We start from the raw sequence: 55,033 nt of genomic DNA, 5'->3' as shown, positions 1-55,033 counted from the left end.
ACTGGCTCCCCCTTTCTAATGCGTGAAAAAAATGGTTCACGCATTCCCGCTGGCAGGCACTTCCGGGTCCGGGAACACCACCGCCGCCGCACCACCAGCGCACCCGCCGGACAGCCACCCCACCACCACCACCGCCGCCGCCGCGACCCGGGCCGCCACACCACCCCCCGGAAGAGACACCCCCCCCCGGGGGGGGGGGGGGGGGGGGGGGGGGGGGGCCACCCCCCCCCCCCCCCCCCCCCCCCCCCCCCCCCCCCCCCCCCCCCCCCCCCCCCCCCCCCCCCCCCCCCCCCCCGCCCGGGGGGGGGGGGACACACCCGCACCACCCCCGCACCACACCCACCCCCGCACCACCCCACACACCCACAACGAAGCGACGCCCGCCCACTGGTTGAACCCCCGCCACGCAGCTGCGGGGCCACCGGCCCACATGGGGCACGACCCGCTCGGCGACCGGGTCGGCGGCGCGCACCGGGAGCCCCGAAACGGGCCTCGTGACGGACAACGACCGGACGCCTCTGCCAGGCACGCGGCGGGCGCCCAGACCTCGACCCGCCGTCGCGTCCCGCACCGCCGTTGAGACTGCCGCCGCAGGCGCTCCGGACAGCCCGGTCAGACAACTCAGAAGCACCGGCACGGGGCGACGCAACAGGGTGCACGCGTGCCCCTCTCCCTCGTGGCCGACACCGGACTGAACGTGTGGACACTGGCCTCGGTCCTGACCGCGCGGACGGCTGATCCGGGCGTGCCGGCGCATCGCCCCGTGCGTGCGCACGGCTGCGGCACGCACCCGTTCGACAAGCCCTCCTGGGAGCACAAGTAGACGGCCAGGAAGTACGTCACCGACGTCGGTGACGACGAGTCCGGCAGCGTCCTCGATGACGCCGGGCTGACGGTGCGAACCTGTCCGCATGACGGCAGTCTCGGGGGCCCTGTTGAACCGCGCCACATAGCTGCGGGACCACCGAGGCACCTGGCGCACAACAGCTCGGCCACGGGGCGGCGGCGCGCACCGGGACGCCCCGAAACGGGCCTCGTGACGGACAACGACCGGACGCCTCTGCCAGGTACGCGACGGGCCAGCGAACCACGACCCGCCGTCGCGCCCTGCACCGCCGTTGAGGCTGCCACGGCCGGCACTCCGCAGAGGCCGCCACTCAGCTCCGGAACATCGGGGGATCCGGTGCAGTGGCGCATCGCGCCGTATGTCCACCGCGGCTACGGCAGTGCTGCTGTAATCCGAACAGCATGCGTCGGCCTGTTGCTATGTTGCGGTGCCCGATCCCTGCTGTTCTGCTGAGATCGCGCTTCGACGATGGTTATACGAGGGGGCACTGTTTTGGGCAGTTCGGCAGACTCGCAGCGCAATGGCGACGGCACCTCGCAGCGGCCTCCAATACCCGAGGGAACGCCTGCCCCGCCAACGGTTCCAGTGCCACCGGTTCCTCCGGCACCTCCGGTCCCCGCCGCGCCGCCGGACTCTCGCCTTCAGCGGGTGCGCCGACGGTACCGGGGCACGTCGACGACCGACAAGATCGCGCTGTGGGCCCTGGTGGTCACCGCGATCGGTCTTGCCTCGCCGGCAGTCGTCTCCGCCTGGCAGAAAGTCTTTCCCGCGGACTCCGCGACGCTGCTCGTCGAGCCGAACGAGCAGGCGTGCCTGAACCGCTGGTACGTCCCCAGCAGTGATGCCTCGGCCAGCAGCCAGGTGGACCGGGCGACTACTGATCAGCTCGTGCAGTGGGCACGGGGAGGGCGAGCCGTTCACGCCGGGATGCTGGAGGCTGCCGTGACCGTGCACGGCGACACCGGCTCGTCGGTCGAAGTCCGCGACATCTCGGTCACGGTGACGCGCCGGGAGAAGGCCGCACCGGGCACTGTCACGGGCCCGCTCGGATGCGGAGCCGGACCCGATGAACCCTCCTATCTCGCCGTGGATCTGGACACCCTCCCGCTGAACCAGCCGGTTCCCGCCGCGTATCTCCTGCGGAGCCCTCAGCAGAAGGCAGCCCGTCAGCTCGAAGCGGACCAGGGCCAGTCCGTGAGCCTGCCCCACACCGTCGACGAAGGCGATTTCTACTCGCTCTTCCTCATCGGGCGCACCGAGCGCTACGACACCCGCTGGAAGGCCACCATCACCTGGTGGGACGGAAAGGACATCCACCGCCGCACCCTCTCCGGCCGGGACGGCAAAGACCTCCGAGTCGTCCCCACCGGCGACAACCGGTCCGGCTGACACGGGCACCCTGCCAAGGCATGATCGAACCATCGGACCGGCGGCCACTCCTCGCCGGCCCGACCACCACACCCGGCAGTGTCCCGACAGCTGGGCCCCTGACGGCGTGCTCCCACCGCCCGGCTTTGCCCGGCCGTCTCGGCCTTCCCTCTGGGGGGCGTGGCGGCTGTGCCGGCTCGGGGTTCTCCAGGAGAACCGCAGGTTGATGCGGTAGAGGGCGGTCTGACCCGGGCTCGTCATCCGCGCGGTTCGGCGTACTGGGTGTTGCCGGTGAGGGCTGCGGGGTAGCGCGCAGCGTCTAGGACTACTGCGCAAGTCGAACGCCCGCAGTTATCTGGGTAGCGGTGATGAAGTCGTGCAAAATCGCTGTTCAGGACGCTGCAGATGCGTCCGGAAGGAGCGTCGGCTCGATCAACGCCCACAACTCGTCGTCCGCGATCCACGGTCGAGTATCCACTTTTGTTCGGCGGCCTCGACCAGCTCGTTCACCAGCTTCGTGGCGAGCGTGCAGCGGACGCGGTAAAGGCCCACTCATCACATTGCTCACGCCCGCTCAGGGCATCTCGACAAGACCGTGTCACGGGCTTCCACCATGGGTGTTGCACCGGAGTGCTGGCCTTTGGGGTCGGGCCGTGGTCTCGGACGTAGACAGTGATACGCGCTCCGTTGACCCGCGTTGTTGCGTACTCGCGGAAATGGTGCCGCAAGGTGTCTGTTTTCGCCTTCTCCTGTGGATCGGAGAGAGAGCCTGCGCGCGCCACGCGGACCGTGACGATCCGGTGGAACTGCATCATGCGTGCCGCGATATCGCGGGCGGGAAGCTCGACACCGGCGAGCGTATTCGACTCAACGGGGCCCTGCGCCAGCGCGAGATCTGTTAGGTGGAGAGTGTCCCCGGGGTAGGTCGCGGCCAGGATTCTGTGTCGGCCGGCGAGGTAGACCAGCCCGTCCCCAGGGCGGCCTTGCTCCAGCACAGCGGCGCCGATGGCGGTGGCGTCATTGCTCCGGCTCTGTGGAGTTCTGAGTGAAAGGCTCGACGGAACGAGCGCGGCCAGGGCCGCGACCGCCGCGATGGACACGGTCGGGATGTATCGCGGTAGTCGGCAGACATGGTCCAGCCAGACACCCAGCAGCACGGCGATCCCGATGTCGCTGAAAAGTACGTAGCGGTCGACGAAGATCGGCTTGATCAGAGAGGCGGTCAGCAGTAGTGCACCCGGGAGAACGAGGATCGGCACGGCCAGCGCGGCGGCGCTGACGGGCCCCCTGCTCCGCAGCGGGGCACGCGCGCAAAGGATCCCCACCACCACCGCGACGAGTAGGGGGTAGGGACGTACCGGGCCGCCGATCCAGGACACCTGCTCCGACTGCCCCGCACTGACGACGACGAGCGGCAACAGCCCGATCACCACCCCTGCGGCGGTGACGCCCCATGCCCTCAGCACTCGTTTCGGGGTGCGGGAGACGATCAGCGTCACACCGTGCGCGGCCAAGGCGAGCACCGCGAACTCGTGGAGCAGGCATGCCAGCAGCATGGTGAGGCCGTACGCTGCCCAGCGCCATCGGCCACGCCGCGAAACGTTGGCCACCAACGCGCACGAGGCCCAGGCGATCAGTGCGCAGACCAGGGCGTAAGACCGGCCCTCCTGCGCGTATTTCTGTACCTGGGGCAGCAGCGCGAACACCAGCCCGGCCAGGAGCCCAGCGCGGGGTCCCGCCAGGCGCAGTCCGAGAAGTCCCACTCCGCTCGCCGCGGCGGCCATGGCCAGCACGGACGGCAGTCGCAAGGACAGCAGCCCGGCACCGAAGAGATCGAAGATCACGTGCATCACGGCGTAGTGCAGGGCGTGGACCAGGTCGACGTGCTGGACTGTGTGCCATATCTGGGACGGCTCGCGTTGCGCGAGCTGGTAGGTGACGGCCTCGTCCCCCCACATGGTGTTCTGTCTGCGGATGCCCCACAGCCCCATGACCAAGGCGAGCGAGGCGGGTAAGACGGCGGCCAGGGCCTTGAGCCGCGCGGAGGGCCGGTGTGCGCAGGGCGGCGGAGCCGGATCCGACCCGGTGGCGGCGGGAGCGCGTACGTCGATGGACATCGGCGGCGGGACCTTTCGGCGGCGGGAGGAGCCGCCACTGTGCCAGGCCCCAGGTGACCGGTTGCTGACCCAACCTGACCGGCCGATCAGGAACTTTGCGGATGCTGTGCGAGGCTGCACGGCATGCGCATCCTGGTGGTCGAAGACGAGGTGGACCTCGCCCGGACCTTGCACACCGGTCTGACCGCCGAGGGCTACAGCGTCGACCTGGCCTATGACGGCCGGCAGGGGCTGTGGATGGCCAGGACCGGTGAGTACGCCGTGGTCGTCCTGGACTTGATGTTGCCCGGCCTCAACGGCTACAAGGTCTGCGCCCAGTTGCGAAGCGAGGGCGACGCGACTCCGATCCTGGTGCTCACCGCGAAGGACGGTGAGTGGGATCAGGCGGAGGCTCTGGACACGGGTGCCGATGACTACCTGGCCAAGCCCTTCTCGTACCTCGTGCTGGTCGCACGGCTGCGGGCCCTGGTCAGGCGAGCCGCCGCCGTCGCCCCACCCGTCCTCGCCGTGGGCGACCTCTCGCTGGACGTCGCCGCGCGCATCTGCCGCCGGGCCGGAGCGCGGGTGGACCTCACTCCCAGGGAGTTCTCGGTGCTGGAACTGCTGGCCCGCCGGGCGGGGCAGGCCGTTTCCAAGGCGGATCTGCTGTATCACGCGTGGCCCGATGACGCCTTGGACCCGAATCTGGTGGAGTCGCGCGTCAGCGTGCTGCGCAAGAAGGTGGACGCGGCGTTCAGCCGGCAGTCCCTGCAGACCGTGCGAGGCATCGGCTACCGCCTGGTGGACGACCGTGAACACGGCTGAGCCACGGCGCCGCTGGTGGCCCCGCGCCGTGCGGACCCGCACCGCCCTGGCCGTCGCCTCGACCGCCGCCGCCATCCTGGTCGCCATCGGCTGGTGGCTGCACCGCGACGTCCACCGCCAGAGCACCCAGATCGCCCTGGACCAGACTGAAGCCCCTCTCCTCGCACTCGCCGACCAACTGCGTGAGGGCAAGATTCCCAGCCGCAGAAGCGCCATACCATACGAAGTCGTCGCAACTGGCCGCAGCACAGCCGTCGCCTCCGGCGGAGGAATGGACGTCTTCGCCCCGGCCTCCCCCCATGTTCTGCCCGCCCCGCCCCGGCTCTCCGAGCCACTCGTTACCGATTCGGGCTGGTACTACGAGCAGCGCACCGTCCGCATTCCAGAGCGCCGGACCGAGCCCGCGGGCAGGTTCGACATGGGCGGTGGCACCTACGCAGTCCTGTCCACCGACATCTGGGCCGGTGAACTCAGCAGTACCGGGGCCGCGAACCTGGGCGTCTCCCCGGACGCCACGCTGCGAGTCCATATGGTGGTGCTCCCACACACGACCAATGCGATCACCGACAGCGTGAATTCCCTGCTGCTGCGAGCCGGACTCGTGAGCCTGGTGCTGATCTCGGCCGTCACCTATTTCACCGTGCGCATCGCTCTGCGACCGGTCGAAGCGATTCGCGTCGCCACCGCCTCCGTGACCCCGGGTGACCCCCGCGAACGTGTCTCCGTTCCCGCTACAGGACACGAGATCACCGCCCTGGCCACCACCATCAACAGCACCCTGCAACGCCTCGACGACGCCGCAGCCCAGCAGCGACGCTTCATCGCGGACGCGGCACACGAACTGCGCAGCCCGCTCACCACCCTGCTGACCAGCCTGGAAGTAGCCCTCGCCTACCCGGAACGCACCGACTGGCCCACTGCGGTCACTACCGCCGCACGGCAGACCAGACGGCTGCAGGCCCTCGCCGAGGACCTGCTGCTCCTCGCCCGCCTCGACGCCCGGGCGCCGACGGCCGACCGCGGGCCGATCGACCTGGCGGCTCTCGTCTCCCAGCTGGCCGAACGGCAGGAACAGCCTCCCGACCGCCCGGTGACGTTCACCACGGACACCACCGGACCCGCTTACGTGCACGGCAGGCCCGACGACTACGAGCGACTGCTGCGGAACCTCGTCGACAACGCCACCCGCCACGCCGCGAGCCGAGTAAAGGTCACCGTGCAAAGCCAGGACCAGCAGATCATCCTGTCCGTCCACGACGACGGGCTGGGCGTACCCGCCGAGAACGCCGAACGCGTCTTCGAACGCTTCGTCCGGCTCGACGACGCCCGCTCCCGCGACCGCGGGGGCACTGGCCTGGGCCTCCCCATCGCACGCGAACTCGCCCACCACCACCGAGGCACCCTCGTACTCGTCCCCTCGGACAGGGGCGCATGCTTCCGACTGCGCCTTCCCCACGCACCGCCTCCGGCCAAGGAATGACGCACCTCGCCTGCACCCTGACCCGCTGGAGACGCCTCAAGAAGGCCGATCATGATCGTGTTGCGTGCTCTCAGCTTGTTCGTTATCCACCAAGATCGGGTCAGCCCGGCCGACGCGGTGTACCGTCCGCAAGGCAACAAGCCATCTCAGGCGTCTGCTCCGGGATCTAGGACACCTTGGGACCGGACCAGGGCACCCAGGCCGGGACGTCGAACGAACCGGCAATGTCCGGCAGGTCTCCGGCGGCCGTGTCAGCGGCGTCTGCGGCCAGGTACTCCACGCCAGTCCCTCGCGCTGCCGGGCGTGCTCCACCATGGCGGAGAAGAAACCTGCCGCGGGATGATCGTGCGGTCTGCGTCGGACGCGTTGTCGATCTTGCTCTGACAAGGATCGTTGGTGAGAATCCCCGGCGCGATTGCACGGGTTTCCAGCGCCCGTGCTGGTGGTTCACGCACGGAGGCTTGGCGAGTGATACAGGGATTCCGGGCTGTCGGGGACGGGGGTGTACTGCGTGGAGTTGTGCCGCCGGTGGCGGCCGGACCTGCTGATGTCGTCTGCCGGGGCCTGCGGTGCCAGTCGCCCTTCTCCCGCAAGGATCTGTGCTCGTACGAGCAGATCCTGGGAGTGCAGGCCGAGCTCTTCGGCAACAGCCTGCAGATCCAGGCCTGACTGCCAACTCCACTGCAACACGGAGTCCATCCCGGCCGTCCAGCTGACCGCCGCATCCGGAGCAGCATTCTCCGCGACAAGCAAAGGGACTGGAAGAACGGCTTCCGGGCGCGGATGGGGAACAGAGGCGCCAACGGCTTCCATGCCTGGTTGCTTTCCGAAATCAGGGATGGGCGCAGCCACCTGGAGGGACGCCTCGGGGGGAGGGCTGAGCAACTGGTCAGCGACGGTACGGGCGTCCTCCTTGCCAACCGTACGGCGCGCAACACGTACCTCGCGCTCATTCAGCCCCATCAAACCGGCCACAGCCACGTCACTGCCGACCGTCACGGCCAAGGCAGCCAGCACTCTCGTGCGCCTGGCCAGCGCTTCGTCCATTACCGCCTGCGCTTCACGCACCCTGTCATCCGTACTGCAGAACGCCTCGGCCAACAGCGCGTTACGTTCCCAAAGTTCACGTGAATCCACGCAGGCACCAACGCTTCCGCGCCGTTCACGACACCCCGTTACCGCCACATCACCTGAAGGGCCCACCAGCAGACCAAGATCTCAACTGATCACAACAACCGACCATCGGACGTCAAGTAGCCGTTCGACCGGCAGGCCCGACACCACCGCCCCATTCGTTTGGTTCGCCTGCGGGAGCAGAGAAACAGCGGCCTGCACTCCCTGATTCACACGGGCGCACGCCCTCTTGCTCCTATGCGGCGCCTTTTGAACCGACTGCGGCAAGATCAAATCCGGGGTTCTGCCGCACACCCCTGTCCCGCTCATGCCGTCGGGGCTGCCTCGGGCGTGCACAACACGCGCCTCCCGGGAGCTCCCCCCGAGCTCCCGATCCGGCGCGGTGAGGAAGAACGCGTGTTGGGCTGCTTTTCCCTGGGTCACGCTTTCCGCCGACTGTGACCACGATCGTGAGCGGACCTGTGACCGAGCCGCTGTCTCGTCCCGAGTGGAACTAAAAGAGTGAGGTCGCTTGGCCGGTAGCGACGTGGAGGTCCCGGACCTTTCCCGGCCGGGACCCACACAGGCTGGCGAGCGGTGGGGTCAGTTCGGCTGGTCGCCGGTGTAGCGGTAGATGTCGCCGTTCTTGTTGACGTGCCAGGCGGTGCCGTCCGCGCCGGCGGCGATGTCGGTGGCGGTGCCGGGAATGTTGATCCACGGGCTGGCGTCGTTGTTGGTGTACCGGTAGATGGCTCCGGCCGCGTTGACGCCCCACACGTTGGTCCGGGAGCCCACCGCGATGCGGCTGAGGCCGCCGGTGATGTTTTTCCACGGATTCGCGCTGTCCTGGTCCCCGGTGTACCGGAAGATCTGGGAGCCGCTGTTGACGCCCCACACCGTGCCGTCGGCCCCGGCACCGATGTCGCTCAGCGCCCCGGGGATCTTGATCCAGGGGTTGGCGTCGTGGTTCGTGTACCGGTAGATGGCGTCGGCGGAGTCGACGCCCCATACGTTCGTCCGGGAGCCGGCGTCGATGCGGACGAGGCTGCCGTTGATGTGGGTCCACGGGTTGGAGGCACCCTGGTCTCCGGCGTACCGGAAGATCTGGTTACCGCCGTTGACGCCCCACACCGTGCCGTCGGCGCCCGCGCCGATGTCGCTCAGCCCTCCGGGGATGTTGAGCCAGGGGTTGGCGTCGTAGTTCGTGTAGCGGTAGATCGCGCTCGCCGCGTTCACACCCCACACCGTCGTCCTGGACCCCGCCGAAATAGCCGAGAGGCCACCCGCGACCTTCACCCAATCCGCCATGCCGAACACCTTCCCTCGAACCGTTGGTGCGGTCATCCTGAGCGGTCGGATAAGGCAATAAGACGTAGGAGCGCTTGCCTTCGTAGCAAACAAGCCGGTAAATCGATGTTTGAACCCGCGTCGACCTGCGGCGCACGGGAGAAAAGCATATCGTCGGCAGATCTTTCGACGGAAATGCCTGTCCTTCTTCCGGGTGATCGACAAAAGCACCAGCCCGTGTGTCTCTCTCGGACGGGCCTACGGTCGGACGGTCCGGCTTCGCAGAGACCGCCGAACGCAGCGCGTGAACGGGTCACTGCCACCGGGGCCGCCATCCGGTGCGACGTGGCTGGCTGCGCGCATGCCGGTGCGCCCCTCATCCCGGGAACAGAGTGGATGCATGGTCGAGCCGGGCCCTGGGCAGTCACGACGCTGTGGTGCGGCCGGAAGCATCCCAGCCGCACGACGGGCACTGTGAACCCTGCGTTGTCCTGCGCGAGGAGTGGCCGCATCCCGCTTAAGGGCCGTGCGGTCACTTGGTCATGCTCGCTGTTCGGGGCGTTGCGAGTCGTGTGGCCTGCTGGTCAGGGGCAGGTGGCCAGGAGGATAAAGAGGACGGTGCAGGTCGCAGATCCGGTGTCGTCGGCTGTGTTGGGGTCGGTGGGTGAGGAGGCGGTGCGGGTGGCGGTGACCTGGACGGGGCCCAGGGACAGGAGCGAGAGCGGGACCCGGAAGGTCCTGTTCACGGCGGTTCCGTTGGCGATGGGACCGTAGGCGCAGGTGACGGTGCCGGGGGTGGTGGTGCATCCGGCGGACAGGTTCGTCGCGGTCGCGCCCGGGGGCAGGGTGGCGGTGAGGGTTGCCGAACTCACAGTGTCGGCGTGCGGAAGGTCGGGCAGGGCGGCGACCACGGCGTGCAGAGCGCGGTTGAACGTCGGCCAGCCACCGCCCCGCAGGACCTCCACCATGGCGTCGACCATGGACAGCAGACCGTCCAGGCCCGCACCGCCGGGGAACGCCTGCACCCGTACACCGTCGGCGCGCAGAGCCGGGACCATGAACGGGCACACCGCCCCGGGCCGCCCCACACCCTCGTGCGGGCGGCAGAGATAGGTCTCGAACCAACCGACTGCTTCCTCGACCGCTTCCACCACCGGCACACCCCCAGCCCTTCCCCGGCACCCCCGGACGAGCACCGCCCGCGCCCAACGACCGGACCGGTACGCCCGATGCGGCCATCGCGAGGCTCGCCTTAGCGGGCTGTTTCGGGGCCGGCCCGGCCCCTGGGCCCGGGCGGCGAGGGCGAGTGGAGCCGCGAGAGCGGCACCGGGCAGAACAGCAGTGGCAATGAGACGACGCACGAGTCCCTCCTGCAGGACACGAGACCACGGAGCCGGAAACCGCCCGGCACCACAGGACCACCGCGCCGCCTGGCAGAGTAGGCAGCGGACGCGCGATCACCTCCAGAAACCCGGTAGCCGTCAGGCACCAGTCCCGCAGCGTCCGCCGGCAAGCGGCGGTCTTGGACGTGCCGTGCCGATCGCGAGTCACGGTCATTCGCCTCGGCCGATCGGGGCGCAGTCCGGGCTCATGGGGTTCGCCACCCAGCGCCCCACGGAGCTGCGCCTCAGCCAAGCCGCCGGAGCACGAACCCTGCTGCGAGCTGAGTTGAGTGCGGCTCAGCGGAGAACGCGCTGCGGTGCCCTTAGCGGAATTCGAGCCTCAGGCTGTGTGCCCTGTGGTCGGATCCGAGGTCCCGGCAGTCGCCGGTAGTGGTCTGGCCGACGCGCACCCACGCTGTGGTCAGATACGGGTCGGGGCTCCACCGGTGGTCGCAACGGCCCTTCACCCGGTACTCACCCGTGCCGGTGGCGCAGTGGCCGTGTGCGAAGCGCTGGTTGCTGCCCGATGTCCAGGTGGTGCAGTTGCCGGGAGCCGCCTGCGCTGCGCCGCTTGAGACACACACCAGACCACCCGCGAGCGTCACCACGCTCATCAGCATCGCGATCTTCTTCATCTGCCCTCATTTCCTCATGCTCCCGACGGAGCGTTCCGGTCGCTGCAGATCACACGGCGAACCGCTTCCCGGTGGATAGCGGCGGTGCTGCCATGGGCAGCACTCCACGCTCCTGGCTTCTGAGCCTGCTCCTGGGCCGCCCGGTTCTCAGGCGGGTCCGAAGAAGAGGCTGCCCGGCGCGTCCGGGTCGTTCAGCAGGAAATACTGGCGGATCGCCTGGAGGAATTCGGGGCGGGAGACCGTGTCGTCGCCGCTGGTGTCCAGAGTCCTGAAGGCCTGCAGGGCGTCGGCTTCTTCAAGGGACCACACGTCGGTCAGGAAGCGGGTGTACTCCTCCCTGCTGATCTCGTTGTCGCCATTGACGTCGATCACGTCGAAGAGCACATGCCCCAGCCCGTCAGCCACGTTGAGCCGGCTCCTGTCGGCGCTCGCCCGACGGACAGCGGCGACGTACTGGTCCCTGCTCAGCCGGTCCCCCTGCACATCCGCGTGCCGTAGCAGCTCCAGCCAGTAGGACCGGAAGAAGGCGTGCAGGGCGCGGGCCCGGCGGTCATCCGGGGTGAGGTGGTAGGCGTCGAGGTACCGGTCGGCGAGCCGCTGGTAGTCCGACCAGTCGAGGTGACCGTCACGGTCGCTGTCCAGGGCGGCGAAAGAACGGCCCACCTTCGTGGCGATGACGTCGGGTGCGGCGGTGCCCATGATGGTGATCCTCTGCGAAGTGTCGAACCGGCGAAAAGATCATCGTCACGTGCCAGGCACCGCTGCATGGCACAGACGGGCCCCAGGTCACCCTTTTAGACGCACCGCCCCCGGCGGCGGTGGCATACACCGTCGTGGCCGGCGGACGATTCGCAGTCCACCACGCGCCCCCTCCCGGGCAGGACGCCCATCCCGGGACTCAGGGGAAGTTCCAAGCCTTCTGCTGGGTTCCCGTACCCCCACGGCGTCGGGCCCGGTGTTGCTCCACGTGGGGATGGGGAACAAGGGTGTGGCAGGAAGACTCCTTTGAGCCTGCCTCCCTCCCTTATCCACGAGGGACCAGACAAGTGACGCTAGGGCTTGACGCGCCCTCCGGACTGTTCGCAGCCGAAGACCCCGACAACGGTCAGTCTGGCCGGACGTTCCGGGTCCGCGGCGGCACCAAGAAGCGCGCATTCCCAAACGGTGCCGGCTTCGGCATCCTTGATGCTTCCCGCCCCCTGGTAGCCGGCCGGGCCGCCGGTGCAGTCGTCCGAGGCCACACGGTTGATGTCATCCACCAGGACGCCCTTACACGTATAGACGGGATCCTGCTCGGCGGCGCCGGCCGGGCCGGTGCCTGTCAGGGCAGCCGCCACGGCGAGAACGACAGCGGCGACAAAGGTGTTCTTGGGGCAGGCAAGCACGTCTTCTCCTGAACTCCAGCAGTGGAAGCGGACGCCCGATTCGAGCACTGCTGGCACGCTCTGACCGCCATTCACCACAACGTGGGCACGTCCCCTCCGCCTCAGCCAGGGCGCCAGTCCTGGGGCTGCCGGCTGGTGTCAGGACAGGGCCGGGACTCCGAGCCAACGGCCTGCGTGGCTCCCAGCATTCCACGCTGCGAGCACGAGTGCTCTGACCTGGTGTGGTGAGTGGACCTCCCTGCCCACCACGGAGGGCCGGGACGCCGTGTCGGGGATTGTCTTTCGCTGACGATTCATGAGCCCCGACCCTGAGTTTCCGGGCCGCTGCCGGTGATCGCCCCGCACGGCGATTTCGACGAGGACACCCTGCCCTCGCTCGAAGTCGCCAGCAGCGGCTACCAGAGCCTGGAAGAGGGGCAGGGCGTCGAGTTCAGCGTTATCGACGGCCCCAACGGCCCGACGGCCGAAGGCGTCACCGCGAACTGACCCGCCCACCGGGCGGGGCGGGGTACCGCGCCCCGCCCGGCCCCCACGCGCGCCCGCAGTTCCCCGGGCGGCCCCCTCTCTGGCGGGGCCGGTCCGCTGGGAGCTGCGGGCGCGGGTGCTGCGGCCTGGTGGCCAGTCCGGGCCTGCTCCGCCGTGACACGGGGCGGGGCAGGCCCGGGCGCCGTTCCGTACCGTTCGGGGTCTCGGTCAGGCGGGTGCGGATCAGGCAGCCCGTTGGGCTACTTGAGATCCAGGTTGGCGAAGGGGCCTTCCGTGCTGGGTGCCTGGTTCGTGTCCTGGAGCCCAAGAACGCCGCGGATAGGGCCCTGCGCCAGGAATCCGTGGTCCTTCTTCGCGTTCTCGGCCTCGGTGAGGAAGTGGGAAAGCGCGAAGGGACTGTCCGTCTGGGCGGGGGGTTGTCCGGCTCTTCCGCGGCGGTGGCGATGCCGGCCTGCGCGGTGAGCGCGAGGCCGAGAGCGGCGAGCACGGTGATGGTGCGGCAGCGCATGAAGTCCTCCTCTGAGGCAAGGGGACTCTCCCCCGCCCCACAGGAGGATGACCAGCAGTCGCTTCCCGGGCGGGGAATGTCACCCGCCCGAGGGCAAGTCGGTGACGGGGCGCAGCACGCCGTACAGGACGTTTACGGCATGCGTGCGGCGGACGGGCCCGGCCGCGCTCCAGGCCGCTGACGACCTGGTGACCGACGCCGGGGAAGCCGTGCTGGGCGTGTGGGGCCGGGCCGGGGGACGGTGCCACGGGCAGGGGCTGCGCCCGCCCGTGGCGGGCTTGGCGGGTGGCTCAGTCGGTCAGCAGGCCGAGGCTGAAGGTGTCGCGGCAGACGGTGCCGCTGTTCCCGCGGGGAAGGCGCTGCATCGGCGGGAGGACGTCGGGGACACGGTTTCCCGTGCCGCTGTTCCCGCGCGTCGGCACGATGGCCGGTCCCGCGCCGCCTGTTCGTGTCCCGGCTCGGCCTGTCGGCTCGCGTCTTGACGGTCCATCACGGTCACTCCTTGAGGAACTCCACCGGCTGGGCCACGACGGGATCCTGTCCGTTCTCACCTGACAGCCCGCCCCGGCTGCTTTCCGGGGTGCGCTCCTGGCGGGTTGCGGAGGGCCGCGCCTGGCGTCCCTGTCACCGGCACGGTGCGACTGGGGCAGTTCGTCCGTGGCTGTCAGGTGGTGTGGAGAGCGGTACGCCCGCGGGACCCGGGCAGGACGATCTTGCCGTTGCCGACGAGCACGAACCGTTCCAGGCCCGGAACAATCACATTGAGAACCGCCAGGTGCTCACTCGCGTAGCGATGCCAGACGCGGGGGGTGAAGCCCGCACGGTCCAGTACCTTACGGAGCGCTTCCAGGTGCCCGGACGGAGTGGCCGGGGCGGCCGACTCGGTGAAGGGCAGGTTGGGTGGCGCTGGGAATGCGGGTGGAGAAGTCGGCGAGGTAGCAGCGGTGCAGCGCGGGATACGGGCCGGTGCGGTCAGGCTGCTCCTCACCCGGCTCGGACAGCCCCAGAAGGGTGCTGTGAGCATGGGCCTGGATCAGTTCGCTCAATGCCCGCTCCAGGCACGCCTCGAACACCCGGGTTCAGCGCCCGGATCAGCGAGTGGCGCGGCGGCGAGTACGTACGGGAGATCCGGGGGCTGGGCGCAACGGCTTCCAGGAGCGGTCCGGGTACAGGTACGAGATCGCCATCTGGGGGGCTTCCGGGGCTTCTATCACCAGCGGCGGAGACGCGGAGGTCTCCGGGCACGTGGAGCGGATGCCCTGCGCGACGATCAAGCACTGCCCACCCGCATTTTTCGGTCACGCCCTATTGCTATGGCTGGATTGGGTGCATCCTGGGGTCTGCGGGATCCCCGTTTCCCGCACCCCGGTCGGGCCCTGCCTCACGCTGCGAAGCGGCCAGGGCCCGCCGCCGCCCCTCCCGGCTCCCCACGGGAGGGGAATCCGCCAGACCCGAAGATGTGCGGGTGCCGGTTGAATGGGATGCGGCACCATCGGGGCCAGCGGCAGGCCGAGCAGGCGCAGAGCCCCGAGGGCGAACCGCAGAAGCTGTTCACCCCGCGAGCCGCTTCATCTCGCTGTGACGTCGACTTGCTGCTTGACGACCGCACCGCCCACGCCGCGCTCGCTCAGCGGCACCATTCTCTGCTCACCCGAACGCGGAGAACGACCGCTCCTCCCTTTCCCTCTGGGATCGCCGCACCGTGCTCCAGTCCAGCGCCTGCCGAGCCTGGGCGCGTGCCTGCTCGGCCACCTTCCGGGTTTCGGCCGGCACGTCGCCGCGCTCCCGGACCAGTCGATCGTAGATCGGCGGATGCTCAGGTATCTCTGCGGTGCTCATACCGTTGATCCTCTCGGCTCCCCGTTGATCTGTCATGCCCCGGCCCAGGGTTCCCCACGTGCGTGCGCCTACGCACGGAGTCCGCCGGTTACCACCCGCACGTCCGCCGGTGCACCCGGCTGGTTCTTGGTGGGCGTCGCCGTGTTCGCTTCGTCGATCGGAAGTTGTGGGCGGGCCTGGACGGGGGCGGTGTCCCGGACCAGGCTGTGTGGATGAACGACGAAGACGCAGCCCCCGGGGAAGACAACCGTGCGGTCAAAGTGGCCCTCTACATGGAACGCTCCAGGCCCGGATGGACCCGGGCCAGTACGGGGCTCTGGCCCGGGCGCTGCACGAGGCGTTCCATCTGCTGGCTCAAGGCCGCGAAGGCACCATCGGCTCCGAGGACGACTCCATGGAGTTCACGCCCGAGATGCATCGCGAGTTCGCAACCGTCCTCACGATGCTGCTCACCGGCAAAATGGACCAGCAGGTCGTCGATGTCCCCGGATCCGACGGCCACTCCGGCTTCGTCCTCATGGACCCTGAAGAGGCCGACGACCCCGCCAAGGTGCAGGAAGTCCGCGACTTCATCGACCAGTGGAGCACCGACCGCGAAGCCATGGACATCGAGCTGGACGGCATCGCGCGGGCCAGCAACCCGAGCACCGAAGACCACGGCGACTGAGCACCTGTCGGCCAGGTTTCCGGTGGGCAGTCAGCTCCTTCGCAGTGGGCCGGTCGGCAGGATCAGGTGCCAGGCACGCGGTGATGGTGTCGCGCCTGGGTACAGCGGTCTCAGGGGGTACTGACGGGCTCGGGGGCGGCGCTGACGAGGCGGTCCAGGCGCTCGTAGAGGGCACGGACGAGGCGGGCGCGGTCTTGGACGCAGCGCACGGTGCCTTCCATGCGGACCGCCAGTCGGCGGTCGGCTTCTTCGAGGACGATGTCGGCGAGCGCGCGGGCGGCGTGTTCGTCGGGCAGCTGGTCTGCGGCGTGGCGGACGTCTCCGGCCACGGCGCGGGCGGCGCCGGTGAGGAGCAACGCGATCTGTTGGAGGTCCGCGGGCGCCAGGCCGGGATCGCCGGTCCATCCGAACACGGCCTTGATCAGGCAATCGTGGGGAGCCCGGTCGAGCGGGAGGTCTGCTTCGAGGTGTCCTTCGGGATCGTGCAGGACCAGGTGTGTGCTGCTCATCGGTGGCTCGCCGTGTCGTCGCGGCCGTCGGCGTTGCCGTCCGGGGCGTGGGTGGTGTGGGCGAGGAAGCGGGCGTAGCCGCGGTCAGCGCGTTCCAGCAGCGCCGGAGAAGGCCGCCCGAAGTCGGGGCGCTGGAGGGCGGGGCCTTCCGGTTCGGGGCCGGCGGGTGTGGGTGCGCTCATGGGCACCGCCTTCTGTTGCTGGGTGCGTCAGTGTCGTTCGAGGCTACGGAGAGAATGGATTGGTCCTCAACGAGATTGCGGCTAATTGCGGCATGTTCACTCCAGGGCGTCGATCGCGGCCCGGATGAGGGCGCGGGCGGCGTTGCCGTAGACGGCCATCTGTGCGAGGCCGGCGAATGCCTTCATGTAGTCGGCGAGCTCGCGTGGCTGGGTCACCTTGATCTCCGCTGTCGGCGTCTCCACCACGGCCATGGTGTCGTCGTGGACGTAGAACGCTTCCAGCGGCCATACGGTGCGCTGCGCGGTGAACGGGATGATGCCCAGGGATACCGAGGCGAGCGGCATCACGGCCAGGAGGTGGCGCAGCTGCCCGCGCATCGCCTCCGGGTCGGCCGTTTGGTAGCGCAGGACGGACTCCTCGAGGAGGACGACGTAGCGGTGGCCGCCTTCGTAGAGGAAGCGGGAGCGGGTGACGCGTGCGGCGACGGCTGAGGTAGACGCGGCAGTGGCGGGTCTGCTCGTGAAGGGCGTACCAGTTCTCTTGCACCTGGCGCATGCCGCCCTGGTGCAGGCGGCGCCACTCCGTGTACATCGAGTCGACGGCGCGGGCGGTGGCGATGAGGTCGTCGGCCTGGTCGTCCGCGCCGCACGCCGAACACCAGGCGCGGATGTCCGCGTCGGAGGGCGAGGCCGCGGCCTTCTGGATGCGGGTGGTCTTCGCGGGGTGCCAGCCGCACCGGGCGGAGAGGGCCTTGCCGGTGAGGCCGGCGTTCTTGCGCAGGTGTTGCAAGCGGACGGCGAGCGCTTCGCGGGCCGCCTGTGCGCTTGAGGAGGGGGAGGCGGTCGTCATGAGGTGCGTGGCCCTTGGGTTGCGCGTCGGTCAGATGCGGTAGTCGGTGTGGTCGGTGGCCATGTCCCACACCGTACGGAACGCCTCGGCACACAGCTTGACCGCCTGCGGATCGTCGGTGTGGTCGGGCTCCAGAGCCTGGCCGTCGCCGGAGAAGATGTTCCAGCGCACGATGCGGTCGTCGATGAGCCAGAAGTCGTTGCCGGGCAGGGCGAGGGTGGAGGCGCGGCGTCGGTGCAGCCAGCGGACCTGTTCGCCGGCGCGGAGGTTGGCGTCGGTGATGGCGTGCTCGAAGCGGATGTAGTCGGTGACGTGCTCGGACACGATCCGGGCCCGCCGGACTGTCACCCCGCGGGCGACGGCCCGCTCCACCAGCGGCAGCCACCCGCTCCAGTACTCCGAGTCGTCCGCGGGCACGGCCCCGTCGCGCTGGAAGGCGTCGTAGACCTCGCGCTCCTCCCCCACGGCGTAGATGTCCCGCAGCTCCAGGTGCAGGGCGTGCTGCCGGGCGGAGTCGAGGAGGTCCTCAAAGCTGGGTGCCGGCGGCTTCTGCGGCATCGCACGCCTTCCCGATCTGATCCGCCATCCGGACCGGGATCCGGATGACTCCCTCGTCGTCCGCCGGCGGACTGTCCTGGCTGCACGCGGCCCGGGGCGCCGCGTCGGCGAACTTGCCCTGCAGAACCAGTTCCGGCCCCTGCGCGGCGTCGGTGTCGACCCGCACCGCGGGGCAGTTGCCTCCGCCCGAGTTCGGGTCCGTGCCGAAGAAAAGTAACGCCATGATCGCCTTCGAAGCGAGCGGGTTGCGTGGAGTTGCGCACCGGCCGTCCCGCAGGCCGGAGTCGGCGTCAAGGGCCTCTTTCCCGGGCCGGTCGCTGGTGACGGTGACGGCGTTTCGTCCGTCCGGGTGACCAGCACCCCGAGGCAGCGGGGGCAGGGGGCGCGGCCCCTCTACCGTGCCGCGGTCCCCGATCCCCGGAACGGGTCAACCAGCACCCGGTGCCGCGCCAGACTGATCGGATGACACAGGCACCACGGGTGTATGGCACCGAGCACGACGGTCCCGCGACCGGGCCACTGCCCGGCCACACCTACCGCGAGCTGACCGGCGGTCCGCTGGAGGGACAGCTGATCGAGGTCACCGGCTGGACGGAGGAGGGAGGCTGGTCAGAGGACTTTCAAACGGCTGCCGGGCACTGGCCGGGTGCCTGGGCCCGGGCGCCGGGCCGCGCTGGATGGTGGATGAGGCTCACGGCGCAGCCGGATCTCCACTCGATCGAAGCTGCTCTTCGGCCGGTGCCGTATGCATGGCACGGCGTCGACAGGTACGTCCGGCGGCCGCGCGCGGGAGCGGCCATCTGCTTATGGGCGGGGGCCGGCCTGCGGGGGCCGGTAGGGTCCGCCTCCAGGGCGGTCCCGCTCCTGGGAGCGTCTCTTCCGGATGACCAGGAGGTCGGCTCCCGCCGTGCCGGCGACGAGGGCGCATGCCGTTGCGAGGAGCCACAGTTGTGTGCTGCTCGGAGTGGCCCCGGGGCTGGCGGAAGCTGCCAGCACGGCGAGCAGCAGACACGCGGCGCAGAATGCGATGAGTGCAGAAGCGGCCAGGGCCTTTCTGAGCTGAAGGGGGCTTCGGGCGTTTATCGGCTCTGTACCTCGCCTCATGCGCATCACCTCCCATGAACGTGTGCGTGTACGTGTGCATGGCTGTGGGTTCCCCGTTTCGCGTGGACGAACCGCGTCCTGGACGGGGCCAGGCCTCTCCATGCCTGCTTCATCGTGACGGGGGCGTCGGCGAGGGGGCTTGCAGGTGCAGGCCTGGGCGCAGCCGGTGATGGTGCGGCGGTTCGGCTCGGGAGGACCTCCGGGGCGCCGACATGCCCGCCCGTGCCGACGCCCCGGCCGGGGCGTCGGCGCTGTGCCGGTGTCCGGGTAAGGGCTCGGCAGCCCGCTGGGGCCGGCTTCGTGTTTCAGCGTTCCTCGCGCTGCTGGGGGCTGTGGGCGGGTGTAGGGGCCGGGCCGCGCCCCGTCTGTGTCAGTGGCGTTCTCACATGCCGGTGCAGTTCCGGAGGCAGTTGTCCGCCCCGGGCCGCGGTCACGAGGGCTTCGGCGACGAGGCGGGCTTTGGTGTTGGAGTGCTGCGAGATCCGTACCAAGAGCTGCCATGCCTCCTCCGGTGAGCAGCGAGTCCAGGCGATCAGGACCCCGCAGGCCCGGTCGATCACCGCGTGGCTGGCCAGCGCCTGCTCCAGCTGCCGGACACGTTTCTGCAGTTCGCTCTCGTGGTCACCCGGGGGTTTTGCCCTGTCGCCGGCAGGCGTGTCCGGGGCCTGCCGGGCTGGGGAAGTGAACTCGGCCATGGCCCACATTTTCCAGCACAGCCCCGCCCGATGCCCGGCAACGCCCGGCCCCGGGCGCACCCCGCGCAGATGGCCGGGCCCGCTCAACGGCTGCGCCGCCGGGGGCTCTATGTCGTTCGTCAAGGATATGGCGCCGGGTATGGGGCTACGTGGGATGGTTGTGCGGCGAGGGTGACGGTGGAGGTTCGAGACTCGTAGAAGGTGCCGTTCCGGAGCATGGCGAAGAGGACACTGATGCGTTGACGGGCGAGGCAGAGGAGGGCTTGGGTGTGGGTGCTGCCGCGGGCGCGTTCATTACGATTAGCCGAACTGGGGGATGCTCCGGGGTGCCCCGAAGGCTGTCTCCCACTCCCCCGGCCCGTGTCGTCCGCCTGCGGACCCGGGCCCGCAGGCGGAGGCCCATATCAGTCCTCGGTGTGCTGGTCGAGCAGCGCCGCGAACCCCTGGGCGAGCTCGTACGCACGCCCCGCGTCGTGGTCGTAGCTCGTCACGGGGCCACCGGGAGTGAGCACGAGGGGGTTGCCCGCAGCGTCGAAGGACACGACGAGTCCACGGTCGGTGCCGGGCCATCCGTCGCGGCGGAAGCGCAGGGTGAGGTCTACGACGCTCACGTGCTCCAGCAGGTCCGAGTTCCGCAGCCCGTACACGGGGACGCCGACATAGCAACCCCCGAAACGCTCGACGAACTCGGCGTAATCCGGGTCGAGGCCGACCCCAAGAGGGGAAATCGCGGACGCGAGTTCCCCTCGGTCCGTCGGCGTGCCGGCGCCGTAACGCCGGACGGCGCGCTCCAAACGGTCCAGCAGCGCGGATGGAAAGGGCATGCCGTGATCCTAAGGCTGCGGCAGGTGACATTGGTACGGCACAGGATGGCGCAGGGCTGCCCGATCGCCCCGAGGGTACGGATACGTATTTCGTGCTGGCCGCAGGGGTACGTCGACCATGACGGGCCGAGCGCGGTTGCACTGGACCTTGGAGATCTGCTCGACCACGAGGTGGGAGGCAGCGAACGTGGCTGAAGCGGACCACGACCATCTCGGCGTTCCGGACCTTTGACCACATTATGCGGGCGAACAGCGTTACCACTGCGGTCAGTTGGCCGCTGCGGGCGGAGCCGAGCCTACGAGGCTACGCGCGGGGGGCCGTGCCGGTGAGGACCCTGGGCCGGGTGGGTGGGCGGTCCTCCGGACGGGCGGGTAAACAGGCCCGGCCCCGGGGTTGCGGGTAGAACGGGAGACGGAGCCCGGGGTGGTCCAGGGCGCGTCCGCCGGGTCTCTCCAGCAGCGGGCGGGACACCCCGGACCGCCGCCCCCAGGGGGTGGCGTCACCGGTGACGCCACCCACGTGTGCGCTGTTCCCGGCCGGTACGGGCCCTCCCTGCTGGTCCGCTCGACATCACCGCCCTGTCCCGTACGCGCCCTGCGCAGCCCCACACCGGGGTGCAGCCGGACCGGGCTGGGGGTCAACGTCCGCGCTCTTGCCGGGGTGCGGGGCGGTCTGATGACGGTGTGCCGGTACCGCTGGTTCGGAGGGGGCGGGCTGCTTCGGCGCGGCCGTGTCCGGGGCGGTGGTGGTGGAGCGGGAGCGGGCTGCGGTGGTGAAGACGCGGGGCCGGTGGGCGCCACGGCCAGTCATCCGAGACCACCGGCCGGGAACTGGGAGATCACCACCGGGGGGCGGAAGGTCTAGGCCTAAAGGTGGCGGGTAAACGGCGGGAAGAGCCCCGGGGCGCCCCACAGGTTCCGCCGGACAGCCCTCCGGCAGGCCACCGCCCCGGGGCTCACTACTGCAATCACCTCCACATCCGAACATCTCTTCACGCCAGACACGTCAGAGACATGCCTGACCGGTTCGGCGAGGTCCGGCTGGCGAAAATGCTCGGCTTCAGGTCACAGATGGGAGGGCAGGTGCGTCAGCTCTGCTACCTCCAGGACATGACGGACGAGGAGTGGACACTCAGTTGTTGAACCGCTGCCGCCGCCGCTGGCCTGTGGCACCCGCCTGCGGCGGCCTGGCCGACGTCAGCGCAGGGGCGGAGACGTCGGGGTCAAGGGCGTGGCGTCAGCTCTGCCGGGCAGCGGAGCCGGTCGGGCTGGAGGCGGTGCTGGCGTTCTTGCCCGTTTCGATCAGGATCTGCGCGGTGTCGTTGGCCGCGTTGTGGTCGAAGGGGCGCTCCTGGCCGGTGAAGGTGACCTTGCCGGTGGTGCGGCCGACGGCCTTGTCGATGCGCAGGACGAAGGGGTAGCTCTCGCCGCCGTCCACGTCCACCCAGGACTGCGAGGTGCCGCAGCTGTAGTGCGTCTTGGTGACCGCGTCGCAGTATCCGTGCGCCTTGACGACGGACGTGCCCTTCGGGATCCGGATGTCGACGGTGGTCACGCTCTGGCCGGTCTTCCCCTGCACGCGGGCGGGGCCCTTGTTGGCGAACTTCACCGTCGCGGTGACCTTGTCGCCCACCTTCCCCTTCCCCTCGGTGCCGGTCAGGGCGAAGTCGGCGGTGTTCGCAACGTTCACCTTGGCCTTGGCGACCGGTTCGGGGTGGTTCTGCCGGTCGGTGTCGGTGGCCGGAGCCTTCTCCACGAGGGTGAGCGGGTCGCCTGTGCCCGGCACGGGCTCGCTGGAGCCGCCGTCGCCCGGGTCCGGCGCGTCGGTGCCAATCGTCATCCGCAGGTCCTCGCGGAATGCGGAGCCGAGCGCCTTGAGGGGGACGGGCTTCGCCGTTCCGTAGACGACGCCCGGCTTCAGAGGCTGCTCGATCTTGCAGGAAGCGACGTTCGACGCGGGCATCTCGTCGTACGAGGGGACGGTGTAGTACGTGCAGTTCTTGTACGTCTCGTCCGCCTTCAGACCCGGCGACACCGCGTACGTCACCCAGACCGCAGGCACCTCCGCCGTCCCCTTGTTGAGGAAAGTCAGCGGAGTCGAGAACGAGCTCCCGGGCTGGACTCCCTCGACCGGCGCGATCGTTCCCACGCCGAGATCCGGCTCCGGGGCGGCGGCGAACGCCGGCACGGCGGCCACCGCCACCAGCGCTGCGGCTAGGACGGTGGTCCCGCCGCGCAGGACACGGGTACGGGAATCTGAGATACGCATACAAATCCTTCAATCGTGGGGCTGGTAAGGCGGGTGGGGCAGGGAGCAACGAACTGCGGTCCTTCAACTCTCAAGACCGGTGCAGAGCAAGGCGAGTAGTGCCAGCCGGATCTGTCGTGACAGAACACGGACATGAACGATCAGAACCGGCCACGGACGGCGGACCCGGGCTCACCTTGCTGCCCCGGCAGCTCGCGATCGAGGACGGCGTCGTGGTGGGCGAGCAGGAATTCGGGCCTTGCCGCTTGCTGATGCGCGCTGGCCACAGGCCGACCGGTTCTCGGGGCTCAGTCTCCTCTGGCCTGGGCGGGGGCTCAGCGGAGCAGCAGGCCGCGGATCGCGTCGGTGATCTCGTCGGGTGCCTCCTCGGCCATGAAGTGTCCCGCGCCGGTCAGTCGGTGGTCCAGGTCGGGCGCCCATGCGTTCCAGACCGCAGCGGCGTCGTAGCCCAGTCGCGCGCCCCAGTTCTGTTGGAGGACGGTCACGGGCATGGCGAGCTGGGAACCGGCGTCCTGGTCCGCCTGGTCGTGTGTGACGTCGATGCCCGCCGAGGCCCGGTAGTCGGCGACGATCGAGGGGACGGATGCGGCGCTTGCTCGCAGGTAGGCGGACCGGACGGGGTCCGGCATGGCATCCGGGTTGCCGGCCCAGGCGTCGAGGAAGGAGCCGAAGAAGGCGTCGGCACTGTTGGTGATCATCGTTTCCGGCAGTCCCGGAGGCTGCGCCATGAGGAACAGGTGGTAGCCGACCGCCGCCGGGACACCGTGCAGGACGTCCCACATATCCAGGGTCGGCACGACGTCGAGGATGCCCAGGTGCGTGAGCGTCTCGGGATGGTCCAGTCCTGCCCGGAAAGCGACCAGGGCGCCCCGGTCGTGGCCGACCAGGGCGAAGCGCTCATGGCCGAGCGCCGCCGCCAGGGCGACGACGTCGGCGGCCATGGTGCGCTTGGAGTACACCTCCGGGCCGGTGGCCGCCGGCTTGTCGCTGGCGCCGTAGCCGCGCAGGTCGGGGCAGATCACCGTGTGCTCGCCGGCGAGCCGCTCGGCAACGTGCCGCCACATCAGATGGGTCTGGGGGAAGCCGTGCAGCAGCACGACGGGGCTGCCGCCGCCGCCGACCGCTGCAGCCAGTTCTACCCCGGCAGTGCCAGGCAGACGGACGTGGTCGAAGCCTGGGATCGTCAGAGTCATGAAAGGCCCTTTCCTGGGGCGGAGGACCTGCTAAGGCCTTGGTCCGGAAGTAACAGGGCCAGCGTGGGCGACGGCAATCAGCAGCCGATCAGTACGCTTCGGCGCCGCCGGGCCGCGACACGCAAGATGGAGAGCATGCGAATCGACGTCCTAGGTGCCCTGCGGGCCTTCCACGACGACGGCACCCCGGCCGACCTGGGAGGGCCCCGCCACCGTGAGGTCCTCGCCCGGCTTGTCGCCGCCGGGGGCCGGATGGTCTCCACCGACACCCTGGTGGACGACCTCTGGGCCGAGCCGCCGGCGCGTGCCGTGGGGGCACTGCGTACGTTCGTCGCCGCGCTGCGCCGCGCCATCGAACCCGACCGGCCACCGCGCACCCCGCCGCAGGTCCTCGTCACGGAAGGCCCCGGCTACGCACTGCGCCTACCGCCTCACGCCGTGGACGTCCACCGGTTCGAGGACGCCCTGTCCCGCGCCCGGCGCACCCCCGATGGGCTGACCGGCCTCGACGCGGCGCTCGCATCCTGGCGCGGGGCCGCCTACGCCGACGTGACCGGCTCCGCGTGGGCCCAGCGCGAACAGACCCGGCTGGAGGAACTGAGGCTGGAAGGGGTGGAACTGCGGGCCCGCCTTATCCTTGACGCCGGCTCGGGAGCCGAGCTGGTCGCCGACCTGGGCGCCCACGTCACCGAACACCCCTGGCGTGAGCCGGCTTGGGGGCTGCTGGCCCGCGCACTGCACCGGGCCGGCCGTCAGGCGGACGCACTGGCCACCCTCCGCCGCGCCCGCAGGATGCTCGCGGACCAGCTCGGGCTTGACCCCGGTGCCGGCCTCCGGCGCCTGGAGACGGACATCCTCCACGGAGCCACGACGCTCCAGCCCTCACCTTCAGTGTGGACGGCAGGCGGACAACTCGGCCCGCGCACCACCGTCGAACTGGCCCGCACCCTGTCCCTGGGGGGTGGCGACGCCCTGACCCACGCGCGGCGCGACCGGCTCGCCGCCGTCCGAGCGGCCGAACGCACCGGCGACATCGCCCTGACCGCCCGCGTCATCGGCGCCTACGACGTGCCCGCCCTCTGGAGCCGGGCCGACGACCCCGAGCAGTCCCGCGCCGTCGTCGCGGCGGCCGAACGCACACTCACCGCGCTCGGCACCGACGGCCCCGCCGAACTCCGCGCCCGCTTGCTGGCCACCGTAGCGGTCGAGAGCCGCAGCGCCGATCTGTCCGCAGTCGGCCAGAAGCGCGCCGGACAGGCGGCGCGCGAGGCCGAGGCGCTGGCCCGGGGGCTAGATGATCCCGCCCTGCTCCTGTTCACCCTCAACGGCGTGTTCCTCCAGTCCTTCACCCGGCCCGGGCTCGCGGCGGCACGGGACGTGACCGGGGCCGAGATCCTCGACCTCGCCACCCGGCACCAGCTGCCGAACTTCGCCGTGCTGGGCCGGCTCATCCGCCTGCAATGCGCCTCCGCTCTCGGCGACCTAGACGCCGCGACCGCACACGCCGAGGCCGCCGAGCATCTCGCCGTCAGCACCGAGGCGTCACTCGTCCCCGTACTCACCGCCTGGTTCCGGGCCCGGGTCACGGCAGCACACAGCACCGCGACAGACGGACCGTCCGCCGCCACGGCCGCGGCGCACTACCGCGCCGCCGAGGAAACCCTCGCCGCGACAAGGGGCATGCCCGGGCTGCACCGCGGCCTGTTCGCCTTCGCCCTCCTGGGCCTGCGCCTCCTGCACGGCCGCCCGGCGCCCACCGACCCCGCTCTCGACTGGGGCCCGTACCGACCCTGGACGCACCCCTTGACGCTGCTCGCCCACCACCGCGACGAAGAGGCCCGTGCCGCCCTGATGCTGACGCCAGCACCGCCCCTTGACCACATGCAGGAGGCACTCTGGTGCTTGACCGCCCACGCCGCCGCCCGCCTCGGCGAGCACACGGTCGCCGCCCGCGCGGCCACAGCCCTACGCGCCGCACGCACCGAAGACGCGGGCGGCGCAAGCGGAATGCTGACACTGGGGCCGGTCACGCGGTACCTGGCGGAGGCAGAGACCTGCGCCAACGAGAAATGACCCACGCCGTCCACAGAACTCGCCCCCCATGGGGCCACGCCTGTTCGCCGTCGCAGGAACCGACCAGGTCCTACGCATCCACCCCACCCTCGCCGCCGCCCGCACCCGCTGACACCGCGCCCCCTGCCAGGGCATGATCGAACCGTCGGACCGGCGACCACTCCTCGCCGGTCCGACCACCACAGTGCGCCCTCACCGACCGGTTCCCCCGGCCCCCGGGGTAAGACGGAGCAGCATGGCGTGGAAGAGCGGGGCGTCTGGGAGGCGGGGGCGCAGGTCTCCGAGGGTGGTCCAGCCCCATGACTGGTACAGGGCGTGGACCTTGGGATGGGTCTGGTCGACGAGGAGCGTTGCGCGCTGTTCGGACCGGACGGTCAGCAGGGTGTCGTGGAGGCGGCGGGCGGTGCCGGTCTTGCGCCAGGGTTCACGGACCATGAGTTCGGACAGCGCGTAGGTGCGGGTTCCGGTCTCCGCGGTGGTGTCGGCGGGGACCTGGGTGAGCAGGCCGCGCCACCAGAGTGTCCCCGGTGGGAGGGGTGCTCCGTAGGCGTAGCCGACCGGTTGGTCGTTGTCGTAGCCGACGACGCAGGTCCAGCCGGGCCGTGCGGTCCAGTGGTCGAGTCCTTCGGCGAAGCGGTCCGGGGAGGCGAACGGGTCCGTCCGTGCGGCGTCCGCGTAGACCTCGGTGTACACGCCGAGGAGCAGCGGGCGCAGTGCGCGGGCCTGGGTGCCGGTGTAGTGGCGCATCTTTATGCCGGTGGTCACGCGGGTCGTCTCCTAGGCGGTGGCGAGCTGGTGGTGGAGGGTGGCGAGGTTCTGGGCGATACCCGTCGTAGTCCGAGCCGATCAGGTCCAGAACCTCGTCCCAGACCGCGTCCAGCTCCTCCACGTCGTCGTCCATCCACGCGTCCACCGCCCGGTCCCACACACCCCGGACGCTGACACTGCGGCTGGACGCGATCCCCAGCATCCGCGGCCTCCGTGGACAGCCTCGGCACCGGCCGGGCCGGCTGTTCGCCCGCGGCTACGACTACGACAAGTACCGCCGCATCCTCCGAGCCCGCGGCATCACACCCAAGATCGCCCGCCGAGGCGTCCCGCACGGCTCCGGGCTGGGCAAGACACGCTGGGCCGTCGAGCGGACCTTCGCCTGGCTCCACCAGTTCAAACGACTCCGGACCCGCTACGAGATACGCGCCGACCTCCACATCGGACTACTCCAACTAGCCTGCAGCATCATCTGCTTGAGAAGCCTACGAACCTCATTCTGAAACGATCAGTTAGTTGGGGGTGGAGGCATGGGGCGTTATCCGGCGAAGCCGGGAGCGTCTGTGCGGGATGACATGTCGGAGGTGGTGGTCGTGACGCTGATGGCGAGGGTGGCCATGTCATCGTCGCGTCGCCCGCCGGCCCACCGGTAGACGGCTTCGGCGAGCGTGTCGAGCACCTCGGTGGGAGCGGCAGGTCTTCCGTCAGGAAAGGTGAGTTGGGTGGGGTCGTAGAAGGCTCCGTCGGCATCGCGGGCTTCGGTGACCCCGTCGGTGACGAACAGCAGAACGTCACCGGCGGCAAGAGAGATGGTGTCGGTTGTGGCGGGCTGGGAGACGAGGTCTCCCATGCCGAGGGGAAGGCCAGGGTCGGCCGGCTGCAGTTCGGTGACACGGCCGGAGCGGATGAGGTAGGGGGCAGGGTGGCCTCGGTTGAGCAGTCGTAGGGTGCGGCCCGCGTGGTCGATCTCGGCGATGAGGGCTGTCGTGAACTCCTCGTCGTGGCTGGTGTGGGCGTGCGGGGCCTGGTCGCGTCCGAGGGACTGTTCCAGCCGTTCAGCGAGTTCATCCAGGCTGGATGTGTGATGGGCGGCTTCGCGGAAGGCGCCGATCAGCGTGGTGGTGATGGAGACGGCGCCGATCCCCTTTCCTCTGATGTCGCCGATGAGGACACGGATTCCGAAGGGGGTGTCCTGGATGGCGTAGGCGTCCCCGCCGATCCGGGCTTCGGCATCCGCCGCCTCATAGCGGGCAGCTACCCGGAGCGGCCCGATCCGGGTGGGAGGGGCGGGCAGGACTGCGCGCTGCAGCGCCCCGGCCACCGACCAGGCGGCGGCCAGACGGCGGTCGCGGCGCTCGAGCATCCAGTGCACGTCCAGGCCGATGAGCACGGCGAGAAAGACCGTGACCTCTTCCACCCAGCCGGTGCCGCTGTCAAGGATCCCGACCCGCCAGTCCAGCAGCACGGTGACGGCCAGCGCGAACGCCCCCGTCCAGGCCGCGCCGCGGAAGGACATCATCACGCCCGCGAGCACACACGCGGCCGCGATCAGAGGTACCCAGGTGTAACCGATCGGCGTCAGCGCGTCACCGAGCGCCGCGACGACGATCAGCACCAGGGGGAACCAGCGCGCACAAGGCCACCGGGCAGTCAGGCGATCCATCCCTCAGTCCCCGCAACTATGGACGACAGCCGCCCCCGCCGATCCCAGTTTCCAACCTCCCTCTTCGAGAGGCAAACCAGATCCGGCACCGGCGCGCAAGGGCGGCTCGGGGACGGTATGCAGAGCAGTGGGCTGGCAGCTATACGGCGAGAGCCTCTTCGTCATCGGACCGTGGTGTGCGATCTGCGCGCCCTACTCAAGAGATGGCGGCCGGCCGCTGCCTGCCCGGCGCGGATCCGGCGCTTGGCGACGGCCCTGGCATGCAGACGGTGATGGCCGGCCAGCTCGGGATCAGTGAGCACCACTACCGGTGGCTGGGGACCTGTCGCCGGGTGCCGGAACTTACCCGAGGTCCGGCCGGTGGACCGAGCATTTGCGATCCGCACTGGCGGGGGTCAACCTCGCTTTGGCTGGCCGGGGCGCACGGACGGCCAGAAAACTTCCTGCTCTTGGTGGGATCAGCAGGTGATGGTTGCGGGTGACCGAAGTGGCGTCAGGCGCGAACTGTCAGTTTGGCCGCCGCTTGGCCGTGCGGTGGTGTTCGGCGTTGATGCGCTGGGCTTCTTCGAGCTGGTCTTCGAGGATGACGATGCGGCAGGCGGCCTCGATGGGGGTGCCCTGGTCGACGAGTTCGCGGGCGCGGGCGGCGATGCGCAGCTGGTAGCGGGAGTAGCGGCGGTGGCCGCCCTCCGAGCGCAGAGGGGTGATGAGGCGGGCTTCGCCGATGGCGCGGAGGAACCCTTGTGTGGTGTTGAGCATCTCGGCTGCCCGGCCCATGGTGTAGGCGGGGTAGTCGTCGTCATCGATACGGCCGAACGAGTCGCCTGCTGCCACTTGCACCTCTCTGTGGAACACACTGGAGGGGCCCGGGTGCCATATGGCACCAGGGCCCCGAAGGAACTGCTACACCATCGGCCGGCCGTGATCGGCTGTGCCGGCTCTCTGTTTCCGCATGCCCGCCCCGGGAAGGGTCGGGGGCTGCGGGGATCGCGGTTGCTTGACCGGAGACCACCTCACTATCGATGTCCTGCGGTACCCGGGCCCACCTCTTGCACCCGGGCGATCCAGATGGTGACCAACTCCTCCGTTCTTCCCTCTGGGTCAACTGCTTGCGTACTGCTGATACTGCGTCCTGCTCGGTGACCTGTGGCAGCGTCACTCTCCGGCAGCCAGCCCCGTCGCCCGTCCCGCGTCTGCTCCGGCTTGGAACCCCGCTGCCGAACCTGCCGGTGCGCGCGCCCGCAGCCGACGCCTTCACCGAGGTACTGCTCCTGCTTCACTGCTGGGTACCACCACTGCGTTTACTGCGCACTTCCTGCGGCGGCCCCTGATCACTGCGGGCCACCCGGTCCGGTCGTCAGTCCCGTCGCCTTCCTGCAACAACCCTGGCTCCGGAACTCCACCACCGCACCGTCCTGCGCACTGCAACTGCCTGTACTGCTGCCCGCCAGTTCGTCTCTGCCGGGCCCTGTTGATCTCAGCTACGAGAGAAACCATAACCACGCCCTCACCAGATGTCTACTGTGGCCAGGAGAGATTTTCGACTGTCCAGTAAGTGAGGTAATCGCGTACCGCCGGGTTGAGGCGGTCATGACGGGGCACAAGCGGCATCCAGGCAACGACGAGCCGAGGAGACCAGGGATGAACCTGACGAACACGATGCGCGTCGACGCCACCGCCACCCGCCCCGCGCCCACCGCCGCCGACGCCCGCGACAGCGCCCGCCTCTTCCTCGAAGCCCTCCGGCCGGACGTCACCCCTGACACAGCCGACGCCGTACTCCTGGTCGCTTCGGAACTTGTCACCAACGCCCTGCGGCACGCAGGCGGCACCTACACCCTTCGCCTGACCGCCCACCCCGACCTCATCGAGGTGGCCGTGGATGACCCCAGCCCACGGGCCCCGCGCATGCGCACCCCCGACCTGACCGGCGCCACCGGCGGCTTCGGCTGGCACATGGTCACCCACCTCGCCCGCACCACCGCAGCCATCCACCGGCCCACCGGCGGCAAGACCGTCAGCGCCTTCCTCGCCCGCTAGCACCACGCCGCCCGACGCCTCCACCCGTGTCGCAGCAGACGACGGTCTCCGCGGCTTGATGCGACTGCGGTCACGCAGGAGGTTCCGGACCCGGCCATGGCTGCCTTCACCGTATTGCCCAGGACCTCTGATGCCTGGGACCGTGGTGCGATGGTCGATACCCATTCACGCAGGTACCTGCTATTGGTCCGCAGAATGTTCTGGTGCGGAGCCCTGTTCTTCGGCCTCGGTCTGGCCGCCGGCTGGTCTGCCAGAAGTCACCACGCGACCTCGTGGGACTGCGATCCGACGTGCCGATCCTCGACCAGCACCGCATGGGAGACCGTCGCCGACGCGGCCCTGGTGTCCATCCTGCTCGGGACCGCCCTCGCCGTCGCTGCTTTCCTGATGATCATGCTCCGCAGGCCGCGCTCCCTGCCGGACACTGACAAGCCATAGCTTCCGTATGACGAGCACCGCTTCGGTCCGGCGCAGCGATGTCATGGCCTCCTGGACCGACCGACCTTGGTGGGTGAGGACGATCCCACCGGTCCGCTTCGCCCTCCCCCCCCGTCCAGCCGCTGACTACCGGGCCCGGGCCCCGCGTGGCATCGTCCAGGAGCGGTCACCCGTGAAGGGCTGTGTGCTGCTCCCGCAGGCAGACCGGATGCCGCTTCATCCTCGCGGTCCTGTGTTGTGGTCAGTTCTGGGTGAGCATGTTCTTGCGAAGCTGGGTGAGGGTGCGGTTCAGGAGCCGGGAGACGTGCATCTGGGATATGCCGAGGCGCTCGCCGATCTGGGCCTGGGTCATTTCCTGTCCGAAGCGCATCGCCACGATCTCGCGGTCACGGTCGTCGAGGTCCTCCAGGAGCGGAGCCAGCGCGTGGAGGTCCTCGACGAGTTCCAGGGCGGGGTCGAGATCGCCCTTGATGTCTCCGTAGGTGATGGTCTCGGCGCTGTTCTGTTCGGTGCCGATGGGCAGGTCGAGGGAGCCGGCGGTGTAGCCGTTGGAGGCGATGAGGCCCTCGATGACCTCTTCGTCGGTGAGGTCCAGGTGCGCGGCGAGTTCGGCGACCGTGGGGTCACGGTCGAGTCGGCCGTTGAGGTCTTCCTTCGCCTTCGCGAGGGTGACGCGGAGTTCCTGGAGTCGGCGGGGTACGTGGACGGCCCAGGTGGAGTCGCGGAAGAACCGCTTGATCTCGCCGACGATGTAGGGGATCGCGAAGGAGGTGAACTCGACCTCGCGGCTCAGCTCGAACCGGTCGATCGCCTTGATCAGACCGATCGTGCCGACCTGCACGATGTCCTCCATCTCACCGCTGCCACGGTTGCGGAACCGCTTCGCCGCGAAATGCACCAACGACAGGTTCATCTCGATCAACGTGTTCCGCGCGTACTGGTACTCGTGCGTGCCTTCCTCCAGGACCTGCAACTGCTCGAAGAACAACGCGCCCAGAGCACGGGCGTCCTTCGGAGCCACCTTCCGGGGGTCCTCAATCTGCGGAAGGCCCGCAGTACTGGCGGCAGGGGTAGCGGCACCGGCTCGGCGGGCGGCGGTGACGACCGTGGTTCCCGTGGGTATCGACATGACGCTGTCCTCTCCGTAAGTGCCTCGGCCCCCGCGCACGGGCGCGCCTACCCTGCCTACGGGGCACCACACCTACGAGAGCGACCACTTCGAGCTTCGGGCGAGTCGGTCGCTTCTCGTCCTGCGGCGTGGAAAGTCTGGTGCATGATGACCTCGGTGTGCACTGCGCGGGCAGGAAGCGGCAGTGTGGTGCGAGGCCGGGCAGGTGCTCTTGCTGACAGGGTCGACAGGGGCTCCGTCTGCTGATCGAGCGGGTGAGAGCGGACCGCGGGGTGCTGGTGAACGGTCGTCGGCAGGTGTTGAGAGGAGAGAGACAAGTGTCTGGGCCGGATGAGCGGCAGCATGTGCCGGTGCAGGGTGCTCCGTGCTGGGTCAACCTCATGGTCGCTGATCTGGATGTGGCCAGGGCCTTCTACGGGGAGGTTCTCGGCTGGCAGTTCCGGTCCAGTTCGCTGGATGACCAGTTCCTTGTGGCGATGGCGGGCGGGGATCCGGTGGCGGGGCTCGCAGCCCGCAGGCCCGGGCTGACGTCGGCTTCGGTGTGGACGCCGTACTTCGCTGTCCGGGATGCCGACGCGACGGCCGCGCGGATCCGTGAGCGCGGTGCCACCGTGGCGGTTGGTCCGATGGCCGTCGGCGATGGTCGTGTCGGCTTGGCGGCGGACCGGGACGGGGCGATGTTCGGGTTCTGGGAGGGCTACACACTGGCCTGGTTGCCAGGAGAGGGCCGGGCTCCCACCCGGCTCGATCTGCAGACGCGCGACGTGTTCGAGGCCGCGGTGTTCTACGGGGAAATCCTCGGCTGGGCCGCGGAGGAAGACATCGACATCGACTACCGGAAAGATCATGTGCTGGTGAAACTGAAGGACAGAGTGATCCTGTCTCTGCGGGGCGGTGGTGTGCAGACCTCCCCTCTGGCTCATCTGCGACCCCGCTGGCTGGTGAACTTCGCCGTGGACGACGTCGAGCGGGCTGTGTCCGCGGCCATGGGGGCAGGAGGCAGCAAACCCCAGACGTCACCTACTGCCTGGGCCGCCAAGGGCTTCTCCCGAACTCTCCAGGACCCCGACGGCGGCCTGTTCACCCTTGCCCACCGCGAGCCCTGACCCTCGTTCCCCGGCAGTCGACAGGGAAGGTCGAACCGAAGTCCGAGGCAGCCGCGACCGATCATCGGCGGTGCCACGTATGCCGGCCCGGCATCGTTGCTGAGTATTTCGGGTCGTTGCCGCAGTGACGGGGGTCTCTGCGGGATCCCGGTGGTATGCGTTATCCGAAAGGGCGGGCCCCGAACCGGTCACTGACCGACACCAACCCGAAAAGCTCAGTACCAGTTCTGGCGTCCTCATGAGTCTCGGCTTTCCGCGCCCTCCCGGATCCGTCGGCAGGACTCGGCGATCAGGCGTGATACGTGCATCTGCGAGATGCCGAGTTCGGCGGCAATGGCGCTCTGCGTCATCCCTGCGAAGAAACGGAGAAAGAGCACCCGCTTCTCCCGCTCGGGGAGGCTGCTGATGCCGGCTTTGGCGGCCTCGCGGTCGAGTACCAAGTCCAGGGCGTCGTCGTCTGCACCCAGGGTGTCGCCGAGGCACAGGGTCGCGCCGTCGGTGGGCAGACTCGCGTCGAGGGAGATGGCTCGGAAGCCGTGTAGGGCTTCGTTGCCCTGCTGCACCTCTTCCTCGGTCAGCCCGGTGTGCTCCGCGAGCCGGGCGAGCGACGCGAGCCTGCCCTCGGCTGTGAGGTCGGCGGTGGCCCGGCGCACGACGTTGCGAAGGTTCTGGACGCGGCGGGGGACGTGCACGGACCACATGCGGTCCCGGAAGTGCCGTTTGATCTCACCGACGATGGTCGGCATGGCGAACGGGAGAAAGGCGCCGCCGAGAGCCGGGTCGTACCGGTCCACGGCATTCACCAGGCCGACCGCCGCGACCTGTCGCAGGTCTTCGAGCGTCTCACCGCGGTCGCGGTAGCGGAGGGCCAGGCGATGGGCCACGGGAAGCCAGGCACAGATGATCTCCCTGCGGATTTGTTCCCGCTCGGGCCCCTCGGGAAGGCCCGCCAGCCGGCTGAGCCGGGCGTGCGTGTCGAGGTCCTCGGGGTACTGGCTTTCCACGGCCACGCGTCCGGCTCCTCGGCGCAAGATGGTTCTGTCGGCGGACGCCGAGCGTTCCGTGCCTCTGGTGTGGCGTCCCACCCGAGGGGTGTGGCATAAGCCGGTGAGGGCGGCAATCACCCGCGCGGCCGACGGCGGTCACACGTCCGCCACGAATGCACCGGATTCACAGCTCGGGGTCGACGGGAGGGCCTGCTGGAATTGAGGTGATCATCGAAGAGGGGAAGAGGTTGACAGGGAAAGTGAGGCCGGAGCGGGTGCGGCGGTGGCTGGTTCGGGAGTGGGCGGAGGTGCGCCGGTCGGTCCGCAGCGCGTGTGTGGAGGCCGGTCCGGAGCGGGACACGCTCGTCCAGTCGCTGAAGGCAGCGGGGGCGGCGATAGCTGCGTGGGCGGTGAGCGGTTGGTGGTTCCAGGCGCCGATGGCCCTGTTGGCTCCGTGGACGGCGATCGCGATGGTCGGCAGCACGGTGTACCAGTCGGTGCGCACGGGGATCCAGCAGTTCGCCATCATCGCCCTGGGCACCCTGTGGGCATCCGTGGCGATGGCCTTCACACGTGACCAGACCATGGCCGCCATGCTGCTCACCCTGCCGTTCATGATGCTGCTCGGCAACTACCGGCGCTTCGGGAGCCAGGGCATCTACGGTGCCACTACGGCGCTCTTCGTCATCACCGGTGGGGTGTCCAGCACGTCCACGGTGGGGCACCGGCTTCTGGAGACGCTGATCGGTGCGGTGATCGGTCTGCTGGTCAACGCGTTCGTTCTCCCGCCCGTCCACCTGCGCAGCGTGCGCGACCGTCTCGTCCGTCTCGCGCGGGAGACGGCGGACGTGCTCGGCGCCATCGCGGAAGGCCTCCGCGAGGAGGACGGGCTGGAGAAGTCCGAGAGGTGGCATCACTCGGCCGGCGGCCTCACCGTGTCGCTGCAGAACGTGAGCGAGGCCCGCCGCTGGGCCATGGAGGGGTCGCGCTGGAACCCGGGAGGCCGACTGCGGCGCACGGGCCCGAAGCCTCCGCCGTTCGCCGAGGACATGCGGTGGAGCCGTGTCTGCACACGGGTCCTGGCCCTCACCCGCACGCTCAAGACGATCAGCGGTGACACGGAGCTTCCCCCGCCGTCGCCGGACTTTCTCCGGCTGCTGTCCGATGTTCTGGGCCAGGCCGGCCATATCTGTTCCATCGAGACGGAACTGCTCACCGGGTCCGGCACCGGAGAGCTGCGTGAACGCCGTGACGCGGCGTTCCATGAGGCCTGGGGCACCGTTGGCTCCCTCACCGACGCCTTCCACCGCCAGGAACCATCGGCGTCGGCCGTCGGGGGCGAACTGCTGCTGGAAGCCCGCCAGCTGATGACGGAACTGGCACCCTCTGCCTGAGTCGCGGGCGGCCCACCTCACCTCCGTCACCTGCACGGACCAGGCTCCGGACCGCTCGCGTGGCTGGATGGGCCGGCCACGCTCGACTCACGGACAGCCCAGGTCCGTCAGAAAGCCGGTTGGTCACCGCCGCTGGGAGCGTGGCTCAGGTCCACCACGCAGAAGAGGTTGTCATCCGGGTCCGCCAGAACGACGAAGTCGGGCTCCGGCGGGTAGAGAGCCCAGTCGACGGCGCGCGCGCCGAGGCCGACCAGTCGTCGGACCTCTCGACTTTGTTCCTCGGCGGTATCCGTGAAGAGGTCGAGGTGGAGACGGGGGCGGGGCTCGGGCGGGGAGGTGCTGTGCATCAGGCCGAGGGCCGGGCCCTTGCCGTCGCGGTGGCTGAGGGTGCGCCACGTTTCGCTGTGCCACTGCGGGGAGACGTCCAGGTGCAGCGCCGCGGTCCAGAAGGCGGCTGCGCGGGCAATGTCTGTGACGCCCAGGACAAAAATTCCGATTCTCAGCATGCGAGAGTCCGCCGTCGTTCGCTGGATGAGGGGTGGTTGCGCAGCCCGCCGATGTGCGGGCCCGGGCCGTCAGGTTGCCGGGTAGGGGCTGTCGGCGAGGAGGCGCGCCAGATGGGTGGCGTTGGCCGCGACGGCCTTGGTGGTGGAGGCGACGGCGTCGGGTGTCTCGTCGAGGTCCTGGTAGTCGGTGCCGTGCATGGCTTCGCCGACCCAGTACGTGACCGCTCCGGGGGCGAGGGAGAAGCCGACGTCGTTGAGCCCCTGGAACACGTCCGCGCTGACCTTGTGCGCGCCGTCCTCGTTGCCGACGACGGCGACGGCGGCGACCTTGCCGTAGGTGTGCGGACGGCCCTGATCGTCGGTCTCGGAGGACTCGGCGTTGAGGCGCTCCAGCACACGTTGACAGACGCTGGAGGGGTGGCCGAGCCAGATGGGTGTGGCGATGAGGAGGATGTCGGCGGCCAGAACCCTCTCCCGTAGGCCCGGCCAGGCGTCGCCGTCGCCCATGTCCACCCCGATCCCCGGGCGGACGTCGTGGTCGGCGACCCGGACGATCTCGCCCTGTACGTCATGGCGTGCGAACTGGGCCATGACCTGCTCGGCAAGGTACTGGCTGCTGGAGGGGGCGGGTGAGGCATTCAGGGTGCAGACGAGGGCGAGAGCACGCATGGCGGGGGTTTCTCCTTGGTCTTGGGGTTGAGGGTCCTGCGCGGGCCTTGTCGGGTGCGGCGTTGGGCCGGCCCGGAGCTGCCGGTGTGAGGGCTGTCAGTGGTCTTCGGCGCGGACGCGGATGGTCTGAAGGGTGGGGTCGGCGGGGTCGGGAATGTTCATGCCGGCTTCGACGCCGGATCGCAGGTAGCGCAGGAGGGGTTCGGTGATCCGCTCGCCGGGCAGCACGGCCGGGATGCCGGGAGGGTAGGGCGTGAGCATCTCGGCGGCGACGCGGCCCACGGCTTCCGACGCCGGGACGTCCTGCGTCTTGGCGAAGTAGGCGTCACGCGGCAGGCATACCTGGTCGGGACGGAGCTCGGCGGGTGTGGGCACGTGCACCTCGGGAGCGGGGCGGAGCGTGTGCGCGTGGCGGGTCAGGTCCCGTAGGGCCGTCAGCAGCCGGTCGGCGGTGTCCTTGTCGTCGGCGTGGGTGAACTGGGCGCTGATCCGGCGGTGGTCCACGAGGTGCATGTCGATGTGGTGGTGCTTGCGCAGCCAGTCGGCGGCCCGGTAGCCGGTGGTGCCCGTGGCCTCGATGTCGATGATCACGGGCAGCGGGTCGAACTCGGCGGCGGCGCCGGGTCCGCAGAAGTCGTCTGGCCCGTTGACGTGCATTCCATCGATCCCCTCGATGCGCCGGCGCACCGTCGCTACGAGGTCGAGTGCTCGGGAGAGCAGTCCGTGTCCTTCCAGGACCATCTGTCGGCGCCAGCCGTCGATTCCGGCGTAGAGCAGCACCGAGGGGCTGGTCGTGCCGAGGAGGTCGGCCCGTGAGGCGAGGGTGTCGTGGTCCACCAGGTCGCCCTGGAGGTGGAAGACGGAGCCTTGCTCGAGGCCGCTGCCCATTTTGTGGATGCTGGTGACGCAGACGTCGGCGCCGGCGTCCATGGCCCAGGACGGCAGGTCCGGGTGGAAGGGCAGGTGGGCGCCCCAGGCTTCGTCGACGATCAGTGGCTTGGAGCGCCGGTGGCAGATGTCGGCCATGGCACGTAGGTCGGCCGCCGTGCCGTAGGGGGTGGGGCTGGTGATCAGGGCGCCGCGTGCGTCCGGGTGGTCCGCGAAGGCTTTCTCCAGGGTGGAGGGGGAGGGCGGGTGTGCGAGGTGGCGTTCCGTGTCCCACTGTGGTTCCAGCCAGACGGGCTCGATGCCGCAGAGGATGAGGCCGGCGATGACGGACTTGTGGGCGTCCCTGCCGACCAGCAGCTTCTGGTGGGGTGCGGCGACGCTGAGCATGGCGGCCTTGACCGACAGGGAGCTGCCGCAGGTGGAGAAGAAGGTGTGATCCGCGTGGACGGCGTCAGCCATGAGGCCTTCGGCCCTCCGTAGTACGGAGGATTCTTCCTGGCGGTCGTCGAGACCTCCTGTGGCGAGGACGTCTCCGAGGAACACCGCGTCGCCCAGCACGGCGCGCACAGTTGGGGAAGCGCCTCGCGCCTGTTTGTGACCGGGCGGGGAGAAACCCAGCTCGTCCCTCTGGCGGTAGGCCGCGAGAGCGTCGAGAACCGGCGCTTCGTGATGGTTGATGGTCATACGACACGCCTTCCCGGCCGCCGCGGCCAAATCAGCCTCGTTTCCGGCATCAGGGGAGAGGTGTGCCGCCGGTGGCGTTCATGATCTCGCCGGTGATGAACGAGGCGTTCGCGGAGGCCAGGAAGACGTAGGCGGGCGCCATTTCCGCGGGCTGCGCGGGCCGGCCAAGCGGGCTCTGTTTCCCGAACTCGGCGGTGTCGGGCAGGGTCGCCGGGATAAGCGGGGTCCAGACGGGGCCCGGAGCGACGGCGTTGACGCGGATGCCGTCGGAGGCCAACATCTGGGCCAGGCCCTGGGTGAAGGTGACGATCGCCCCCTTGGTCATCGCGTAGTCGAGGAGATGAGGGCTCGGCTTGTACGCCTGGACCGAGGTGGTGTTGATGATCGACCCTCCTGGCGGAATGTGCGGCAGGGCGCTCTTGCACAGCCAGAACATGCCGTAGAGGTTGGTGCGCATCACCCGGTCGAACTGCTCGGTGGAGATCGCGGAGATCCCGTCGGGCTGCGACATCTGGTAGGCAGCGTTGTTCACCAGGACATCGATGCGGCCGAACTCGGAAACGGCGTCCTCGATGAGCGAGCGGCACTGCTTCTCGTCCCGGATGTCACAGACGACGGGGACCGCCCTGCGGCCCGCTTGCTCCACCAGTCGAACAGTCTCCGCGGCTTCCTTCCCCTCTTCGGGGAGGTGGGTGAAGACCACGTCCGCACCCTCGCGGGCGTAGGCCAGGGCGACTGCGCGGCCGATACCGGAGTCGCCTCCGGTAATGACGGTCTTCCGCCCGTCGAGCAGGCCGGAGCCGACGTAGGACTCCTCGCCGTGGTCGGGCGGCGGATCCATAGGGCCGGTCCAGCCCGGGTGCTCCTGGTCTTGCTGAGGGAAGTCGGGGCGGGGGTGGGCCCGGTTGGGGTCCTGCGGATGTTCGCTGCTTGCCATGATTGTCGCCTTCTCACGTTGTCGAACAGGCACGGTGGGATCCGGTATGCCGGGCCGTACGTAGCGGGAGGGCCGGACTCTGGCGTCGGCGGCACCCGTGTGGAGTTGCTGTTGTCAGCCGATCTTTCGGCCGGCCAACGGTGCCGTGTCTTCGCCGGTGCCTTCACGCACTCCTCTCAGGAAGGCGTTCAGTGCGTCCTCCGCCGTACGGGTGGGCTGCCAGCCCAGTACGTCGCGGGCCCGGCCGGAGTCCAGTACGGGCAGGCGTAGCACCGCGTCGAACAGGTGCGGGGAAGCCGGTACGGTGTGGGCCCGCCAGGCGGCCGAGAGTGCGGTGCGCACCAGGGCCCGGGGGATCCGCACGATCCGGGCATCGAGCAGGTCCGCCAGCCTGCGGGCGTCGATGACCGGGTCTGCCGCCAGGTTGAAGGGGCCCCGTACGTCGCCGAGCACGGCCAGCCGGTAGGCGTCGGCGGCATCGTCGGTGTGGAGGACCTGGAAACGTAGTCCGTCCAGGTCGGGCACGAAGGGCAGCAGGTCGGGCCGCAGGAGGGGGCCGGGGGCGTAGCGGCCGGCGAAGATCCGCCGCTGCTCGGGGGCGGCCGTCTCCTTGAAGAGGAATCCGGGGCGCAGCCGGACCACCCGGATCTGTGGGTGGCGCAGTTCGAAGGTGTCCAGGACCCGTTCCAGGTAGGCTTTCTCCCGGCAGTAGGCCGCGTCCGGCCAGCCGTCGGTGGGCCACTCCTCGTCGACGCCGGGTTCGTCCTTCGGTCCTGGGGAGTAGGCGCCGACGGACGAGGCGTGCACCAGGGCGGGAACCCCGCTGCGTGCCACGGCCTCGAAAACCCGCCGGGAGCCCAGCACGTTGCTCTGCCAGGTCACGACCGGGTCGTGGGTGGGCTGAAAGCGCCAGGCCAGGTGGACGACGGCATCGGCGCCGCGCAGGAGACCGGCGAGCCGGTCCTCGCTGTCGGTCCGGGACAGGTCGACGGTGTCCCACTCCACCTTCGGGATCTGAAGCTCGGGCCGCCTGCGGGCCAGCCCCAGGACCGAGCCGATGCCCGGGTCGGCGGCGAGCGCGCGCACCACGCTGGTGCCCACGTTGCCGGTGGCTCCCGTGACCACGACCCGCTTGCCGGGATGGGGGCCGTTGTTCTTCATGCCGGGGTTTCCTTCCTCCGTGGCTGCGGAGCCGGTCTCCGTCGCCCGGTCAGGGGACGAGCAGGGTTTTGATCATGCCGTCGGCCTTCTTCTGGAACGTCTCGTAAGCCTTCGGTCCCTCTTCCAGCGGCAGGTGGTGAGTGGCGAAGGAGTCCACGCCCAGCGGGTCGTCGGCGGTGAGCAGGGGCAGCAGGTCATCCACCCAGCGCTTGACGTTGGCCTGCCCCATGCGCAGCTGGATCTGCTTGTCGAACATGGTCAGCATCGGCATCGGGTCGGCGGAGCCGCCGTACACGCCGGAGACGGAGATCGTGCCGCCCCTGCGCACCAGGTCGATCGCCGCGTGCAGTGCGGCGAGGCGGTCGATGCCTGCTGTTTCCATCATGCGCTGGGCGAGGGCGTCGGGCAGCAGGCCGACCGCCGTGTGTGCCGCCTTGGCCACGGGGGAGCCATGGGCCTCCATGCCGACCGCGTCGATCACCGCGTCCGTGCCGCGCCCGTCCGTGAGGTCGCGGACGGCGTCCCCGAGGTTCTTGCCGTAGCGGCGCAGGTCGAGGCAGGTGGCGCCGTACGTGCTCGCCCGGTCGAGGCGTTCGGGGACCAGGTCCACGCCGATGACGAGGCCGGCGCCCCGGTGGAGGGCGATCCGGGCGGCCATGGCGCCGATCGGGCCGAGGCCCAGGACGGTGACGCTGCCGCCGGGCGGGATGTCGGCGTACTCCACGGCCTGCCAGGCGGTGGGCAGGACGTCGGAGAGATACACGAACCGGTCGTCCGACGGGCCGTGCGGGACCTTGATGGGCAGGTCGTTGCCGAAGGGGACCCGCAGGTACTCGGCCTGGCCTCCGGGCACCTGCCCGTAGAGCTTGGTGTACCCGAACAGGGACGCACCTGTGCCGCGCTCGCGCACCTGGGTCGTCTCGCACTGCGAGTGCAGCCCCTGCCCGCACATGTGGCAGTGGCCGCAGGACACGTTGAAGGGGATCACGACCCGGTCCCCCGGAGCGACGGCGGTCACCTCGCGGCCGACCTCCTCGACGACTCCCATGGGTTCGTGTCCCAGGATGTCGCCCGGGTCGAGGTAGGGCCCGAGGACCTCGTAGAGATGCAGATCGGAGCCGCAGATCCCGGTGGACGTGATCTTGACGATGATGTCCGTCGGATCCTGGATCCGTGGGTCCGGGACCGTCTCCACCCGGACATCCCGCCTTCCCTGGTAGGTCAGTGCGCGCATGGCCCCGCTCCCTCCGTCACCGGCTATTCGTGGACGAGTGCGCCGGGTTCCCATCAGCCGCCCCATGAAACACGCAGGCAGACCGGCAGGCGAAGCACGAGCGGCCATTTGCGATGATGACGACATGAGGAACAGCGCTCTCATCGTGGTCGACATGGTCAATACATACGATCATCCCGACGCCGACCTGCTCATTCCCTCTGTCCGGACGGCACTGCCACCCATCGCCCGGCTCATCGCCCGCGCCCGCTCGGAAAATATTCCCGTCATCTACGCGAACGACAACTTCGGAGAATGGCGATCCCACCACGGAGAGATCATCGAGAAGACTCTCGCGGGGAAGAACGCAGAGCTGGTTAAGCCCATTCTGCCGGACGACGATTCCCTTTTCGTGGTCAAAGCGCGGCACTCGATCTTCTACGAAACGCCGATGAGCTACCTGCTGTCCCAGCTGGGTGCTGACCATGTAGTGCTGTGCGGGCAGGTCACCGAACAGTGTGTGCTGTATTCAGCACTCGATGCCCATATCCGCCATCTGCACGTGACCGTCCCCAGGGACGCGGTGGCCCATATCCACAGCGACCTGGCCGACGCTGCGCTGCACATGATGGAACGCAACATGGGGGCCCGGATCACTTCAGCGGACGATGTCACCTTCTGAGACCGCCACAAGAAGGGTGCCGGGGTACCGTTCCAAGGCGATCATATTCTCCCGGGCGCTGTCCGCCTCCGGCCTCCTCGCCTCGGCCGGAGCACGGCCTCACATCAGTCGAGGTAGTGGGCATGCCCCTGGTCGTCGAGGCCCACGGAGCCGGATCCCTCCGGGATGATGCAGAACTCGTTGCCCTCGGGGTCGGCCATTACCAGAAAGCCGCCATCGGTGTATTCCTCCAGGCGTCTTCCTCCGAGTGCCTCGACCCGCCGCTGCTCGGCCGCCGGATCTGGGGAGGCGATGTCGAGGTGCATGCGGTTCTTCCCTGGCCTGGGTTCACCGGCCTGCTGAAAGCCCAATCCCAGGCCGTTCTTGCGCCGCAGCCAGATATAGGGGCCCGTGCGGTCCACGATGGGCCGGGAGAGCAGCTCCGACCAGAACGCGGCGAGGCGCTCGGGGCTGTCGGCGTCGATGACGAGGGTGTCGATCTGCAGAGGCGCTTCTGTCATGCCTTGATCCTGTGCCACCGGGCGACCTCGCGGAAATGCGGTCCCCTCTTCCGACAATGACTCGCTGGGCTTACCGATCTCGGCAGTTTGGCCGACTCGATACGAGGTCGGGGTACTTCGTATCGGACGGGTAGCCGCAAAGGCACTCCTCTTCCAGGCGCAGTCTGCGGGCGTTCCTCCTGCGCAGGCATCGGCACCAGATCCGGGGTGTACATTCCGTAGCTTTCAGGATCGCGCGTGGTTCGGCCTGAGCTGTCGGATGCGTCCGTCGAGCTCACGCCGGTAGAAGTCGATGAAGCCGTCGGGGTCGGGGCCCGCGTTCTGCATGACCAGCCTGTCGAAGCCCGCGTCGACGTAGCTCTGGGCGACCTCGATGTAGCGTCCAGGGTCTGCTCCGCAGGCGAACTTCTCCAGGATGTCCTCCTCGCGCACGGTGGTGGTCGCGGCATCGAAGTTGACCGGATTGGGCAGCTCACTCATCACTTTCCACCCGGTCAGCGCCCACCGCGACGTCTCGAGAGCGGCGCGGGCTGCGGTGTGCGCGTCGGGCGCCCAGGCCATCGGGACCTCGCCGTAGCACGGGCCGGCTCCCCCGGCGTCACGGTAGTGCTGGACGATGCTCGGCTTGTCCTCCGTGGCGAACAGGCCGTCACCCAGCTCGGCGGCGATGCGGGTCGACAAATGACCGCTGGCGGCCACGGCGATCAGGGGGAGTTCGTCGGGGAGGTCGAAAACCCGGGCGTCCTGCAGCCGCAGATGCTTGCCCTCGTAGGACCGGTACCCACCGCTCCAGAGCAGCCGGATGATCTCCAGGGCTTCGGTGAGCATCTCGTGCCGGGGACGGACCGCGTCCGGGAACCCGGGGCCGACGACGTGTTCGTTGAGCCGCTCCCCGGAGCCGACACCCAGCACGAAGCGGCCTTCCGAGAGCAGGGCGAGTGTCGCCGCGGCCTGAGCGATGATGGCGGGGTGGTAGCGCACGGTGGGACACGTGACTCCGGTCGCCAGACCGATCCGCGATGTCCTGGCCGCGATGCTTCCCAGCACTGTCCACGCGAACGGCGAGTGCCCCTGATTGTCGAGCCAGGGGTGGTAGTGATCGCTGATCTCGACGAAGTCGAATCCCGCCTCCTCGGCGAGCACAGCCTGCCTGACCAGCTCCGCCGGGCCGAATGCCTCCGCCGCCAACTTGTATCCCACCTGCATGTGATCCTCATTCCGCACGTGTCAGGGCCGCATCTTCCGCACAGGGGTACCCCCTGATCTCCGTACATAACGATCGCGAGCAGAGGCAGAGCGGGATGCAGCCCGGACCTGGCCCCTCCGGGTGATGCTCGGCGGCACCGCGGCCGTCATGTCCGGCCCGCCCGGCTGCGCGACTGGAGGTTCGAGGTCCGCGCGTCAGCCTGGACCTGGGCCGAAAGGGCTGTCGTCGAGGCGGTCGAGGAGCTCGGCGACATCCTCGTACACTGCTTCCGCTCCTGCCCGCTCCAGGTCTGTTCGAGGGATACCGCCCGACAGGAGTGCAACCGCGGTCACCCCGGCCCGCCCCGCGGCCTCCATGTCCCACACCGTGTCGCCCACGAACACCGCCCGCTCCGCACTGACTCCGGCCAGTCGGCACGCCAGCTCGACAGGCTCCGGTGAGGGCTTGCCCCGGTCGACGTCATCCGAACTCGCCGTGGCCAGGATCGCCTCGTCCGCGTCCACCGCCCGCCGCAGAGCCGCGAGCTCCGTACCGCTCGCCGAGGTGGCGAGGACGACCCGCCAACCGCGTCCGGCCAGGGCGCGCAACAGGTCGCCCGCGCCCCGGAAGGCAGGGAGGCGGTCGAAGCACGTCGCGTAGAGCACGGTGTGGGCGGAGCTGATGGCCGCGTCCTGCTCGGGGTCCCTGTCGGACCCCAGCAGCCGCTCGATCAGATCACCGGAGCCGAGGCCGACCGCCCGGTGGATGTCCGGCATCGGCACGGTGTGCCCGGCCTGCCGGAAAGCCTCCCACCACGACACCACGTGGAGGTGATTGGTATCGGTAAGTGTGCCGTCCACATCGAAGATCGCCGCGCCCGTCATGGTCTCCCGCTTTCACTGGCTGTCAGGCCTTGCGCTCCTGGGTGTCCGCCTCGTCCGTGACATGCACGGCCGCTTCCTCCGCCGAGGCGGCGCCGTCGTCGGTGCCCACGTCCTCGGCGTAGACGTCGTTCTCCCGCCCGGTCGCGTCGTCCGCCGCGCTGAGCCGTCCTGCCCGGGGCTCGCGCTCGGATCCCTCCAACGGCTCGCCCTCGCCCCCGGTGAGGTCGCCGATGCCGTCACCATCGGGCGGTTCCACGTCGTCGGTCTCCTGGGCGAGCCGCTGGTCCAGGGACTCACCGTCGCGCAAAGGGGCGTTCGGGGGGGCTGTAGGCCTCTTCCATCTGGTCGTCCAGGTCCCGTTCGTCGAGCGTGTTCTCCAGGTCGAGCTCGTCGTTCGGCGGAATCCGGCCGTCGTCGTCCTGCGGCTGGTACACGTCGTCGCCGCGTGCGTCTGCGGGCATGTGTCCTGCTCCTCCGTCGTGCGTGCGGCCGTCCGGCCCGGATGGTGATGTGCGTCAGCGTCCGAGGGCCTTACGGAGCTCTTCCTTGTTCATGGAGGAACGCCCGTCGATGTTCTTCTTCTTCGCCTCCGCGTACAGCTGGTCCTTCGTGGGACCCTGCGCGCCCTTGTGGGAGCGTTCGCCACCGCGTTCGTAGGCGGACTTCCCGTCCTGCGTCGACGTCCTGCTCGCCGTCCTCGACTCGCCGGACCGGGCGCGCTGCTTGTTGACGGTCCGGGCCGCGATCTCCTTGGCGCGACCCTTCGAAGCGCCCTGCTCCTCCTGGCTCTCCTTGATGTGCTCGTACTGCCGCTCACGCTTCTTGCTGGATCCGGCCGGCACGACGTGCTCCTCACTCCGTCTCGGAGGTGTGGCGGGCCCGGAGTCCGTCACGAACGCCGGGACACCCACCGCGTTTCCTCTACGGACCCCACTAAACAACGCACCAAGGGACTGCGCCCCTGGAGGCAGAATCAAGAAGTGCCACTTCCTGAAGCCAGCGGGGCGCCGGTCGGAGGACGGGCTTGACCTGCTGGGTGCTCCCGACGGTGGGCAGGTCAGGCGACCGGGGTGCAGCGGACGATGGTGTCCTCGCACGGGCCCTCGACGTAGACCTTCAGCGCTTCGGACTCGCGATCAGCCTCGGTGAGCTGCCAGCGAAGCTTGGTTGAGCCACTCACCGGCAAGTCGAGAGCACGGCCCTGGTGCGAAGAGCTGGTCGTGCATGCGACCGGGCCGGTTCCCGGCCGGCCACCGCAGGCGGTCCGGCATCGATGGCGGTGGCCTTGATTGTGTTCTGTTTCCTCTTGCCTGGCACGAAGGCCTTTCGTCCTGGGTGGCCGGCCTTCGGGCGGCGATCCTGCCTCTCGACGCCGTCGATTCATAGACAGAATCCCGTCGGCCTCGGCGTAGGCGAGTACACCCGCGCAGCATGACGCCGGCGCGGCCGGGGATGGCCAAGCCCGCCATCTTCCTCACCCTCAACGCACTGCGCCGGGGCGACAAGGACAACGTGGCGCGCGCGGACCGCAAAACCGCAGTGTTCACAGTGGACGCGGTGAAGACCTACACGAAGGACAAGTTCCCCGACGACAAGGTGTACAGGGAGACCGGGCGGCCCGAACTCCGGTTACTGACCCGCGGCATGAGCTTCGACGACAAAGAGGTCTACTCGGCGAATGTGGTGGCCTTCGCCCACCTCACGTCACTGAAGAAGGCGGTCTGAACGCCGTGCGCAGATCGGCCGGTACCTCGGGAAGAGGTACCGGCCACCCTCATGACCGAGTCGAGAGCCTCTGCTCGTGGTGCGCCGCCGCAGGGACGCCGCACCGCGTGGGGTGGAGCTTGTTCAGGCGGTGCTCCGCCAAGAGCCGGTCGCGGTGCCGCGGGACTCGATGAACTCCTTGAAATTCTTCAGGTCGCTCTTGGCCTGGCGGCCGACGAAGCCGAGCTTGTCGCCGACAGTGTCCGCGATCCCCTGCGGGTCGTGGTCGAGCTGGAGCATGACCTTGGTGTGCGTATCGTCCAGGCGGTGGAAGGTGACGACACCGGCTTGACGGACCTCGCCCGCCACCGTGGCCCAGGCCACTCGTTCGTCGGGGATCTGCTCGGTGATCTCAGCATCGAACTCCCGTTCCACGCCGTCCACCTTGGTCACCCAATGCGTCAATGTGGACGTGCGCTGCTCGATGCGCTGCACCCCATCCATGAACTGCGGGAACTCCTCGAACTGCGTCCACTGGTCGTAGACCGTCCGCAACGGAACGGCGACCTCGACGGACTCCTCGATCTTCGACATACCCACTCCCTGTGACAGCTGGGCTCGGATGGTTACGCAGCGCCGCGTACCCGAATCAATCCGTCCAACACCGGCGAGGACGACGCTCTCTGCCAGCGCGGTACCCCCGGCTGCTGCTGTTGTGCGCCGGACACCACAGCGCGACCATTGGAGTGAGTCCGGGATCGGAGGCACCATGATCGTCCTCGGCCTTATCTTGCTGATCATCGGCCTGGTGGCCGGCATCGGGGTCCTGTGGACCATCGGGATCATCCTGGTGGCCATCGGCCTCGCATTGTGGGCCCTCGGAGCCGTGGGGCATGCGGTGGGAGGGCGACGGCACTACTGGTAGCACGCTGGTCCTGACAGCCCCAGCGAACTCTCTCCATCGATTGACGCCGAAGAATTCTGCCCCGGGGCGCTGTCGTGGCTTCGTCGGCTAACAGCATGTTGAGGTATGCCCGGGCCCCTGGCCCCCGGGCATACCTCAACACGCGTGCCGGGGACAGGAGATCCGTGGTTCCCTCCCGGCCCATCGATGGCTCAGCCGGAGCGGTCCCCCTTTCGAGCCGGGCCATACGCAGCGGAGCGCCACGGGGCGGCAGGTAGGCGACGAGGCCGTGGTGGGCCCGTACAGGCCCCGCCCGCAGGCCGGATGCTTCTACGGGTACCGACTCGCCGGCCCTCGGGCTCGCCCAACCCCGTAGCGCGCGGCGGCCCACTCCTGGCTCGCGGGCCGGGCAGGCTTCAAATTGAGGCGCCGAGGGCGGCACACGCAGCGACCCCCACTCGTCCCGGGCTGAATCGCCCCTCCATATAGGGGTACCCGACGAAGCCAATCACCACTGAGCTTGTTTTTAACGTCCGGTGCTGAAGTGCCAGTTGACCACCAGGGTCCGTCTTCAAAAGATCTTGCCCAGAGCAGGAATGAGGCGAGGTTGACCGCCGCTTCGTAGGAGGTGGCGGTTTTGTCGTATCTGGTGGCGATGCCGCGGAATCCCTTGAGGTGGTTGAAGCAGCGTTCGACGGTGTTGCGTCGGCGGTAGGTCTCGCGGTCGAAACCAGGTGGCCGGCCGCCGTGACTGCCGCGGTTTCGGCGGTGCTTCTTCTGGTCGTCCTTCTCGGGGATCGTGGCGATGATGCCGCGTCGTCGCAGGTAGGCGCGGAATGCCCGGGAGCTGTAGGCCTTGTCTGCCACGACATGGTCGGGGGTTCAGCGAGGTCGGCCCGGTCCGGTGCGGGGCACGCGTATGCGTTCGAGCAGGGCCTGTGCCATGACGCTGTCGTGTCGTTGGCCGGCGGTGAGCATGAGTGCCAGAGGACGGCCCTGCCCGTCGGCGGCGAGGTGGATCTTGGTGGTCAGGCCTCCTCGGGATCGGCCGAGGGCGTGATCGTCCGGTTCGTCCTGCCGGTGCTTCCCCCTTTTCGTCCGGTGGCGGCGTGCTGATGTGCCCGGACGATGGTGGAGTCGATCTGCACCAGCCAGTCGATGTCGCCGGCCGCGTCCGCGCGGGTCTGGATCTGCCGCAGGGCTCTGGTGAACACGCCGTCGATCGCGTAGCGACGGAACCGCGTGTAGACCGTCTGCCAGGAGCCATAGCGTTCTGGCAGGTCACGCCAGGAGATCCCGGTACGGATCTTGTAGACCATCCCGTTGATGATCCGCCGGTCCTCCGCTCGGGGCCGTCCCCGGACGGCCCGCGGTATCAGCGGAGCGAGCAACTCCCACTCGCGATCAGTGAGTTCATGTCGGCGTATCACGACACCATGATCCACCATCGAACGATCTTTTGAAGACGGACCCTAACTGGCTCCCCCTTTCTAACTGATCGTTTCAGAATGAGATCCGTAGTCGTCTCAAGCAGATGATGCTGCAGGCGAGTTGGAGCAGTCCGAGGTGGAGGTCGGCTCGTATCTCGTAGCGGATGCGCAGTCGTTTGAACTGGTGGAGCCAGGCGAAGCTCCGTTCGACGACCCACCGTGTCTTGCCCAGTCCCGAGCCGTGCGGGGTGCCGCGGCGGGCGAACTTGGAGGTGATTCCACGTGCGCGGACGAGACGCCGGTACTTGTCGTAGTCGTACCCGCGGTCGGCGAACAGCCGCCGGGGCCGGTGGCGTGGCCGGCCGCGCAGGCCACGAATCCGGGGTATGGCGTCCAGCAGAGGCATGAGCTGGGTGACGTCGTGACGGTTTCCGCCGGTCAGAGAGACAGCGAGCGGAGTGCCGTGCCGGTCGACGATCAGGTGGTGCTTGCTGCCGGGCCGGGCCCGGTCGACCGGCGAAGGTCCGGTGTGAGACCCCCTTTGAGGGCCCTGACGTGCGAGCCGTCGATCGCGGCGTCGTCCATCTCCAGCAGACCTTCTCTGCGTAGTTCCGTCAGCAGGACCTCGTGCAACCGGGGCCATACCCCGGCCTCGGTCCAGTCCCGCAGACGCCGCCAGGCCGTCACGCCACTGCAGCCGACCAGCTCTGCGGGAACGTCCCGCCAGCTCACACCCTTGCGCAACACGTACACGATGCCCCGCAGGGCAGCACGGTCATCGGCCGGCAGCCGCCCGGGATAGCGATGACGCCGAGGCGGACGCACCGGCAGCAGCGGGGCTATGCGTTCCCACAGGTCATCAGGCACAAGATCAGCAGACACCCACCAGATCCTGCCGACGCAACACCCAACTGCCAAGCCAACACACCGATCTCATTCTGAAACGATCAGTAATGCGTAAAAAAATGGTTCACGCGTCCCGCTGGTAGGCACTTCCGGGTCCGGGAATACCACCGCCGCCGCGCTACCAGCGCACCCGCCGGACGACCACCCCACCACCACCGGACACATCCCCCCCACACCCACAACGAAGCGACGCCCGCCCACTGGTTGAACCCCCGCCGCTGGCCGCGGGACCACCGGCCCGCATGGTGCACGACCCGCTCGGCGACCGGGTCGGCGGCGCGCACCGGGACGCCCCGAAACGGGCCTCGTGACGGACAACGACCGGACCGTCTGCCAGGTACGCGACGGGCCTTCGAACCACGACCAGCCGTCGCTGTCCTATCGCCGTTGAGCCGGCCGACACCGGGCATCCGGTCAGGGCATGATCGAACCGTCGGACCGGCGACCACTCCTCGCCGGTCCGACCACCACAGTGTGCTCTCACTGCCCGGTTCCCCTGGCTTCCAGGGGAAGGTCGAGCAGCATGGCGTGGAAGATCGGGGCGTCGGGGAGGCGGGGGCGCAGGTCCCCGAGAGTCGTCCAGCCCCGGGACTGATAGAGGGCGTGGACTTTGGGGTGGTTCTGGTCGACGAGGAGGGTTGCGCGTTCTAACGTCGACACCCCGTCCCTCGTCGGGCCCGGGACACGGCCGCCGGCCGCCTACCGGGGGCGGCTGCGCCCACACGGAGGCGGAGTCCTGCTCGTCACCAGCCGCGACACCACAGGGTGCTTTTCCTAGCGGGCCTTCGTCTGGCCCGCCCCCTGGTTCGCCTGCACAGGACCGTTCAACACGTTCACGCCCTTTTGGTCACCGAGACCTTCCCTTCCTGGGGTGGGGCTGGCTCTCTTGAAAGGAAAGGAACCGGCGGGCCGCTGCCCCGCCACTGTCAGGACAAGGACCAGGGAGTGATCATGGATCTCGCAGTCCCTCAGCTCCGCCTCGATCTGCCGTCCAGGCTCCACCCCCACGAAGACCGCGCCCAGCAGCACACCCAGGCGTGGGTACAGGAAAGGGGAATGATCGCCAACAGCCCGAAAGCGCGGGAGGTCAACGACTCGTTCCTGCTCGGAAGGCTGGCCGCCCGGGTCTATCCCCACGCCTCCGTCGGCCGTTGTTACGTCCTGGCGGACTGGATGAGCGCCTACTTCATCCTGGACGACGTCCTGGACGACACGGTGGGGCCCGCGACCCGGAGGTGGCCACCGAGATCGCCGACCAGTTCATCGCCCCCTTCCTCGTCACCGCCCCGCGAACCGGGCCCCACCGGGTGGGCGACGTCCTCGCGGTGTCGAGGATCCGGAAAGGACTGGCCGACCTGTGGGCCCGCACCCGGCCGGGCATGACCGCCGCGTGGACCAACCGCCTCGTCCACGACATGACCGAACCTCTACTCGCACGTCCGCCAGTCGGAGATCAACTTCTCCGAAACCCCCTTCGCGGAGGACGCGTACTGCGCCCACCGGCTCCTGACCAGCGCCATGTACGTCTCCGCCGACCTCATCGAGGTCGCCACCGCCAGGCCGGTGCCCGGTCACCTGATCCGCAACCCGGACGCCGCGACCATGTGCGAAGCCGCCTCCCACGTCGTGGCCTGGGTCAACGACCCGTACTCCGCGCCCAAGGAGATCCGCCTCAACGACCTCCGCAACTACGTCGTGGCCCTGACCAGCAAACTCGACGTCTCCTTGCAGGAAGCCGCCGATCTCGTCGCCCAGCGGGTCGACGTCCAGGTCGGACGGTTCCTCGCCGCCGAAAGCCGCGCTGGGGCCGTCCTCTACCCCCACCTGCAGCCCGACGACCGCCAAGCCCTCACCGAAATGGTCGAAGGACTCAAGACCTGGATGACCGGCAACACCCTCTGGGCAGAGGAAACCGCCCGCTACACCGACCGCGCGACCCGGCGACCGGCCCCGTGCAGCACCTCGCCACACTCATCTGACGCCCCGACAGCAACTGCGGCACAGGCCCCGCACAGAATCCCCGCCGGCCATGCCCGGCGCCGCCGAGGATGCCCCATGACGGACAGCGGGTCACCGGGCAGTGCCGTTCCACGCCCGCACGCGCCAAGCCCCGAGCACCCAGGGCGCACCGGGTTGGACCGGCGGGGTCGCGGGATCCGCCTCCCCGGATCCGGCACCGGGCTCCACCCGCAGCGACCGGCCCCGCGCACCCCGCGTCCCCGCTTCATCCACCGCACCGCCGACCCGAGAGTGGACAGCTATGACAACGGACGTTCCGATCAGCCAGGCACCGGGAGCGCTGCCTCTCCTCGGCCACCTCCTGCCACTGGCACGCGACCCTCTGAAATTCCTCACCTCACTGCCCGCCCACGGAGACCTGGTCCACATCCGGATCGGCCCCATGAAGGCTCTTCTGGTGTGCGACCCGGGACTGACCCGCCACGTCCTGGTCAACGACCGCACCTTCGACAAAGGCGGCCCGGCATTCGACCAGGGCAGGGAAGTCCTGGGCAACGGCCTGCCCCTCTGCCCCCATACCGACCACCGCCGCCAGCGACGGCTGGTCCAGCCCGCCTTCCACCCTGCCCGCATGCCCGCGTACGCCCGCCTGATGACCGAACAGACCGACACCATCACCGGCTCGTGGACCGACGGCCAGACCATCGACGCCTATGCCGAGATGCAGAACATCGTCGCCCAGGGCCTGGTGGCAACCATGTTCGCCGACACCCTCAACCCCACCGCCATCACCGAGGTACTGGAGGACCTCGGCGCCATCACGGACGGCATCTTCCGGCGCATGATCACACCACCGCGCCTGAACACGCTCCCCACCCCCGGCAACCGCCGCTACTACCAGGCCCAATCCCGCCTGCGCCAGACCATGGCCCGCGCCACCGCAGACCGCCGCTCCGCCGACACCGGCCACGACGACCTGCTGTCCGTACTCCTCGGCAGCCCCGATTCCCCCGAGGACGGCCATGACCAGAACCTTTCCGACGCCGAGGTCATCGACCAGCTGATGGCCTTCTTCTTCGCCGGCATCGAGACCGCGGCCGCCACCCTGGCATGGGCACTGCACGCACTGGCCCAGCATCCCCACATCGAAGAACAGCTCCACGCCGAGGCCGACAGCGTTCTCGCCGGCGCCGCAGCCACACTCGACGACGTGCCCAGGCTGGAATACACACGCCGCGTCCTCATGGAATCCCTGCGACGCCATCCGCCGGCCTGGCTCGTCAGCCGCACCACCACCACCGACACACACCTCGGCACGCACCCCGTCCGCGCCGGCACGGCCGTCTTCTTCAGCCCCTATCTCATCCACCACCGAACCGACCAGTACGACAACCCCGAGCAATTCGACCCCGACCGGTGGAGCAGCTCCCGCCACCTCAACCCACCGGACGGCTCCTTCATCCCGTTCGGCGGAGGCGCCCGCAAGTGCGTCGGCGACCAGTTCGGCATCACCGAAACCGTCATCATCCTGGCCACGATCGCCGCACGATGGCGCCTGGAACCCCTGCCTGGCCGCCCCGTCCGCCCCGCCCTGGCCCTCACACTCAGCCCGCAACGGCTGCACATGCGCCTCAGGCCCCGCACATAGCACCGCCCGGTTCCCGAACCCTGCACCCGTCGCTGTCGCCGCTGCCTCTCCTGAGAGAGCAGTCAGTCGAGCTCGCGGTCGGCAGCTGGACACGGCTGGGGCACGTGGCGCGGTGCGCACGCCGTTGATGCTGAGAGTCGGCGCCGGCGGTGGGAGTGCGCGCTCGGGCGGCTGGCATCGCCGGTGCGGAAGGACCTGTCGTCCGGTGTCCCGGGCGCGGGTGCGGGCCGACGGAACTCCCCTCAGAACGCTTGGGGATAATCACGCGATGACGACACCTCAGCCCGACCGCTCCAGCTCCGACCCGCTGCCGGTCATCGCGCCCGAGGGCGAATTCGACATCGACGCCCTGCCTCCCCTGGAGGCGCAGATCGATGCGGCCATCACCGGTTACGGCGGACTGATCCTGGACGCCAGCCGCATCACGTTCGCGGACTCGATGTTCCTGAGACTGATCCTCACCGCCCACGACCGCGCCGACCTGCGCATCGCCGCCCCCTCCCCCACAGTCCAGCGCCTCTTCACCGTCGTGGGAGCCGACCAGGTCCTACGCATCCATTCCACCCTCGACGCCGCCCGCACCGGCTGACACCGGGCATCCGGCCAGGCCATGACCGAACCGTCGGACCGGCGACCACTCCACGCCGGTCCGACCACCACAGTGCGCTCTCACCGCCCGGCTCCCCCGGCCACTGGGATAGGACGTCGAGGCACCCGGCCTTGCGGGATCGTTGGCGCAGTTAAAGCGAAGCAGGGCGTGGAGCGGGGCGGCGTCCTGCAGATCGCGGATCGTGGTGGTGGCCCCGGCGTCAGCCAGTTCCGCGGCAGTGGTGCGGCCGGTCGCGACGGCCAGTACGGGGACGCCGGCCGCGCGTGCGGCGGCTACGTCGGCGGGGGTGTCTCCGATGAGCAGGACGTCGGCCAGGGCGAGCTGGGCGCCTGTGGCGGCGCGGGTGCGTGCGGTGGCGGTGCGGACCAGCTCGGCGCGGTCGTCGTGGTCGTCGCCGTATCCGCCGTGGGGAAACTGGATGTGGGTGTCGAGTCCGAAGACCTGGAGCTTGGTCCTGGCGACCGCCCGGATGTTTCCGGTGACAACGCTCTGCACGACGCCGTCCAGGGCGGCCACCGTGTCGATGGCGGCCGCGGCACCGGGCAGCGCGTGCCCGCGCTCACGCAGATCATGGGCCCGTAGACGGTGGAGTTCGGTGGAGCGGCGGGCGAATTCGTCGAACATTGTGCGGTCGCTGGTGATGCCGTGCAGCTGGGCGGTCCGGCAGAAGATGACGGGTTCGGTCATCCCGTCCACGGTGGCCTGTTCGCGCATCGGTGTACCGGTGACCTGCTCGAAAGCGTCTGCGAAGATCTCTCTTCCGACGCCCCCAGGGCCTGTCTTCAAAGGGTCATATCCACATTAGGAGTGACGCGATGGTGAGTGCTGCTTCGTAGGATTCGCGGGTTTTGTCGTAGCGGGTG

The 55,033-nt window shown here is 69.2% G+C and carries 53 protein-coding genes and 7 pseudogenes; 20 read left to right on the top strand and 40 right to left on the bottom strand.

Going from position 1 to position 55,033, the window contains the following annotated elements; genetic code table 11:
* Window positions 1-661: 661 nt before the first annotated feature.
* A complete protein-coding gene (locus tag ACIRJT_RS37130; RefSeq protein ID WP_403918560.1) occupies window positions 662-823 on the top strand; it encodes a hypothetical protein in 162 nt (53 codons plus the stop codon).
* Between the two features lie 672 nt (window positions 824-1,495).
* A complete protein-coding gene (locus ACIRJT_RS37125) occupies window positions 1,496-2,236 on the top strand; it encodes a hypothetical protein (protein WP_403918559.1) in 741 nt (246 codons plus the stop codon).
* Window positions 2,237-2,721: 485 nt separating this feature from the next.
* On the opposite strand, the gene ACIRJT_RS37120 is transcribed toward ACIRJT_RS37125, so the two are convergent.
* Entirely contained in the window at window positions 2,722-4,332 is a 1,611-nt protein-coding gene (locus ACIRJT_RS37120; RefSeq protein ID WP_403918557.1) for a hypothetical protein, read from the bottom strand.
* A gap of 123 nt (window positions 4,333-4,455) precedes the next feature.
* On the opposite strand from ACIRJT_RS37120, the gene ACIRJT_RS37115 reads away from it, so the two are divergent.
* Together ACIRJT_RS37115 and ACIRJT_RS37110 are read left to right on the top strand one after the other, a co-directional pair.
* A complete protein-coding gene (locus tag ACIRJT_RS37115) occupies window positions 4,456-5,136 on the top strand; it encodes a response regulator transcription factor (RefSeq protein ID WP_403918555.1) in 681 nt (226 codons plus the stop codon).
* Entirely contained in the window at window positions 5,123-6,616 is a 1,494-nt protein-coding gene (locus ACIRJT_RS37110) for a sensor histidine kinase (protein WP_403918553.1), read from the top strand. Before ACIRJT_RS37115 ends, ACIRJT_RS37110 begins: the two co-directional genes overlap by 14 nt.
* Before the next feature lie 447 nt (window positions 6,617-7,063).
* Here the strand turns inward: ACIRJT_RS37110 and ACIRJT_RS37105 are convergent, their stop codons facing one another.
* From ACIRJT_RS37105 to ACIRJT_RS37080, 6 genes are all read right to left on the bottom strand, one after another.
* Window positions 7,064-7,753, bottom strand: a complete 690-nt coding sequence (locus tag ACIRJT_RS37105; RefSeq protein WP_403918551.1) for a hypothetical protein — start codon at window positions 7,751-7,753, stop codon at window positions 7,064-7,066.
* 579 nt (window positions 7,754-8,332) lie between these two features.
* Window positions 8,333-9,037 carry a tectonin domain-containing protein gene (locus ACIRJT_RS37100; protein ID WP_403918548.1) on the bottom strand — a complete coding sequence of 235 codons (705 nt, stop codon included), beginning with the start codon at window positions 9,035-9,037 and terminating at the stop codon, window positions 8,333-8,335.
* A gap of 563 nt (window positions 9,038-9,600) precedes the next feature.
* Window positions 9,601-10,170 (bottom strand): DUF6875 domain-containing protein, encoded by a 570-nt coding sequence (locus ACIRJT_RS37095; RefSeq protein WP_403918546.1) that lies wholly within the window; start codon window positions 10,168-10,170, stop codon window positions 9,601-9,603.
* Between the two features lie 551 nt (window positions 10,171-10,721).
* Window positions 10,722-11,033 carry a hypothetical protein gene (locus ACIRJT_RS37090; protein ID WP_403918543.1) on the bottom strand — a complete coding sequence of 104 codons (312 nt, stop codon included), beginning with the start codon at window positions 11,031-11,033 and terminating at the stop codon, window positions 10,722-10,724.
* 147 nt (window positions 11,034-11,180) lie between these two features.
* Entirely contained in the window at window positions 11,181-11,732 is a 552-nt protein-coding gene (locus tag ACIRJT_RS37085; protein WP_403918540.1) for an EF-hand domain-containing protein, read from the bottom strand.
* A gap of 353 nt (window positions 11,733-12,085) precedes the next feature.
* Window positions 12,086-12,475 (bottom strand): hypothetical protein, encoded by a 390-nt coding sequence (locus ACIRJT_RS37080; RefSeq protein ID WP_403918537.1) that lies wholly within the window; start codon window positions 12,473-12,475, stop codon window positions 12,086-12,088.
* 273 nt (window positions 12,476-12,748) lie between these two features.
* Here ACIRJT_RS37080 and ACIRJT_RS37075 point away from each other — a divergent pair, with 273 nt between their 5' ends.
* Complete coding sequence (locus ACIRJT_RS37075; RefSeq protein WP_403918536.1) at window positions 12,749-12,904, top strand: cold shock domain-containing protein; 156 nt, start codon at window positions 12,749-12,751, stop codon at window positions 12,902-12,904.
* 798 nt (window positions 12,905-13,702) lie between these two features.
* Here ACIRJT_RS37075 and ACIRJT_RS37070 read toward each other — a convergent pair.
* Complete coding sequence (locus ACIRJT_RS37070) at window positions 13,703-13,834, bottom strand: hypothetical protein (protein WP_403918534.1); 132 nt, start codon at window positions 13,832-13,834, stop codon at window positions 13,703-13,705.
* A gap of 1,225 nt (window positions 13,835-15,059) precedes the next feature.
* Window positions 15,060-15,251 (bottom strand): hypothetical protein, encoded by a 192-nt coding sequence (locus ACIRJT_RS37065; protein ID WP_403918532.1) that lies wholly within the window; start codon window positions 15,249-15,251, stop codon window positions 15,060-15,062.
* Between the two features lie 292 nt (window positions 15,252-15,543).
* Between ACIRJT_RS37065 and ACIRJT_RS37060 the strand changes: the two genes are divergently transcribed.
* Window positions 15,544-15,918: a hypothetical protein gene (locus ACIRJT_RS37060; protein ID WP_403918529.1), complete on the top strand. Its 375-nt coding sequence runs from the start codon at window positions 15,544-15,546 to the stop codon at window positions 15,916-15,918.
* A 110-nt stretch (window positions 15,919-16,028) separates the two neighbouring features.
* Here ACIRJT_RS37060 and ACIRJT_RS37055 read toward each other — a convergent pair whose 3' ends face one another.
* From ACIRJT_RS37055 to ACIRJT_RS37025, 7 genes and pseudogenes are all read right to left on the bottom strand, one after another.
* Complete coding sequence (locus ACIRJT_RS37055; RefSeq protein ID WP_403918526.1) at window positions 16,029-16,427, bottom strand: restriction endonuclease; 399 nt, start codon at window positions 16,425-16,427, stop codon at window positions 16,029-16,031.
* Entirely contained in the window at window positions 16,424-16,609 is a 186-nt protein-coding gene (locus ACIRJT_RS37050) for a hypothetical protein (protein WP_403918523.1), read from the bottom strand. The genes ACIRJT_RS37055 and ACIRJT_RS37050 overlap by 4 nt, the downstream gene beginning before the upstream one ends.
* Before the next feature lie 96 nt (window positions 16,610-16,705).
* Window positions 16,706-17,459: pseudogene (locus tag ACIRJT_RS37045) on the bottom strand (Scr1 family TA system antitoxin-like transcriptional regulator).
* Window positions 17,460-17,489: 30 nt separating this feature from the next.
* Entirely contained in the window at window positions 17,490-18,017 is a 528-nt protein-coding gene (locus ACIRJT_RS37040; protein WP_403918520.1) for a DUF6879 family protein, read from the bottom strand.
* Window positions 17,986-18,240 carry a hypothetical protein gene (locus ACIRJT_RS37035; RefSeq protein ID WP_403918517.1) on the bottom strand — a complete coding sequence of 85 codons (255 nt, stop codon included), beginning with the start codon at window positions 18,238-18,240 and terminating at the stop codon, window positions 17,986-17,988. The genes ACIRJT_RS37040 and ACIRJT_RS37035 overlap by 32 nt, the downstream gene beginning before the upstream one ends.
* A 1,186-nt stretch (window positions 18,241-19,426) precedes the next feature.
* Window positions 19,427-19,816, bottom strand: a complete 390-nt coding sequence (locus tag ACIRJT_RS37030; protein ID WP_403918514.1) for an ANTAR domain-containing protein — start codon at window positions 19,814-19,816, stop codon at window positions 19,427-19,429.
* Between the two features lie 404 nt (window positions 19,817-20,220).
* Complete coding sequence (locus ACIRJT_RS37025; protein WP_403918511.1) at window positions 20,221-20,640, bottom strand: SMI1/KNR4 family protein; 420 nt, start codon at window positions 20,638-20,640, stop codon at window positions 20,221-20,223.
* A 1,014-nt stretch (window positions 20,641-21,654) separates the two neighbouring features.
* Here ACIRJT_RS37025 and ACIRJT_RS37020 point away from each other — a divergent pair.
* Window positions 21,655-21,783: a hypothetical protein gene (locus tag ACIRJT_RS37020; RefSeq protein ID WP_403918509.1), complete on the top strand. Its 129-nt coding sequence runs from the start codon at window positions 21,655-21,657 to the stop codon at window positions 21,781-21,783.
* 94 nt (window positions 21,784-21,877) lie between these two features.
* Here ACIRJT_RS37020 and ACIRJT_RS37015 read toward each other — a convergent pair whose 3' ends face one another.
* Together ACIRJT_RS37015 and ACIRJT_RS37010 are read right to left on the bottom strand one after the other, a co-directional pair.
* Window positions 21,878-22,909, bottom strand: a complete 1,032-nt coding sequence (locus ACIRJT_RS37015) for a peptidase (RefSeq protein ID WP_403918506.1) — start codon at window positions 22,907-22,909, stop codon at window positions 21,878-21,880.
* 314 nt (window positions 22,910-23,223) lie between these two features.
* Window positions 23,224-24,102, bottom strand: coding sequence for an alpha/beta fold hydrolase (locus ACIRJT_RS37010; protein WP_403918504.1), 879 nt, complete (start codon window positions 24,100-24,102; stop codon window positions 23,224-23,226).
* Between the two features lie 135 nt (window positions 24,103-24,237).
* Here ACIRJT_RS37010 and ACIRJT_RS37005 point away from each other — a divergent pair, with 135 nt between their 5' ends.
* A complete protein-coding gene (locus ACIRJT_RS37005; protein WP_403918501.1) occupies window positions 24,238-26,175 on the top strand; it encodes a BTAD domain-containing putative transcriptional regulator in 1,938 nt (645 codons plus the stop codon).
* Between the two features lie 192 nt (window positions 26,176-26,367).
* Here ACIRJT_RS37005 and ACIRJT_RS37000 read toward each other — a convergent pair whose 3' ends face one another.
* Window positions 26,368-26,940 carry a GNAT family N-acetyltransferase gene (locus tag ACIRJT_RS37000; protein WP_403918499.1) on the bottom strand — a complete coding sequence of 191 codons (573 nt, stop codon included), beginning with the start codon at window positions 26,938-26,940 and terminating at the stop codon, window positions 26,368-26,370.
* A gap of 185 nt (window positions 26,941-27,125) precedes the next feature.
* Between ACIRJT_RS37000 and ACIRJT_RS36995 the strand changes: the two are divergent.
* A pseudogene (locus ACIRJT_RS36995) lies at window positions 27,126-27,446 on the top strand (transposase); the annotation flags it as partial.
* 35 nt (window positions 27,447-27,481) lie between these two features.
* Here the strand turns inward: ACIRJT_RS36995 and ACIRJT_RS36990 are convergent.
* Both ACIRJT_RS36990 and ACIRJT_RS36985 read right to left on the bottom strand, forming a co-directional pair.
* Window positions 27,482-28,606, bottom strand: coding sequence for a PP2C family protein-serine/threonine phosphatase (locus ACIRJT_RS36990; RefSeq protein WP_403918497.1), 1,125 nt, complete (start codon window positions 28,604-28,606; stop codon window positions 27,482-27,484).
* Between the two features lie 507 nt (window positions 28,607-29,113).
* Window positions 29,114-29,440, bottom strand: coding sequence for a MerR family transcriptional regulator (locus ACIRJT_RS36985; RefSeq protein WP_403918494.1), 327 nt, complete (start codon window positions 29,438-29,440; stop codon window positions 29,114-29,116).
* Between the two features lie 807 nt (window positions 29,441-30,247).
* Here ACIRJT_RS36985 and ACIRJT_RS36980 point away from each other — a divergent pair.
* Window positions 30,248-30,646: an ATP-binding protein gene (locus ACIRJT_RS36980; protein ID WP_403918491.1), complete on the top strand. Its 399-nt coding sequence runs from the start codon at window positions 30,248-30,250 to the stop codon at window positions 30,644-30,646.
* Between the two features lie 96 nt (window positions 30,647-30,742).
* A complete protein-coding gene (locus ACIRJT_RS36975) occupies window positions 30,743-31,084 on the top strand; it encodes a hypothetical protein (RefSeq protein WP_403918488.1) in 342 nt (113 codons plus the stop codon).
* 241 nt (window positions 31,085-31,325) lie between these two features.
* On the opposite strand, the gene ACIRJT_RS36970 is transcribed toward ACIRJT_RS36975, so the two are convergent.
* On the bottom strand, window positions 31,326-32,213 hold the full coding sequence (locus ACIRJT_RS36970; RefSeq protein WP_403918485.1) for an RNA polymerase sigma factor SigF: 888 nt from the start codon (window positions 32,211-32,213) through the stop codon (window positions 31,326-31,328).
* 317 nt (window positions 32,214-32,530) lie between these two features.
* Between ACIRJT_RS36970 and ACIRJT_RS36965 the strand changes: the two genes are divergently transcribed.
* On the top strand, window positions 32,531-33,319 hold the full coding sequence (locus ACIRJT_RS36965) for a VOC family protein (protein ID WP_403918483.1): 789 nt from the start codon (window positions 32,531-32,533) through the stop codon (window positions 33,317-33,319).
* Between the two features lie 236 nt (window positions 33,320-33,555).
* Here the strand turns inward: ACIRJT_RS36965 and ACIRJT_RS36960 are convergent, their stop codons facing one another.
* The gene (locus ACIRJT_RS36960) at window positions 33,556-34,329 is read right to left on the bottom strand and encodes a SigB/SigF/SigG family RNA polymerase sigma factor (protein WP_403918574.1); all 774 of its coding nucleotides are present in this window, start codon (window positions 34,327-34,329) and stop codon (window positions 33,556-33,558) included.
* Between the two features lie 224 nt (window positions 34,330-34,553).
* On the opposite strand from ACIRJT_RS36960, the gene ACIRJT_RS36955 reads away from it, so the two are divergent.
* Window positions 34,554-35,699, top strand: coding sequence for an FUSC family protein (locus ACIRJT_RS36955; RefSeq protein WP_403918481.1), 1,146 nt, complete (start codon window positions 34,554-34,556; stop codon window positions 35,697-35,699).
* Between the two features lie 107 nt (window positions 35,700-35,806).
* Here ACIRJT_RS36955 and ACIRJT_RS36950 read toward each other — a convergent pair whose 3' ends face one another.
* The 6 genes from ACIRJT_RS36950 to ACIRJT_RS36925 all read right to left on the bottom strand — a co-directional run bounded on the left by ACIRJT_RS36950 (window position 35,807) and on the right by ACIRJT_RS36925 (window position 41,778).
* Window positions 35,807-36,205, bottom strand: a complete 399-nt coding sequence (locus ACIRJT_RS36950; protein ID WP_403918478.1) for a VOC family protein — start codon at window positions 36,203-36,205, stop codon at window positions 35,807-35,809.
* A 69-nt stretch (window positions 36,206-36,274) separates the two neighbouring features.
* Entirely contained in the window at window positions 36,275-36,874 is a 600-nt protein-coding gene (locus ACIRJT_RS36945) for a flavodoxin family protein (protein ID WP_403918475.1), read from the bottom strand.
* Window positions 36,875-36,970: 96 nt separating this feature from the next.
* Complete coding sequence (locus tag ACIRJT_RS36940) at window positions 36,971-38,446, bottom strand: aminotransferase class I/II-fold pyridoxal phosphate-dependent enzyme (protein ID WP_403918472.1); 1,476 nt, start codon at window positions 38,444-38,446, stop codon at window positions 36,971-36,973.
* A gap of 49 nt (window positions 38,447-38,495) precedes the next feature.
* Complete coding sequence (locus tag ACIRJT_RS36935) at window positions 38,496-39,383, bottom strand: SDR family oxidoreductase (RefSeq protein WP_403918469.1); 888 nt, start codon at window positions 39,381-39,383, stop codon at window positions 38,496-38,498.
* Window positions 39,384-39,497: 114 nt separating this feature from the next.
* Entirely contained in the window at window positions 39,498-40,544 is a 1,047-nt protein-coding gene (locus ACIRJT_RS36930) for an SDR family oxidoreductase (protein ID WP_403918466.1), read from the bottom strand.
* A gap of 49 nt (window positions 40,545-40,593) precedes the next feature.
* Window positions 40,594-41,778 carry a zinc-dependent alcohol dehydrogenase gene (locus ACIRJT_RS36925; protein WP_403918463.1) on the bottom strand — a complete coding sequence of 395 codons (1,185 nt, stop codon included), beginning with the start codon at window positions 41,776-41,778 and terminating at the stop codon, window positions 40,594-40,596.
* Between the two features lie 124 nt (window positions 41,779-41,902).
* Here ACIRJT_RS36925 and ACIRJT_RS36920 point away from each other — a divergent pair, with 124 nt between their 5' ends.
* Window positions 41,903-42,439: a cysteine hydrolase family protein gene (locus tag ACIRJT_RS36920; RefSeq protein WP_403918460.1), complete on the top strand. Its 537-nt coding sequence runs from the start codon at window positions 41,903-41,905 to the stop codon at window positions 42,437-42,439.
* Window positions 42,440-42,543: 104 nt separating this feature from the next.
* On the opposite strand, the gene ACIRJT_RS36915 is transcribed toward ACIRJT_RS36920, so the two are convergent.
* The 6 genes and pseudogenes from ACIRJT_RS36915 to ACIRJT_RS36890 form a co-directional block, all read right to left on the bottom strand.
* The gene (locus ACIRJT_RS36915) at window positions 42,544-42,939 is read right to left on the bottom strand and encodes a VOC family protein (protein ID WP_403918457.1); all 396 of its coding nucleotides are present in this window, start codon (window positions 42,937-42,939) and stop codon (window positions 42,544-42,546) included.
* A gap of 225 nt (window positions 42,940-43,164) precedes the next feature.
* Entirely contained in the window at window positions 43,165-44,145 is a 981-nt protein-coding gene (locus ACIRJT_RS36910; protein ID WP_403918454.1) for a TIGR03557 family F420-dependent LLM class oxidoreductase, read from the bottom strand.
* Window positions 44,146-44,340: 195 nt separating this feature from the next.
* Window positions 44,341-45,009: an HAD family hydrolase gene (locus tag ACIRJT_RS36905; protein ID WP_403918451.1), complete on the bottom strand. Its 669-nt coding sequence runs from the start codon at window positions 45,007-45,009 to the stop codon at window positions 44,341-44,343.
* A gap of 22 nt (window positions 45,010-45,031) precedes the next feature.
* Window positions 45,032-45,470: pseudogene (locus ACIRJT_RS36900) on the bottom strand (DUF5709 domain-containing protein).
* Between the two features lie 54 nt (window positions 45,471-45,524).
* Entirely contained in the window at window positions 45,525-45,851 is a 327-nt protein-coding gene (locus ACIRJT_RS36895) for a plasmid stabilization protein (protein WP_403911038.1), read from the bottom strand.
* A 215-nt stretch (window positions 45,852-46,066) separates the two neighbouring features.
* A pseudogene (locus ACIRJT_RS36890) lies at window positions 46,067-46,180 on the bottom strand (HNH endonuclease); the annotation flags it as partial.
* Between the two features lie 290 nt (window positions 46,181-46,470).
* On the opposite strand from ACIRJT_RS36890, the pseudogene ACIRJT_RS36885 reads away from it, so the two are divergent.
* Window positions 46,471-46,734 (top strand): annotated as a pseudogene (locus tag ACIRJT_RS36885) (sortase domain-bontaining protein); the annotation flags it as partial.
* Between the two features lie 123 nt (window positions 46,735-46,857).
* Here the strand turns inward: ACIRJT_RS36885 and ACIRJT_RS36880 are convergent.
* Window positions 46,858-47,307, bottom strand: coding sequence for an SRPBCC family protein (locus ACIRJT_RS36880; protein WP_403918448.1), 450 nt, complete (start codon window positions 47,305-47,307; stop codon window positions 46,858-46,860).
* A gap of 175 nt (window positions 47,308-47,482) precedes the next feature.
* On the opposite strand from ACIRJT_RS36880, the gene ACIRJT_RS36875 reads away from it, so the two are divergent.
* Complete coding sequence (locus ACIRJT_RS36875; RefSeq protein ID WP_403918445.1) at window positions 47,483-47,638, top strand: DUF6131 family protein; 156 nt, start codon at window positions 47,483-47,485, stop codon at window positions 47,636-47,638.
* A 555-nt stretch (window positions 47,639-48,193) separates the two neighbouring features.
* On the opposite strand, the pseudogene ACIRJT_RS36870 reads toward ACIRJT_RS36875, so the two are convergent.
* From ACIRJT_RS36870 to ACIRJT_RS36860, 3 genes and pseudogenes are all read right to left on the bottom strand, one after another.
* Window positions 48,194-49,044, bottom strand: a pseudogene (locus ACIRJT_RS36870) (IS5 family transposase); the annotation flags it as partial.
* 76 nt (window positions 49,045-49,120) lie between these two features.
* Window positions 49,121-49,929, bottom strand: a protein-coding gene (locus tag ACIRJT_RS36865; RefSeq protein WP_403918442.1) for an IS5 family transposase whose coding sequence is annotated in 2 segments (ribosomal slippage) — window positions 49,121-49,590 and window positions 49,590-49,929 — 810 coding nt in all. Because the reading frame shifts where the segments join, the coding sequence is not laid out codon by codon here.
* Window positions 49,930-50,433: 504 nt separating this feature from the next.
* Window positions 50,434-50,613: a hypothetical protein gene (locus ACIRJT_RS36860; protein ID WP_403918439.1), complete on the bottom strand. Its 180-nt coding sequence runs from the start codon at window positions 50,611-50,613 to the stop codon at window positions 50,434-50,436.
* Window positions 50,614-50,904: 291 nt separating this feature from the next.
* On the opposite strand from ACIRJT_RS36860, the gene ACIRJT_RS36855 reads away from it, so the two are divergent.
* The 4 genes and pseudogenes from ACIRJT_RS36855 (at window position 50,905) to ACIRJT_RS36840 (ending at window position 54,149) form a co-directional block, all read left to right on the top strand.
* Complete coding sequence (locus ACIRJT_RS36855; protein ID WP_403918436.1) at window positions 50,905-51,336, top strand: hypothetical protein; 432 nt, start codon at window positions 50,905-50,907, stop codon at window positions 51,334-51,336.
* Window positions 51,337-51,405: 69 nt separating this feature from the next.
* Window positions 51,406-51,705, top strand: a pseudogene (locus ACIRJT_RS36850) (terpene synthase family protein); the annotation flags it as partial.
* A 508-nt stretch (window positions 51,706-52,213) separates the two neighbouring features.
* Window positions 52,214-53,560, top strand: a complete 1,347-nt coding sequence (locus ACIRJT_RS36845; RefSeq protein ID WP_403918434.1) for a cytochrome P450 — start codon at window positions 52,214-52,216, stop codon at window positions 53,558-53,560.
* 268 nt (window positions 53,561-53,828) lie between these two features.
* Window positions 53,829-54,149 (top strand): STAS domain-containing protein, encoded by a 321-nt coding sequence (locus ACIRJT_RS36840; RefSeq protein WP_403918431.1) that lies wholly within the window; start codon window positions 53,829-53,831, stop codon window positions 54,147-54,149.
* On the opposite strand, the gene ACIRJT_RS36835 is transcribed toward ACIRJT_RS36840, so the two are convergent.
* The gene (locus ACIRJT_RS36835; RefSeq protein WP_403918429.1) at window positions 54,108-54,857 is read right to left on the bottom strand and encodes a haloacid dehalogenase-like hydrolase; all 750 of its coding nucleotides are present in this window, start codon (window positions 54,855-54,857) and stop codon (window positions 54,108-54,110) included. The two genes, ACIRJT_RS36840 and ACIRJT_RS36835, sit on opposite strands and share 42 nt — an antisense overlap.
* Window positions 54,858-55,033 lie beyond the last annotated feature (176 nt).

It is taken from the genome of Streptomyces sp. NPDC102283, assembly GCF_044766265.1.
In the GTDB taxonomy this organism is placed as follows: Bacteria; Actinomycetota; Actinomycetes; order Streptomycetales; family Streptomycetaceae; genus Streptomyces.
Note: the sequence above shows the minus strand (reverse complement) of the source record. Positions and strands in the feature narration are given on the sequence as shown.

Bases quoted from the DNA above. Each gene is read 5' to 3' on its own strand.
- ACIRJT_RS36980 (WP_403918491.1), top strand. From the start codon at position 30,248: ATGAACCTGACGAACACGATGCGCGTCGACGCCACCGCCACCCGCCCC.
- ACIRJT_RS36840 (WP_403918431.1), top strand. From the start codon at position 53,829: ATGACGACACCTCAGCCCGACCGCTCCAGCTCCGACCCGCTGCCGGTC.
- ACIRJT_RS37060 (WP_403918529.1), top strand. From the start codon at position 15,544: ATGGACCCGGGCCAGTACGGGGCTCTGGCCCGGGCGCTGCACGAGGCG.
- ACIRJT_RS36950 (WP_403918478.1), bottom strand. From the start codon at position 36,205: ATGCTGAGAATCGGAATTTTTGTCCTGGGCGTCACAGACATTGCCCGC.
- ACIRJT_RS36970 (WP_403918485.1), bottom strand. From the start codon at position 32,213: ATGTCGATACCCACGGGAACCACGGTCGTCACCGCCGCCCGCCGAGCC.
- ACIRJT_RS37055 (WP_403918526.1), bottom strand. From the start codon at position 16,427: ATGAGCAGCACACACCTGGTCCTGCACGATCCCGAAGGACACCTCGAA.
- ACIRJT_RS36990 (WP_403918497.1), bottom strand. From the start codon at position 28,606: ATGGATCGCCTGACTGCCCGGTGGCCTTGTGCGCGCTGGTTCCCCCTG.
- ACIRJT_RS36855 (WP_403918436.1), top strand. From the start codon at position 50,905: ATGGATCTCGCAGTCCCTCAGCTCCGCCTCGATCTGCCGTCCAGGCTC.
- ACIRJT_RS36835 (WP_403918429.1), bottom strand. From the start codon at position 54,857: ATGACCGAACCCGTCATCTTCTGCCGGACCGCCCAGCTGCACGGCATC.
- ACIRJT_RS36845 (WP_403918434.1), top strand. From the start codon at position 52,214: ATGACAACGGACGTTCCGATCAGCCAGGCACCGGGAGCGCTGCCTCTC.
- ACIRJT_RS37100 (WP_403918548.1), bottom strand. From the start codon at position 9,037: ATGGCGGATTGGGTGAAGGTCGCGGGTGGCCTCTCGGCTATTTCGGCG.
- ACIRJT_RS37035 (WP_403918517.1), bottom strand. From the start codon at position 18,240: ATGGCGTTACTTTTCTTCGGCACGGACCCGAACTCGGGCGGAGGCAAC.
- ACIRJT_RS37020 (WP_403918509.1), top strand. From the start codon at position 21,655: ATGCCTGACCGGTTCGGCGAGGTCCGGCTGGCGAAAATGCTCGGCTTC.
- ACIRJT_RS36875 (WP_403918445.1), top strand. From the start codon at position 47,483: ATGATCGTCCTCGGCCTTATCTTGCTGATCATCGGCCTGGTGGCCGGC.
- ACIRJT_RS36920 (WP_403918460.1), top strand. From the start codon at position 41,903: ATGAGGAACAGCGCTCTCATCGTGGTCGACATGGTCAATACATACGAT.
- ACIRJT_RS37005 (WP_403918501.1), top strand. From the start codon at position 24,238: ATGCGAATCGACGTCCTAGGTGCCCTGCGGGCCTTCCACGACGACGGC.
- ACIRJT_RS36975 (WP_403918488.1), top strand. From the start codon at position 30,743: ATGGCTGCCTTCACCGTATTGCCCAGGACCTCTGATGCCTGGGACCGT.
- ACIRJT_RS36940 (WP_403918472.1), bottom strand. From the start codon at position 38,446: ATGACCATCAACCATCACGAAGCGCCGGTTCTCGACGCTCTCGCGGCC.
- ACIRJT_RS37010 (WP_403918504.1), bottom strand. From the start codon at position 24,102: ATGACTCTGACGATCCCAGGCTTCGACCACGTCCGTCTGCCTGGCACT.
- ACIRJT_RS36935 (WP_403918469.1), bottom strand. From the start codon at position 39,383: ATGGCAAGCAGCGAACATCCGCAGGACCCCAACCGGGCCCACCCCCGC.
- ACIRJT_RS37030 (WP_403918514.1), bottom strand. From the start codon at position 19,816: ATGGCCGAGTTCACTTCCCCAGCCCGGCAGGCCCCGGACACGCCTGCC.
- ACIRJT_RS37120 (WP_403918557.1), bottom strand. From the start codon at position 4,332: ATGTCCATCGACGTACGCGCTCCCGCCGCCACCGGGTCGGATCCGGCT.
- ACIRJT_RS36925 (WP_403918463.1), bottom strand. From the start codon at position 41,778: ATGCGCGCACTGACCTACCAGGGAAGGCGGGATGTCCGGGTGGAGACG.
- ACIRJT_RS36905 (WP_403918451.1), bottom strand. From the start codon at position 45,009: ATGACGGGCGCGGCGATCTTCGATGTGGACGGCACACTTACCGATACC.
- ACIRJT_RS37025 (WP_403918511.1), bottom strand. From the start codon at position 20,640: ATGCCCTTTCCATCCGCGCTGCTGGACCGTTTGGAGCGCGCCGTCCGG.
- ACIRJT_RS37050 (WP_403918523.1), bottom strand. From the start codon at position 16,609: ATGAGCGCACCCACACCCGCCGGCCCCGAACCGGAAGGCCCCGCCCTC.
- ACIRJT_RS37015 (WP_403918506.1), bottom strand. From the start codon at position 22,909: ATGCGTATCTCAGATTCCCGTACCCGTGTCCTGCGCGGCGGGACCACC.
- ACIRJT_RS37085 (WP_403918540.1), bottom strand. From the start codon at position 11,732: ATGGGCACCGCCGCACCCGACGTCATCGCCACGAAGGTGGGCCGTTCT.
- ACIRJT_RS36910 (WP_403918454.1), bottom strand. From the start codon at position 44,145: ATGCAGGTGGGATACAAGTTGGCGGCGGAGGCATTCGGCCCGGCGGAG.
- ACIRJT_RS36945 (WP_403918475.1), bottom strand. From the start codon at position 36,874: ATGCGTGCTCTCGCCCTCGTCTGCACCCTGAATGCCTCACCCGCCCCC.
- ACIRJT_RS36930 (WP_403918466.1), bottom strand. From the start codon at position 40,544: ATGAAGAACAACGGCCCCCATCCCGGCAAGCGGGTCGTGGTCACGGGA.
- ACIRJT_RS37115 (WP_403918555.1), top strand. From the start codon at position 4,456: ATGCGCATCCTGGTGGTCGAAGACGAGGTGGACCTCGCCCGGACCTTG.
- ACIRJT_RS37090 (WP_403918543.1), bottom strand. From the start codon at position 11,033: ATGAAGAAGATCGCGATGCTGATGAGCGTGGTGACGCTCGCGGGTGGT.
- ACIRJT_RS37065 (WP_403918532.1), bottom strand. From the start codon at position 15,251: ATGAGCACCGCAGAGATACCTGAGCATCCGCCGATCTACGATCGACTG.
- ACIRJT_RS36880 (WP_403918448.1), bottom strand. From the start codon at position 47,307: ATGTCGAAGATCGAGGAGTCCGTCGAGGTCGCCGTTCCGTTGCGGACG.
- ACIRJT_RS37040 (WP_403918520.1), bottom strand. From the start codon at position 18,017: ATGCCGCAGAAGCCGCCGGCACCCAGCTTTGAGGACCTCCTCGACTCC.
- ACIRJT_RS36915 (WP_403918457.1), bottom strand. From the start codon at position 42,939: ATGACAGAAGCGCCTCTGCAGATCGACACCCTCGTCATCGACGCCGAC.